Source organism: Streptomyces sp. NBC_00414 (genome assembly GCF_036038375.1).
In the GTDB taxonomy this organism is placed as follows: domain Bacteria; phylum Actinomycetota; class Actinomycetes; order Streptomycetales; family Streptomycetaceae; genus Streptomyces.
In genome coordinates, this window is the sequence record NZ_CP107935.1 from 9,861,723 (window position 1) to 9,919,393 (window position 57,671).

General features: G+C 70.8%; 46 protein-coding genes (2 of these 46 cut by a window edge). 25 read left to right on the plus strand and 21 right to left on the minus strand.

Annotated features, from left to right (window positions below; all coding sequences use genetic code 11):
• Window positions 1-1,593 carry the 5' portion of an RICIN domain-containing protein gene (locus tag OHS59_RS42210; RefSeq protein ID WP_328498626.1) on the minus strand. Its footprint begins 816 nt before the window's first position, so only the first 1,593 of its 2,409 coding nucleotides appear in the window; its start codon is at window positions 1,591-1,593; its stop codon lies beyond the left edge, outside the window.
• Between the two features lie 298 nt (window positions 1,594-1,891).
• Here OHS59_RS42210 and OHS59_RS42215 point away from each other — a divergent pair, with 298 nt between their 5' ends.
• Together OHS59_RS42215 and OHS59_RS42220 are read left to right on the plus strand one after the other, a co-directional pair.
• Complete coding sequence (locus OHS59_RS42215; protein ID WP_328498627.1) at window positions 1,892-2,338, plus strand: SRPBCC family protein; 447 nt, start codon at window positions 1,892-1,894, stop codon at window positions 2,336-2,338.
• A gap of 116 nt (window positions 2,339-2,454) precedes the next feature.
• The gene (locus tag OHS59_RS42220; protein WP_328498628.1) at window positions 2,455-2,814 is read left to right on the plus strand and encodes a DUF6204 family protein; all 360 of its coding nucleotides are present in this window, start codon (window positions 2,455-2,457) and stop codon (window positions 2,812-2,814) included.
• Window positions 2,815-2,874: 60 nt separating this feature from the next.
• Here OHS59_RS42220 and OHS59_RS42225 read toward each other — a convergent pair whose 3' ends face one another.
• A complete protein-coding gene (locus OHS59_RS42225; protein WP_328498629.1) occupies window positions 2,875-3,429 on the minus strand; it encodes a hypothetical protein in 555 nt (184 codons plus the stop codon).
• A gap of 455 nt (window positions 3,430-3,884) precedes the next feature.
• Between OHS59_RS42225 and OHS59_RS42230 the strand changes: the two genes are divergently transcribed.
• Window positions 3,885-4,112, plus strand: a complete 228-nt coding sequence (locus tag OHS59_RS42230; RefSeq protein WP_328498630.1) for a DUF397 domain-containing protein — start codon at window positions 3,885-3,887, stop codon at window positions 4,110-4,112.
• 101 nt (window positions 4,113-4,213) lie between these two features.
• Complete coding sequence (locus OHS59_RS42235; RefSeq protein ID WP_328498631.1) at window positions 4,214-5,134, plus strand: helix-turn-helix domain-containing protein; 921 nt, start codon at window positions 4,214-4,216, stop codon at window positions 5,132-5,134.
• Between the two features lie 64 nt (window positions 5,135-5,198).
• On the opposite strand, the gene OHS59_RS42240 is transcribed toward OHS59_RS42235, so the two are convergent.
• Window positions 5,199-6,017 carry an SAM-dependent methyltransferase gene (locus tag OHS59_RS42240; protein ID WP_328498632.1) on the minus strand — a complete coding sequence of 273 codons (819 nt, stop codon included), beginning with the start codon at window positions 6,015-6,017 and terminating at the stop codon, window positions 5,199-5,201.
• Between the two features lie 361 nt (window positions 6,018-6,378).
• Between OHS59_RS42240 and OHS59_RS42245 the strand changes: the two genes are divergently transcribed.
• The gene (locus tag OHS59_RS42245) at window positions 6,379-7,359 is read left to right on the plus strand and encodes a helix-turn-helix domain-containing protein (protein ID WP_328498633.1); all 981 of its coding nucleotides are present in this window, start codon (window positions 6,379-6,381) and stop codon (window positions 7,357-7,359) included.
• A 4-nt stretch (window positions 7,360-7,363) separates the two neighbouring features.
• On the opposite strand, the gene OHS59_RS42250 is transcribed toward OHS59_RS42245, so the two are convergent.
• Window positions 7,364-8,284, minus strand: a complete 921-nt coding sequence (locus OHS59_RS42250) for a helix-turn-helix domain-containing protein (protein ID WP_328498634.1) — start codon at window positions 8,282-8,284, stop codon at window positions 7,364-7,366.
• A gap of 65 nt (window positions 8,285-8,349) precedes the next feature.
• Here OHS59_RS42250 and OHS59_RS42255 point away from each other — a divergent pair, with 65 nt between their 5' ends.
• The gene (locus OHS59_RS42255; RefSeq protein ID WP_328498635.1) at window positions 8,350-9,855 is read left to right on the plus strand and encodes an alpha/beta hydrolase; all 1,506 of its coding nucleotides are present in this window, start codon (window positions 8,350-8,352) and stop codon (window positions 9,853-9,855) included.
• A 13-nt stretch (window positions 9,856-9,868) separates the two neighbouring features.
• On the opposite strand, the gene OHS59_RS42260 is transcribed toward OHS59_RS42255, so the two are convergent.
• On the minus strand, window positions 9,869-10,639 hold the full coding sequence (locus OHS59_RS42260; protein ID WP_328498636.1) for a response regulator: 771 nt from the start codon (window positions 10,637-10,639) through the stop codon (window positions 9,869-9,871).
• 108 nt (window positions 10,640-10,747) lie between these two features.
• Between OHS59_RS42260 and OHS59_RS42265 the strand changes: the two genes are divergently transcribed.
• The 3 genes from OHS59_RS42265 to OHS59_RS42275 all read left to right on the plus strand — a co-directional run bounded on the left by OHS59_RS42265 (window position 10,748) and on the right by OHS59_RS42275 (window position 14,400).
• Window positions 10,748-12,355 (plus strand): sensor histidine kinase, encoded by a 1,608-nt coding sequence (locus OHS59_RS42265; RefSeq protein WP_328498637.1) that lies wholly within the window; start codon window positions 10,748-10,750, stop codon window positions 12,353-12,355.
• Complete coding sequence (locus OHS59_RS42270) at window positions 12,352-13,557, plus strand: PP2C family protein-serine/threonine phosphatase (protein WP_328498638.1); 1,206 nt, start codon at window positions 12,352-12,354, stop codon at window positions 13,555-13,557. Before OHS59_RS42265 ends, OHS59_RS42270 begins: the two co-directional genes overlap by 4 nt.
• A 141-nt stretch (window positions 13,558-13,698) precedes the next feature.
• On the plus strand, window positions 13,699-14,400 hold the full coding sequence (locus OHS59_RS42275) for a beta-glucanase (RefSeq protein ID WP_328498639.1): 702 nt from the start codon (window positions 13,699-13,701) through the stop codon (window positions 14,398-14,400).
• A gap of 46 nt (window positions 14,401-14,446) precedes the next feature.
• Here the strand turns inward: OHS59_RS42275 and OHS59_RS42280 are convergent, their stop codons facing one another.
• The 6 genes from OHS59_RS42280 to OHS59_RS42305 all read right to left on the minus strand — a co-directional run bounded on the left by OHS59_RS42280 (window position 14,447) and on the right by OHS59_RS42305 (window position 25,514).
• On the minus strand, window positions 14,447-16,822 hold the full coding sequence (locus OHS59_RS42280; protein ID WP_328498640.1) for an AbfB domain-containing protein: 2,376 nt from the start codon (window positions 16,820-16,822) through the stop codon (window positions 14,447-14,449).
• A gap of 232 nt (window positions 16,823-17,054) precedes the next feature.
• The gene (locus OHS59_RS42285; protein ID WP_328498641.1) at window positions 17,055-17,996 is read right to left on the minus strand and encodes a TauD/TfdA dioxygenase family protein; all 942 of its coding nucleotides are present in this window, start codon (window positions 17,994-17,996) and stop codon (window positions 17,055-17,057) included.
• Between the two features lie 422 nt (window positions 17,997-18,418).
• On the minus strand, window positions 18,419-21,565 hold the full coding sequence (locus OHS59_RS42290) for an AfsR/SARP family transcriptional regulator (protein ID WP_328498642.1): 3,147 nt from the start codon (window positions 21,563-21,565) through the stop codon (window positions 18,419-18,421).
• A 374-nt stretch (window positions 21,566-21,939) separates the two neighbouring features.
• On the minus strand, window positions 21,940-23,457 hold the full coding sequence (glpK, locus tag OHS59_RS42295) for a glycerol kinase GlpK (protein WP_328498643.1): 1,518 nt from the start codon (window positions 23,455-23,457) through the stop codon (window positions 21,940-21,942).
• Window positions 23,458-23,484: 27 nt separating this feature from the next.
• Window positions 23,485-24,330, minus strand: coding sequence for an MIP/aquaporin family protein (locus OHS59_RS42300; protein ID WP_328498644.1), 846 nt, complete (start codon window positions 24,328-24,330; stop codon window positions 23,485-23,487).
• Window positions 24,331-24,506: 176 nt separating this feature from the next.
• Window positions 24,507-25,514: an alpha/beta hydrolase gene (locus OHS59_RS42305; RefSeq protein WP_443061593.1), complete on the minus strand. Its 1,008-nt coding sequence runs from the start codon at window positions 25,512-25,514 to the stop codon at window positions 24,507-24,509.
• Between the two features lie 145 nt (window positions 25,515-25,659).
• Between OHS59_RS42305 and OHS59_RS42310 the strand changes: the two genes are divergently transcribed.
• A complete protein-coding gene (locus OHS59_RS42310) occupies window positions 25,660-26,640 on the plus strand; it encodes a TIGR01777 family oxidoreductase (protein WP_328498645.1) in 981 nt (326 codons plus the stop codon).
• Window positions 26,637-26,948: a hypothetical protein gene (locus OHS59_RS42315; RefSeq protein ID WP_328498646.1), complete on the plus strand. Its 312-nt coding sequence runs from the start codon at window positions 26,637-26,639 to the stop codon at window positions 26,946-26,948. Before OHS59_RS42310 ends, OHS59_RS42315 begins: the two co-directional genes overlap by 4 nt.
• Before the next feature lie 92 nt (window positions 26,949-27,040).
• Here the strand turns inward: OHS59_RS42315 and OHS59_RS42320 are convergent, their stop codons facing one another.
• Complete coding sequence (locus OHS59_RS42320) at window positions 27,041-28,057, minus strand: LacI family DNA-binding transcriptional regulator (RefSeq protein ID WP_328498647.1); 1,017 nt, start codon at window positions 28,055-28,057, stop codon at window positions 27,041-27,043.
• Between the two features lie 283 nt (window positions 28,058-28,340).
• Here OHS59_RS42320 and OHS59_RS42325 point away from each other — a divergent pair, with 283 nt between their 5' ends.
• The 5 genes from OHS59_RS42325 (at window position 28,341) to OHS59_RS42345 (ending at window position 33,723) form a co-directional block, all read left to right on the plus strand.
• Window positions 28,341-29,654, plus strand: a complete 1,314-nt coding sequence (locus tag OHS59_RS42325; protein ID WP_328498648.1) for an ABC transporter substrate-binding protein — start codon at window positions 28,341-28,343, stop codon at window positions 29,652-29,654.
• Window positions 29,655-29,782: 128 nt separating this feature from the next.
• Window positions 29,783-30,778, plus strand: a complete 996-nt coding sequence (locus OHS59_RS42330; RefSeq protein ID WP_328498649.1) for a carbohydrate ABC transporter permease — start codon at window positions 29,783-29,785, stop codon at window positions 30,776-30,778.
• A gap of 13 nt (window positions 30,779-30,791) precedes the next feature.
• A complete protein-coding gene (locus OHS59_RS42335; protein WP_328498650.1) occupies window positions 30,792-31,733 on the plus strand; it encodes a carbohydrate ABC transporter permease in 942 nt (313 codons plus the stop codon).
• A 90-nt stretch (window positions 31,734-31,823) separates the two neighbouring features.
• Window positions 31,824-33,278: a GH1 family beta-glucosidase gene (locus OHS59_RS42340; protein ID WP_328498651.1), complete on the plus strand. Its 1,455-nt coding sequence runs from the start codon at window positions 31,824-31,826 to the stop codon at window positions 33,276-33,278.
• 199 nt (window positions 33,279-33,477) lie between these two features.
• Window positions 33,478-33,723, plus strand: a complete 246-nt coding sequence (locus tag OHS59_RS42345; protein WP_328499571.1) for a DUF5133 domain-containing protein — start codon at window positions 33,478-33,480, stop codon at window positions 33,721-33,723.
• Window positions 33,724-33,768: 45 nt separating this feature from the next.
• On the opposite strand, the gene OHS59_RS42350 is transcribed toward OHS59_RS42345, so the two are convergent.
• Window positions 33,769-34,125: a helix-turn-helix domain-containing protein gene (locus tag OHS59_RS42350; protein WP_328498652.1), complete on the minus strand. Its 357-nt coding sequence runs from the start codon at window positions 34,123-34,125 to the stop codon at window positions 33,769-33,771.
• A 196-nt stretch (window positions 34,126-34,321) separates the two neighbouring features.
• The gene (locus OHS59_RS42355) at window positions 34,322-35,239 is read right to left on the minus strand and encodes a LysR family transcriptional regulator (RefSeq protein ID WP_328498653.1); all 918 of its coding nucleotides are present in this window, start codon (window positions 35,237-35,239) and stop codon (window positions 34,322-34,324) included.
• Between the two features lie 89 nt (window positions 35,240-35,328).
• Here OHS59_RS42355 and hisD point away from each other — a divergent pair, with 89 nt between their 5' ends.
• The 9 genes from hisD (at window position 35,329) to OHS59_RS42400 (ending at window position 45,900) form a co-directional block, all read left to right on the plus strand.
• Window positions 35,329-36,648, plus strand: a complete 1,320-nt coding sequence (gene hisD, locus OHS59_RS42360) for a histidinol dehydrogenase (protein ID WP_328498654.1) — start codon at window positions 35,329-35,331, stop codon at window positions 36,646-36,648.
• Between the two features lie 79 nt (window positions 36,649-36,727).
• Window positions 36,728-38,113 carry an ABC transporter substrate-binding protein gene (locus tag OHS59_RS42365; RefSeq protein ID WP_328498655.1) on the plus strand — a complete coding sequence of 462 codons (1,386 nt, stop codon included), beginning with the start codon at window positions 36,728-36,730 and terminating at the stop codon, window positions 38,111-38,113.
• The gene (locus OHS59_RS42370) at window positions 38,110-39,156 is read left to right on the plus strand and encodes a carbohydrate ABC transporter permease (RefSeq protein ID WP_328498656.1); all 1,047 of its coding nucleotides are present in this window, start codon (window positions 38,110-38,112) and stop codon (window positions 39,154-39,156) included. The genes OHS59_RS42365 and OHS59_RS42370 overlap by 4 nt, the downstream gene beginning before the upstream one ends.
• Window positions 39,153-39,953, plus strand: a complete 801-nt coding sequence (locus tag OHS59_RS42375) for a carbohydrate ABC transporter permease (protein ID WP_328498657.1) — start codon at window positions 39,153-39,155, stop codon at window positions 39,951-39,953. The genes OHS59_RS42370 and OHS59_RS42375 overlap by 4 nt, the downstream gene beginning before the upstream one ends.
• Complete coding sequence (locus tag OHS59_RS42380) at window positions 39,950-40,897, plus strand: nitrilase-related carbon-nitrogen hydrolase (protein WP_328498658.1); 948 nt, start codon at window positions 39,950-39,952, stop codon at window positions 40,895-40,897. Before OHS59_RS42375 ends, OHS59_RS42380 begins: the two co-directional genes overlap by 4 nt.
• On the plus strand, window positions 40,894-42,642 hold the full coding sequence (locus OHS59_RS42385) for a glycoside hydrolase family 13 protein (protein ID WP_328498659.1): 1,749 nt from the start codon (window positions 40,894-40,896) through the stop codon (window positions 42,640-42,642). The genes OHS59_RS42380 and OHS59_RS42385 overlap by 4 nt, the downstream gene beginning before the upstream one ends.
• Before the next feature lie 22 nt (window positions 42,643-42,664).
• Window positions 42,665-43,609: an RNA polymerase sigma factor SigJ gene (gene sigJ, locus OHS59_RS42390; RefSeq protein WP_328498660.1), complete on the plus strand. Its 945-nt coding sequence runs from the start codon at window positions 42,665-42,667 to the stop codon at window positions 43,607-43,609.
• 113 nt (window positions 43,610-43,722) lie between these two features.
• The gene (locus OHS59_RS42395; RefSeq protein WP_328498661.1) at window positions 43,723-44,958 is read left to right on the plus strand and encodes an NAD(P)/FAD-dependent oxidoreductase; all 1,236 of its coding nucleotides are present in this window, start codon (window positions 43,723-43,725) and stop codon (window positions 44,956-44,958) included.
• A 168-nt stretch (window positions 44,959-45,126) separates the two neighbouring features.
• Window positions 45,127-45,900 (plus strand): DUF4097 family beta strand repeat-containing protein, encoded by a 774-nt coding sequence (locus OHS59_RS42400; protein WP_328498662.1) that lies wholly within the window; start codon window positions 45,127-45,129, stop codon window positions 45,898-45,900.
• Between the two features lie 74 nt (window positions 45,901-45,974).
• Here the strand turns inward: OHS59_RS42400 and OHS59_RS42405 are convergent, their stop codons facing one another.
• The 7 genes from OHS59_RS42405 to OHS59_RS42435 form a co-directional block, all read right to left on the minus strand.
• On the minus strand, window positions 45,975-48,248 hold the full coding sequence (locus OHS59_RS42405; RefSeq protein ID WP_328498663.1) for a glycoside hydrolase family 3 N-terminal domain-containing protein: 2,274 nt from the start codon (window positions 48,246-48,248) through the stop codon (window positions 45,975-45,977).
• Window positions 48,245-50,179: a cellulase family glycosylhydrolase gene (locus OHS59_RS42410; protein ID WP_328498664.1), complete on the minus strand. Its 1,935-nt coding sequence runs from the start codon at window positions 50,177-50,179 to the stop codon at window positions 48,245-48,247. The genes OHS59_RS42405 and OHS59_RS42410 overlap by 4 nt, the downstream gene beginning before the upstream one ends.
• Before the next feature lie 88 nt (window positions 50,180-50,267).
• The gene (locus OHS59_RS42415) at window positions 50,268-51,341 is read right to left on the minus strand and encodes a LacI family DNA-binding transcriptional regulator (protein ID WP_328498665.1); all 1,074 of its coding nucleotides are present in this window, start codon (window positions 51,339-51,341) and stop codon (window positions 50,268-50,270) included.
• Entirely contained in the window at window positions 51,338-52,165 is an 828-nt protein-coding gene (locus OHS59_RS42420; RefSeq protein WP_328498666.1) for a carbohydrate ABC transporter permease, read from the minus strand. Before OHS59_RS42420 ends, OHS59_RS42415 begins: the two co-directional genes overlap by 4 nt.
• 15 nt (window positions 52,166-52,180) lie before the next feature.
• Entirely contained in the window at window positions 52,181-53,119 is a 939-nt protein-coding gene (locus OHS59_RS42425) for a carbohydrate ABC transporter permease (protein WP_328498667.1), read from the minus strand.
• Window positions 53,120-53,240: 121 nt separating this feature from the next.
• The gene (locus OHS59_RS42430; RefSeq protein WP_328498668.1) at window positions 53,241-54,533 is read right to left on the minus strand and encodes an ABC transporter substrate-binding protein; all 1,293 of its coding nucleotides are present in this window, start codon (window positions 54,531-54,533) and stop codon (window positions 53,241-53,243) included.
• Window positions 54,534-54,852: 319 nt separating this feature from the next.
• Window positions 54,853-57,671: the 3' portion of a S8 family serine peptidase gene (locus tag OHS59_RS42435; RefSeq protein ID WP_328498669.1), read on the minus strand. It continues 964 nt past the right edge of the window; 2,819 of the gene's 3,783 nt are visible here — the last part of the coding sequence; its start codon lies beyond the right edge, outside the window; the stop codon is at window positions 54,853-54,855.

Consider the following 57,671-nt stretch of genomic DNA (forward strand, 5'->3'; position numbering starts at 1 on the left):
GACCGAGTTCCGGTTTCCGGACCAGGTGTGCACGGTCGTGCTCTGCGGCAGGCGCAGCGAGACCCGGTCGCCGTCGGCCCACGTGCGTTCCACACGTACGAAGGCCGGTCCGCTCCGCGCCTGCACGCTCTTCCCGTTGACCTGGAGCCGCGGCGCCGCGCACCAGCCCGGTATCCGCAACAGCAGCGGGAAGCGGACGGAACGCGGTGTGGAGACGGTGAAGTCGACCGTCTCGCCGAACGGGTAGTCGGTCTCCTCGGTGACGGTGACGGTCGTGCCGCCGGCCACCTGTGTCCTGACCCGGCAGGCCGCGTACATCGCCGCGGCGAGCCCGCCGTCCGGGGTACCGAGCCACAGTTCCTCGGCGAAGTAGGGCCATCCCATGCCGTAGTTGTGCGGGCAGCAGCGGTACTGGTCGATGCCGGGCTGGAAGGACTGCATGGCGAAGCCGTTCTGGAACTGCCCCTGCGTCTTGCGGGAGTTGTCCAGGTCGACGCTGTTGGCGCTCGTCACGTAGTGCACCCCCTTGCCGTCGGGATCGAGGGAGGCGGGCAGCATGTTGAAGGCCAGCTCTTCGCACCGGTCGGCCCAGAGCGGATCTCCGGTGACGCGCGTGAGCAGCTCGTGGCTCGCCATGAACTCGACGACACCGCAGGTCTCGAAGCCCTGCCGCGGGTCGCCGAAACCGGGCCTGATGTTCTCGTCACCCGCGAAGCCCCCACCGGGGAACCGGCCGTGCGCCGCGAGGAGTTCGGTGTACGTGCGATAGCTGGCGCGGGTGTGCTCCGCGGACCCGGAGCGCTGGGCGTACTGGGCCGGCTCACGGAAACCCTGCGCGATGTTGACGTTGTGGGCGTTGGGCAGCGCACCGGTCCAGTCGGCGCCCCACGCGTGCATCTTGTCGACCAGGTCGAGGAGGAAGGGCTCCGGCGCCCGGCGATACAGCCACAGGGCGATGTCCATGCAGTCGCCCCACCGCTGCGACACCCAGCTGGTGTCGAAGGCACCCTTGCCCTGGGTGTTCATGTACCGCAGGAACCGGGTGAGGAAAGGGACGACGCGGGTGTCGCCGGTGAACTCCTCGAAACTGCGCAGCGCCTGCAGGAGAGGGAGGAACGGCCAGAAGTCGGGGCCGCCGTTGAGTGCGGTCCGCAGTGCGCGCGGCCCGAAGAAGCCGTCGCTCTGCTGGGTGGCGAGGATCGCGTCGATCCAGCGTCGCGCCCGGTCGAGCGCGGCGGTGTCCCGGGTGACGGCGGCCAGCGGCACGTAACCGCGCAGCCAGTACGGCAGCTCCTCCCAGGCGTTGTTCTCGGGGTGGACCCACCCGCTCGTGGCGAAGTCCAGGAAGTGGGACTTCTCCGTGAGACGGCCGCAGAGTCCGTCCAGCTGCAGCCGCAGCTGACCCGCGAGCCAGCCGCGCGGGACGATGCTGCCGGGCTTCAGCCGGAGGAAGGCGTCGGCGGCCACATCGGCAGCCGCGTCGGCGGCCACCGGGGGTGTGGCGGCGGCGACGGGTCCGGTGTTCATCAGGGGTACGCCCGCACCGAGGGCGAGGCAACCGGTGCGCAGCAGATGGCGTCTGTCGATCGGCATGTCACTGCTTCCTGTTGGGGGAGAGGAAGTGGCCACCGACGGCTGCCGTGGAAGGGCGGGCGGACGTCGGCCGTGAGCGGCGGAACAGAGGCTGTACAACGTTGGAAAGTTCGGCTTGCGGCATCACAGCACGCCGTGCGGCGGCTGTCCAGAGAGATGACAAGGACATGTCCGTTGGGACTGCTGCGGGGCCGGGCGCGGCGTCGTATGGTTGACCCGCCTGTTCTGACGTGCGGACCGGTGGCCTCGGCGACGCCGAGCCTCCTGTCGCCGGCCGCCGCCATCCCCGGGAGAGTCCATGGGCACCCAGTTCGAGGCCACTGTCGACATCGACCGTCCCATCGACGAGGTCTTCGCCTTCCTCGCGGACGGCACCAACGATCCGAAGTTCAGCCCCCGAGTGCAGAAGATCGACAAGAAGCCTGCCGGGCCGACGGCCGTCGGCACGGTCTTCCACAGCACCGTGAAGGACGCCGGCATGAAGACGGGACGGGAGTTCGAGATCACCGAACTCGTCTCCCCGAGCCGGATCCGCTGGAGCGAGCGGTCACGGAATCTGATCACCGCGGCCGACGGCGGCTACGACCTTGAGCCGACGCCGAGCGGCGGAACCCGCGTCCGCATCTTCAACGTGCTGGAGGGCCACGGCATCGGAAAGCTGCTGCTGCCTCTCGCGGGGGGCGCGGCACGCAAGGACGCCCCTGCCTTCGGGCAGCGCATCAAGGCGGCCGTGGAGTCCTCTTGAGCCCGAGAACCGGCCCACCTGCCGGGAGCTGACCCACGGGCACCCGCGGGCGCCCGCGGGCACGGCACGGGAAAACCCTGTGGAACACCGCCCACCTGGCTCGTTAAGGTCGCCCGATGAGTACTCGCACCTTCCGCATCACCGTGCGCGGCGTCTTCGACGGGCTCGGGGCCGACCAGCGGTCCGCCCTGCTGGCCGATGCCGCGGCGCACGACGTACTGCGCGCGGCCTTCACCCCTGAAGGGCACCTGAGCTACGACATCGCCGCACGGTCCGCCTTCACCTTCCGCTTCCTGGACGCGGGGGAAGAGGAGGAGGACATCCTCGACGCGACCGGACGTGCCGAGGAAGCGGCCAGGACCTGGCTCACCGCACGCGGGTACGGCTACAAGAACCTGCGATCCACCGCCGAGGACCTCTCGCAGGCCCCGTTGGGCAAGCGCCGGCGGCGCGAGGCGGCTCAGAAGCACATCTGACCGGCCACCGCCGGGGCACCCGCTCCGGCTGCGTACGGGCCCCCTCCCCGGGCCGCCGGTTCAGCAGGTCTGTCTGCCCAGCGTGCGTGCGAGTTCGGTGGTGGCGTGCACGATCTCGGTGTCGTCGTCCGACACGAGCACGTCGAGCGCGTCCTGATGGGCGTGGACGGCTTCCCTCGCCGCGCGCTCCCACACGGCAGGGTTCTCCCGGTGGTTGAGCAGCTTCGGATAGGCGTCCGCGATGCTCTCCCACTGCCGGGTGTCGGCGATGTTCTTGAGCAGGTGCAGGATCCGTGCCCGGCAGGTCACCTGGGGCAGCTGCGCCAGCTCCCAGAGGAAAGGGACCGTGGCGGCGGTCGCCTGCTCCACGACGAAGCCGTACTGGCAGATGCGTTCACGCAGTTCCTTGAGCGCCGTCGCCGCGGTCTGCGCGTCGCCCGAGGCGACACCGTCGAGGAGCAGGGGGATGGCGGTGGCGCAGCCGGTGGAATCCCGCATCGCGCTCCAGGAGACGTCCCCCACGGCTGTCAGTGGCGATATCGGCGTCTTCCCTGTCCGGGCCGCCTCTTGCCCTCGCTGCCCGGTCCTCGGCTGTTGCGGCGGAACGCTGTGCATGGCGTCAGGCCTTTCCGACGTGTCGTATCGGTTGGATGGCGAGGGCGTCGTGTCCGTCGTGAGCGGAGGCCGAGGAGCCGTACCGCCCGGGATGCCGGTGGTCGCCTCCGTCCCCCGAAACGGCTGCCCCGCAAGGCATCAGAGGCAGCCGCGCCGGAAGCCCGGTGAACCTGCCTCGGCCACCTGCCGACGAAACGGTCGTCAGCGGTGACGGGAGCTCTGGTCGCGCAGGTGACAACACGTCATCTCCCTGATCTGACGTCAGGACGCAATGTCCTGGCTGGGGTTGTCGGCGCTGCAGTTATTATCCACACTGAACGCGGTCGTGTGCAATTGCACGCGAAATTGCGTGAAGTTTGGCCGAAGACGTCGGTCGAGGGCGGACCGAGGCGTCGTGAGCCTGGGCCGCCGAGCTTTCGGGCTCGGCGCAGGGGCGGGAACAGCTAGGAGATGCGGTGCCAGAGGTGGAGAACGGAATACAGGCCAGCTCGCTGGATGTCAGCTGGATCAAGAGCCGACACAGCAACGCCGAGGGAAACTGTGTAGAGGTCGCCCGGGTCGACGGGGGCGTCGCCGTGCGCAACTCCCGTGATCCCGAGGGGCCCGCGCTCGTCTACACGTCCACGGAACTGGCGGCGTTCCTGGCGGGAGCCAAGGACGGGGAGTTCGACCATCTGCTGTGAGCGGTGAGCCCAACTGCCCACCCGCTGACGGGGGATGCGGAGCCGGCAGGGCCGGTGCGATACTGTTGCCGTCCTTGTGCCAAATTGCGGGGGAGCCGAAAATGGTCGCCGAGTCGCCTCGCGTCGCACGGCTCGAATCCTATCTGGAGCGTTCCGAGCCGGCTCCCACTCTGCTGAAGATGCTGGTCGGCGTCCAGCTCTCGGGCTTCCGCGAGGACGCCGGCCTGGCCCAGGACCAGGCCGCGCGCGCACTGGGGTTCAGCGGCGCCAAGCTCTCACGCATCGAGTCGGGCAAGGGGCGCAAACCTCCGAGCGAGACCGATGTGCGCGCCCTGCTCCACCTGTACGGCACCGACGCCTACGAGGGCTCGGTGCTCCTCAAACTGCTGCATCGGGCCAACGAACCCGGCTGGTGGCAGCGTTACGACAAGCGCCTGATGCCCGAGTGGTTCGAGCGGCTGGTGGGCCTCCAGGAAGCGGCCGCCGCCATCCGGACCTTCGAGATCCAGTACGTTCCCGGCCTGCTGCAGACGCCTGCGTACACCCGGGCCGTGGTGGAGCGGGGCCTGCCGAACGCACCGGCCGCCGAGGTGCACCGCCGGGTCGAACTGCGGATGCGCCGCGCCCAGTTGCTGCACCGCGCGGACGCCCCGCAACTGTGGGCCGTCATCGACGAGTCCGTCCTGCTGCGGGTGCTGGGCAGCCGGGAAGCCATGCGCGAGCAGCTCGCGCACCTCATCGACATGGCCCAACGGCCCCACGTGGTGCTGCAGATCGTGCCTTTGGACGTCACGAACGCCTCGGCGCCCGCCATCCCGATCACCTATCTGCGTTTCGGCGGCCTCGACCTGCCGGACGTCGTCTATCTGGAACACATCAGGAGCGCCCACTTCCTCGAAGACCGCGACGAGACCGAGGAGTACCGGCTCACCCTCGACCGGCTGGCCGACGAGGCGCTGAAGCCGCGTGACTCGCTGCGGATGCTGCGCAGCACGATGGAGCAGCGCTACGGGTCGGAGTGACCCGCGCGCAGCTCGTCCTCCGGGCGACGACGGGCGGGCAGCGGCGCGATCTGCCTGACAGGCCCTAGGGAAGGCGTCCCAGTCCGCCGAACTCGATCCACTCCTGGGAGAGTTGACGGGTCTGCACTTCGCTGTCGGGCCGCCAGGTGGAGACCTCCACCAGCCCCGGCTCAAGGATCTCCAGTCCGTCGAACAGGGCCGCTACGTCCTTCTCCTGCCGTACGCGTCCCCAGTGGCCCTGCGTCGCCTTGTCCATGAAGTCGGTGACGAAGGCCCGGACCTCGGCGTCCTCGCTGACCAGCTGGCAGATCACCATGAAGCTGCCGGGCGCGAGCCGCTCGGCCACGCGCCGCACCACGGCCTGCGGGCCGTCGGTCTCGCTGTCGGGGATGCAGTGGAAGACCGAGTTGAAGAGAACGGCGACCGGCTGTGAGAAGTCGATCAGACGCCGGGTGTCGGGGTGCGAGAAGATCTCGTCGGTGTTCCGCAGATCCGCGTGGATGACCGCGGTGCGCTCGTTCTGCTCCAGCAGCGCCCGGCCGTGGACGAGCACCATGGGGTCGTTGTCGGCGTAGACCACGCGCGCGTCGGGGTCGATGCCCTGGGCGACCTGGTGCACGTTGTCCTGCGTGGGGAGACCGGATCCGTGGTCCAGGAACTGCCGGATTCCGTAGTCCGTCGCCAGGGTCCTGACGACCCGCTGCAGGAAGCGCCTGTTGTTGAGGGCCAGTCGCCGGGTGCTGGGTACGACCTTGTCGAGCTCTTCGCAGGCCGCGCGGTCCGCCGCGTAGTTGTCCTTGCCGCCCAGGTAGTGGTCGTACATGCGGGCGGCCGTCGGCACGGTGGCGTCGATCTTCTTGGAGAGCGGCCTGTCGGTGTTCATGGTTCCCCCGGCTCGATCGGCACCAGCTGCGTCCCTAACAGGAAGTACATCTTAGGTAGTTGGGGTTTGCGCCTGCCAGCCCGTCACGAAACCAGCCTTTCGGATGAACGAAATGGTCGCGTGTCCGAATCGTCCTGCCGCATGACAGATGTCATCGGTCGACAGGACATCCGCACGCTCGCCGATGCGGTTCCGGCACTGCTCGCGCCCACCCGGATTCCTCAGGGTGGAGCCCGTGGACGCGGCCGGACGGCCGGCGCTACTCCGGCGGAAGCACGCGTACTTGCGCCGAGCGGCGGACGACGGCGCGCGGGCGTTCGCCGAGGATGACAGGACGGAGATCGACACTGTGGTGGGGGTCATGGACGTGATCAGTACGGCAGACGTTCCGGCGCGCGAGCGGTTCGCCTTCTGGCGCGAGGTCAGCTCGAAGATCTGGGTGCCCTACGACCTGCGCTGCGAACCGCACCTGGAGTCCGGATTCCAGGCGCGGATCGATGTCGGCGGGCCAGGCCCCGTACAGGCGACACTGATGACCACCACTCCGTACACGATCCACCGTACGGCCAGGCTCATTCGCCGGGCCGATCCCGAACTGTGCAAACTGGCTGTCGCCGTTCATGGCACGGGAGTCGTCGCGCAAGGCGATCGGCACGCGGAGTTCAGGGTGGGCGACCTGGTCCTCTACGACACCTCGCGACCGTATTCGGCGACCTTGGCGACGGACATCCCGGCGAGTCAGCTGCTCGTCCTGCAGTTCGCGCGCTCGGCGTTACCGTTGCCGCCGAGGGATCTGCGGCGGCTGACCGCGGTACGCATTCCGGGAGACCAGGGGGTCGGCGCGCTGTCGTCGCAGTTCCTGCTGCAACTGGCCCGGCATCTGCACGAACTCGGCCCGGCCGACACCGCCCGGCTGGCCGGCCTCACGCTCGACGTACTGACCGCGGCACTCGCCAACGCCCTGGACGTGCGGAGCGCGGTGCCGCCCCACACCAGACAGCGTGCGCTGTCGGCAAGGATCCACGCCTTCATCCGGGAGAACCTGGGCGATCCGCGCCTGACCCCGGAGACGATCGCCGCGGCGCACCACATCTCCCTGCGCTACCTGCACAAGCTGTTCCACGCCGAAGGCCGCACCGTCGCCGCCTGGATCCGCGAGCGCCGCATGGAACAGTGCCGACGCGACCTGGCCGACCCCCGGCTGGCCGACCGCCCGATCAACGCGATCGCCGCCCGGTGGGGGTTCACCAGCCCCGCGCATTTCAGCCAGGCCTTCCGCAGCGCCCACGGCCTCTCGCCGCGCCAGTTCCGCCGCCAGAGCCGCGCGAACACGATGGCCTGAAGTCCTACGGGCCCGCCGCCACGCTCGTGGTCAGCGCCTCGCGGAGCCAGGAGTCCGCTCCGCCAAGGGTCACGTCGGGCGTCAGCTCCTTTGCCAGCTGCCAGTAGCGGGCCATCACCGGGTGATCCGCCGCTGCGAGGCGCCCGGTGAGGGCGCGGCGGAAAGCGGGGCTGTCGCGGGTACCGGAGTCGCGGGCGTGGGCGGCGACGAAGCAGTCCAGTGCCTCGCCGGAGCCGGGAGCGCGGTCGGCCCGCAGGGCGGCCACCACCAGGACGTACGCCTCGTGCAGACCCTCGTAGAGCAGATCGGGATGCGCGGCGGTGACGGGGCGGTGGGACACGAGGCAGTGGTCCGTGGCAGCCGTCGCCAGGGCGTGGATGCGGGCGAAGGCGAGGACCTGCTCCGGAGTCGGGTCGGCCGAGGGCTGCGGGACGGCCGCCTCGGTGACGGCGCCGCGCAGGCGGGCGGAGAGGCGCACCGGCAACAGGCGGCGCCAGTAGTGCGCGAGGGCGGACGTGCTGGGCGGCACGCTGACCGCCCCGATCAGCTCCAGACGTTCCGCGAGCTGACCGGGGGCGCCGTCCTGGACCGCCCGTAGCGCGGCCTCGCGCCAGCGCAGCGCGGCGAGTTCGCTGCCGAGGCCGTCCAGCCGGCGTGCCACGACGGCCTCCAGGGTGTCCCCGCGGTCGAGGACCCGCCCGATCTCCGGAACGGGCACACCGAGGGAACGCAGCGCGCGGATCATACGCAGCCGCTCCGGTGCCTCCGGACCGTAACGACGGTGGCCGCCGCCACTGCGCGAGGCCTCGGGCAGCAGGCCCCGGTCGGAGTAGAAGCGGACGGTCTTGACCGTGGTCCGCGCCCGCGCGGCGAGCTCGCCGATACCCAGGGTGCCGTCCACGCTGTTCGTGCCGTCGGGTGGCAAGGGTTGAACCTCCCTCAGGGGGAGTTCCTAGGTTAGCCGCGACGAACCCACCCTTGGAGGTACCGATGTCCGTATTCGTGCTGGTCTCCGGCCCGTTCACCGACGGGTCGATCTGGAGCGCGGTGGCCGGGCGGCTGCGGGAGTCGGGTGCCGAGGCACACCCGGTGACGCTGAGCAGGCGGCCCGAGGCCGATCTGGAGACACATGTCGAGGAGTTGGTCCGGCTGATCGACTCCCTCGCGCCGCCGGGGGAGTCGGTGCTGGTCGGCCACGACTACGCCATCCACCCCGTACTGGGCGCGGCCGACCGCCGCCCGGAGCGCGTCGCGCGGGTCGTTCACCTGGACGCCGGGATGCCGCAGGACGGCGACACGGCACTGGCCCTGGTGCCCGATCCCTCGGTGCACGACCTGCTGCGCGCCGAAGGCCGCCCCGGGCCCGTACCTCCTCCGGAGCCGACGCAATGGCAGCGCTGGGGCAGCACGGAAGGTCTGTCGACGCGGCAGCTCGAACTGCTGAGCAGGCAAGCTGCCCCGCAGCCACCGCACACGCTGACCCAGCCGCTGCGACTGACCGGCGCCGCCGCGGCCGTGCCCACCACCGGAATCCTGTGCACGGCCGGCGGGACGACCGTGGAACTGGTCGAGGCGCTGGTACGCACCGGTCCGCCGCAGTTCCGGAGACTGGCCGACCCGAAGGTGGGCTTCTTCGAACTGGCCACCGGCCACTGGCCGATGCTCTCCCGCCCGGACGAACTGGCCGAAGTACTGCTTCGCGCGGCCGCGGACGAGGGCCGGCGGCTGACCGTGTCCGAGGGCGAGTCGCGGTCCCTGCGGCCCTTCCTGCTCGACGCCCCGGAGCGGCAGCGGGTGCGGAACGGGCGGGTGGACCTGCACCTGCCGGAGGCGGACGGGAAAACGGGAGAAGCGCGAGGCCCTTGGCCCGCGGTGCTGTTCGTGCACGGCGGGCCGGTGCCCCCGGACCTCGTCCCGGCGCCGCGCGACTCGCCGTTCTACCTCGGCTACGCCCGCTGCACCGCCGGCCTCGGCGCGGTGGGCGCCGTCGTGGAGCACCGCCTGCACGGCATCACCGACTACGCGCGGGCCGCCGACGACGTGGCCGAGGCGGTCGAACTGCTACGCGCCGACCCCCGGGTGGACGGGCAGCGCATCGCCCTGTGGATCTTCTCCGGCGCCGGACTGCTCGCCGCGGACTGGATCACCGCCCCACCGCCGTGGCTGCGCTGCCTGGCCCTCACCTACCCGATCCTGGCCCCGCTGCCGGGCTGGGGCGCGGTCGGCCCCCGCTTCGGCCCGGTCGGCGCGCTCCACGCCACCGACGGGACACCGCCGCCCCTCGTGCTCACCCGCGCGGGTCTGGAGACGCCACAGATCGCCGCCACGGTGCGGGAGTTCGTGACCGCGGCGCGGGAGACGAAGGCCCCGGTCGAGATCATCGACGTCCCGCACGGCCGCCACGGCTTCGAGACCGACGAACCGACGGACGAGGCCCGCGACGCCGTGTCCCGGGCCGTCCGCACGGTGCTCGCGCACCTGGAGCGGCCGGTGTGACCGGCCGCGCGGTTCAGGGGCGGGGCCGGGTGGCGGTGTCGAGGTAGAAGGCGTCGATGCTCTGGACGGCCTGCTCGAACTCGTCGAGGTTGACGGGCTTGGTCACGTAGGCGTTGGCGTGACTGCTGTACGCGCCCGTCACGTCGTCCGGAGCGGTGGACGTCGTCAGGACGACCACGGGAATCGTCGCCAGATCGTCATCGCTCTTCAGGACCTTGAGCAGGTCGCGGCCGTTCATCCGCGGCATGTTCAGGTCGAGGACGATGAGGTCCGGCCGCGGCGTACCCGGTGTCCGCAGGTGCTCCAGCGCGGCGACTCCGTCGGTGACCTGGACCAGGTTGCGGGCCCCGCGCTCGGAGAGGGCTTCCTCGATGAGCATGGCGTCGGCCATGTCGTCCTCGACGAGCAGGACGTCGAAGGGGCGGGCGGGGGTGGTCATTTTCGGATGCTCCGTGGGTTTCTCGTTGGAGTGGTGGAAGAGCCCCGGCCAGCGGCGCCGGGCGCCCTGCCGGGTCATGCCGCAGGCGGCGCCGATCTGCGGGTACCCGGCACCCGCGCGTGCGGCTGCCACGGCCGCTTCCTGCTGGAGTCGTTCAGTGGCCTGCTTGAGATGATCCAGCACGTGGAGCAGGGCCAGGGCCTGTGCCGGGTCGTCCGATGCCGGATGCGACGGGGCCTCCAGCAGTCGCCGGGCAAGGCGCTGCGCAAGATCGCCGACCGTCGCGTCCGCGATGGTGGCTGTCTCCTGCGGTGTGATCCGCAACACGAAGTCCTTGCCGGGCATACCCGGCACTCTAGGTCCCTGGGCAGCCGCGCGACAACAAGGGTTGTCGCCCTCTAAAGTGTGCTGGCCAAACTTTCAAGGCGAGTGTCACAGCGAGGAGTCCACAGAATGACCGGCGATGAGGGGCGATCGCGTACGCGAGGGCTTTCCGCGTGGACGACCAGGCGGTGGCTTCGTGTAGGGGTGGCCGCGTCCCTGGTGGTTCTGGCAGTGCTCGGATCGGCGGGCGCCTACGTCCTGGGGCGGACCGAGACGCTCAGCAGTGACCTAGTGGACGTGCGCTCGCCCGCCCTGACCGTCGCGATCCGCCTGGAAGCGGCCGTGCTCAACCAGGAGACCGGGATCCGCGGGTACGGGCTCACCGGCAAGCAGGAGTTCATAACCCCTTACGAGCAGGGGATCACCGAGCAGAAGGCGAACAGTGATCAGCTCACCGGGCTGCTTCGGGACGACCCCGACCGTCTGAAGGACCTGAAGGCCGTGCAGGACGCCGTGGAGACGTGGCAGGAGAGGATCGCCCGGCCCATCGCCGCCGCGGCGCCCGGCTCGCCCTCACCGCTGGCCACCGAACGGGCCGCGGAGGGCAAAGCCGCGTTCGACGACGTACGCGCCGCCCTGGACAGCCAGCAGGAACGGCTGCGCGCGGACCGGGTCAAGGCCAGGGACGACCTGATGTCCACGATGACCCTGAGGAACTGGGTGTTCAGCGCCATCGCGGTGGTCATCGTCGTCCTGACGGCTCTGATCTTCGAAGGACTGCGGCGCGGCATCAACGGTCCCCTGGAGCAGCTCGGCGCGGACGCCCGTGCCATCTCCGGCGGTGACTTCGAACACCCCATCGCGCCGACCGGCCCCGCGGACCTGCGGCGCCTCAGCAGCGAGATCGACTTCATGCGCAGGCGACTCGTACGGGAGCTGGCCGTCAGCGAGGAGACACGGCTGCGGCTGGACGCGCAGACCGCGGACCTCCAGCGTTCCAACGCCGAGCTGGAACAGTTCGCGTACGTGGCGTCGCACGACCTGCAGGAGCCGCTGCGCAAGGTCTCCAGCTTCACCCAGCTCCTGCAGCGGCGCTACGGGGGGCAGCTCGACAGCAGGGCCGACCAGTACATCGATTTCGCGGTCGACGGCGCGAACCGCATGCAGATCCTCATCAACGACCTGCTCGACTTCTCCCGGGTCGGGCGGCTGCACAACACCCACCAGAGTGTCGACCTGGACAAGGTGCTGGAGCGGACCCTGTCCACGATGAGCGTCGGTATCGAGGAGGCCGGAGCGACGATCACCCACGATCCGCTGCCGACCCTGGTCGCTGACCCCACCCAGCTGGGCATGCTCTGGCAGAACCTGATCGGCAACGCCGTCAAGTTCCGGCGGCCGGGTGAGGCGCCGAAGATCCACGTCACGGCGGACCGGGAGGGCGAGTTGTGGCGGTTCACCGTCACCGACAACGGCATCGGCATCGCGCCGGAGTACGCCGACAAGATCTTCGTGATCTTCCAGCGGCTGCACACCAAGGACGCCTACTCCGGCAGCGGGATCGGCCTCGCGATGTGCAAGAAGATCGTCGAGTTCCACGGCGGCACCATCGCCGTCGACCCGGCCTACCACGACGGCGCGCGCTTCACCTTCACCCTCGCACCCCGGCCGCCGGAGGGCCCCGGCACGTCCGCCACGCCGGAGGCGACCCGATCCGAGGCGGAGCCGGCCCGATGACCGCAGCCACGACGGCCGCCCCGGGCGCGGCCTCCGACGAGCCGATGTACCGCATCCTCCTGATCGAGGACGATCCGGGCGACGCCCTGCTCGTGGAGGAACTCCTGCACGACACCGGGCTGCGGTTCACGCTGACCACCCGGACCACACTGGCCGAGGCCCGCACCGAACTGGCCGGCGCCCCGATCGACTGCATCTTCCTCGATCTGCACCTGCCCGACGTGTCGGGCATCGACGCGGTCACCGCCGTCCGTGGGCTGGCCCCGCACACCGCGGTGATCGTCCTGACCGGGCTGTCCGAGGACCGCGCGGGCACCGACGCGATGGCGGCCGGAGCCCAGGACTACCTCGTCAAGGGCAAGGTCGAGGCGGACCTCCTGCAGCGGACGCTGCGCTACGCCGTCTACCGGAGCCAGACCGAACGCGCGAGCGCCGAGGCCCAGGCGGTCCAACTGCGGGCGGAGGAGAACGCCCGCCTGGAACGCGGCCTGCTGCCCCAGCCGATCCTCGACACCTCCACGGTCAGAGTGACCTCCCGCTATCTGCCCGGCGCCGCGATGGCCCTGCTCGGCGGGGACTTCCTCGACGTGGTGGAAGGGGACGACGGACTGCTGCACGCCGTCGTCGGAGACGTCAGCGGCCACGGCCCCGACGCCGCCGCGCTCGGTGTCTGCCTGCGCATAGCCTGGCGCTCCCTCGTCCTGGGCGGGCATCGCGGAGACGACCTGCTGCACCTGATGGAACGCATCCTGATCGCCGAACGCGGCAGCCAGCAACTGTTCGCCACCTGCACCCTCCTCACGCTCGACCAGGACGCCGCCACCGCCACCCTGCACCTCGCCGGGCACCACGAACCCCTCCTCACCGCGCCCGAGGGGACCTGGGAGCTGACCGCCGCCCACGGCATCGCGCTGGGAATCGTCCCCGGGGCCCACAGCTGGCCCTCCACAGTCATCCCGCTCCCCGCCACCGGAGCCCTGACCCTCTACACGGACGGGCTCACCGAAGGACACAACGGGACGAAGAGCGAGCGGCTCGGCGTCGAGGGGCTGCTGGCACTGATCGGGAAACTGCCGGCGGCGGACCCGGCCGCCCACGTCGACCTCCTCATCAAGGAGACCCATGCGCTGAACGCCGGACGCCACTCCGACGACCTGGCGGTGCTCCGCCTCGACTGGGGAAACCGCCCGCCCCGTGCCTGAAGACCTGTGCCCGACGGCGAGTTCACTCGGGCGGGTTGTTTGCTCGGCGGTGGACCCGACGGGCGCATGAGCGGTGAGCGGCTGGGGAGAAACAGGCTGCGCGCATTTGTCCCTGTTCCTCCGTCGCCAAGGAGCCGGCCTGTGTCCGACGTCGTCCTCACAGCCGATTTCAGTTCGCGAAGACAGTGGGTGGCCGGCCGCTCCTGGGCCTATCCCGAGGGCGGCCCGGTCAACCCGACCGACAACAAGCTCGACCATCTGGTGTCCGACCCGGCCTACTCCCGCACCGGTACGTTCCGGGCCTCCCGTCGCCCCGACGGCCTGTGGAACGCGGGCCTGCTGACGACCGAGGGAAGCGAGGAGGAGTTCGTCGTCCGCACCGGCGACGTTCTGGAGACACGGGTGCGCCTGCCCGTCGAGCAGGGGGCCTGGCCGGCCATCTGGACCTGGCGGGACGGGGGCCAGGAGATCGACGTGTTCGAGTACCACCCCGACAACCCGGACCTGCTGGAGTTCTCCAACCATGTCCGCGGCGGACATCTCTACCACCGTGACGAAGCCGTGCGTCCCGGCGGCCATGTCGAACTGCGTGTGGAGTTCGGTGCCCGCTCGGTCGTCTGGTGGCTCAACGGAGTACAGGTCTTCGCCGACAGACGTGGTGTGGGTAAGCACTGGCACGCCTACCTCATCGTCAACCTGTCGGTGTGCGCCGGCCGCTATCACCCGCGTCCCGACGCCGGTACGAAGGAGATGTCGTATGCCGTGGAGCGCCTGATCGTGCGCCGTCCGGTCGTGGTGCCGCCCCGGCGGCCGGCCGAGACGGAGGAGTGGGCGGACATGTGAGAGGGCGAGGGGCGGCGGCCCGGCGGCCGCCGTCCCTCGCGCGCGGTCAGGGGGCCCAGGGCGCCTCGACGGCCCAGGTGGTGTCCTCGGTGAAGGAGGCGGGGTTGTCCCAGGCGTGGGAGCCGCCCGGGGTGGCCAGCCACAACTCGGCGTTGTAGTGCCGCAGATACTGCTCGGGGAAGTTCGACGCGGACAACCGGACGCCGCCGCCCGCGCCGCGCACGGCACAGAAAGTGGCGTCGGCCTGGAACACGGCCCCGCTGCCCGACTCCTTGTAGACACGGAAGTCGCGGTGACGCAGGTACTGGCCGGGGTAGTTGCGTGACTCGAAGGAGTAGCAGGCGCTGTTCGAGAGGCCCGGCACGATCTTCCAGGTGGCGTCGTTCTTGAGCAGAGCGGCGCTGTTCGCGTCGACCACGTCGGTGTAGGCGGCCCCGTCCCGGTGCCGCAGATAGCGGTTCGTGTAGCCGGGGGTGGTCACCCGCAGGGACCTGTACTGGTTCGAGGGCAGCACGACGGGAGTGCTGGGAGCCCGCGAGGCGTCGATGAGGGCGCGGTTGGCGGCCTGGACGCGGGCCGCGTCCACCTTGACGACCTGCCGGTCGTAGGTGAGGAGGCCGTTCGCCTCGTTCTCCACGTCGGTGATCTCCGTGTAGACGGACGCCGAGAGCCCGGCGGGCATCCGCACCTCGCGCAGGGCGTCGAGGAGTCCCACGAAGCGGTTGTTGAGATGGGCCTGGTCCGCCTGGTCCTCGTAACTGAAGCCGCCGCCCGGATACCACTCGTGACCGGCGACCCTGAATCCCAGGCCGCCGTACTCACCGAGGACCGCGGCCCGGGTGGCACTGGGCACGGTCGTGCCGGGGCCGACGTAGACATGATGGTCGAGGACGTCACCGTTGCCGCCGTCGACCGCGCCGCAGCAGTTGATGCCGCTCATGTTGTTCACCAGCCGCGAGGGGTCGTACGCCTTCACATGGTCGGCGATGCGGGCCTGGTCGTACTGCCCCCATCCCTCGTTCTGGTCGACCCACATCACCAGGGACGGCGAGCTGCGGTGCTGGTCGATGATGCGGTCGTACTCCGCCTCCCACTGTGTGCGGGCGGCGCTGTCGGGGGTGCGGGTGTCCATGGAGGGCATGTCCTGCCAGACCAGCAGCCCCAGCCTGTCCGCCCAGTAGAACCAGCGCTGCGGCTCGACCTTGATGTGCTTGCGCACCATGTTGAAGCCGAGGTCCTTGTGCTTCTGCAGGTCGTACTTGAGGGCGTCGTCGGTCGGCGCGGTGTAGATGCCGTCGGGCCAGTAGCCCTGGTCGAGGGTGCCGGTCTGGAAGACGAACTTCCCGTTGAGGACGGGACGCAGGACGCCGTCGACCCGGGCGATGCCCACGGAACGCATTCCGGCGTAACTGCCCACGGAGTCGACGGTGGTGGAGCCGGAGACCAGGTCCGCCTTCACGTCGTACAGGAACGGGTCCTCGGGCGTCCACAGGTGAGGGTTCGGGACCGGCACGGTGATCGTGCTGCCGACCGCGCCGGTCGCGCTGCCCACCGTGGTCGAGCCGGAGGTCACGGTCACCCTGGCGCTCTGCCCGGAGACGCCGTCGCCGCGGACGGTGACCTTCAGGGTGTTGTTCGTGAGGTCGGGCACCATGTCGAGGCGGGTGATGCGCGCCGGGGCCGTCGGCTCCAGCCACACCGTCTGCCAGATACCGGAGGCGGCGGTGTAGAAGATGCCGCCGCCCGGATGCGGGGCCACGTCATTGATGCGCTGCTTGCCGACCGCCCCGATACCCGTCTGGCTGGGGTCCCAGACGGACACGACGATGGTGTTGGTGCCACCGTTGAGCAGGCCGGTGATGTCGTACGAGAAGGAGTCGTAGCCGCCGCTGTGCGTGCCGCCGGCCTGGCTGCCGTTGACCCAGACCGTCGTACGCCAGTCGCTGGCACCGAAGTTGAGCTGGACGCGGCGGCCGTTCCAGCCCGCCGGGACGGTGAAGGTGCGCTTGTACCAGAGCTTGTCGTTCTGGGTGATCTTGCGCTGGATCCCGGAGAGCGCCGACTCGGCGACGAACGGCACCCGGATCTGCTCGGAGAACGAGGCGGGCTGGCCCGCGTCCGCCGTGGTGACCGCGAAGTCCCAGATGCCGTTCAGATTGGCCCAGTCGGGACGGGTGAGCTGGGGGCGCGGATACTCCGGCAGCGGATTGTCGACCGATACCTGGTTCGTCCAGGGAGTGGTCATGGGGGAGGGCTTGGGCGTCCAGGCGGCCGCTGCCGACGGTGCGGCCTGCACGCTGCCCGTCGCGGTCAGCGCGGCCGTGCAGACCAGCGCGAGGGTGGCGAGCACGGTGGTGATCCGCCTCGCCCGCTGTCTCAGCCAGGCTGCCCCGGGGCGCGGGGCCGGAGTGGTGCTGCGCATCGTGACTCCTTGGGTGTCGTGGGGCAAGGACGTGCACGTACGGAGAGAAAGAGAGGCGGCTCGTCGTATTGGCCTGGACGACGTTCGCCTGTACAACGTTGGAAAGAGCGGTAGTTGGCATGACAGCACGACACCGAAGGTCTGTACAGGTGCATGACAAGAACAGTTGGAAGGGTGGCCGCGGTGCCGGCCCCTGGATCGTCCTCACCCAGGGGCCGCACGCCCGCCGCGGTCAGTACGGGCGGTCCCCGGCGATGGCGACGCGCTCAGCCACGCGGCGGTGCGAGCCGTAGTCGTTCACCGCGTAGTGCTGCGTGGCGCGGTTGTCCCAGAAGGCGATGTCTCCCGCCTGCCAGCGGAAGCGCACCTGGTACTCCGGGACATGCGCCTGCTGTATGAGGTGCCGCAGCAGCTGGTCGCTCTCCTCGCGTGCCAGGCCGGTGATGCGGGTCGTGAAGGAGGTGTTGACGAACAGCAGCGGCCTGCCCGTCTCCGGATGTGTGCGTACGACCGGGTGTTCCACGGGCGGGAAGGCGTCCTGGAACGGGGCGAGCCGCTCGGGGCCGTAGAAGCGGGCGAAGCCGGGGATGAAGTCGTGCACGGCGGTGGCGCCCGCGATGCGGTCCTTCACCTCCCGCGAGAGGTTGTCGTACGCGGCGGCCATGTCCGCCCACATCGTGTCCCCGCCGAAGGGCGGGACCTCGCGCAGCTGGAGCACGGCGCCGAGCGCGGGCCGTTCACGGAAGGTGACGTCCGCGTGCCACACGTTCTCGAAGGTCGGCGTGGCTCCGGCGCTCTTGTCGAAGCGCACCACGTCGGCGCTGGCGCCGCGGGCGAGCAGGGGATTGGTCTCCAGCTCTCCCCAGTTGCGGGCGAAGCCGCTCTGCTGCTCGGACGTGAGGTGCTGGGCACGGAAGAAGAGCACCTTCCACTCCAGCAGCGCCCGGTTCAGCTCCTCGCGCAGAGCGGGATCCAGAGGGCGTGACAGGTCGAGGCCTCTGATCTCGGCCCCGATCGTGCGTCCCTGCGGGACGAGCTCGAAGCGGTCGTAGGGGCGCGTCGGCCATCCCTCGGGCAGCCGCCGCAGCTCACGGACCCCCTCGTAGATCCCGCCCGCGGGCACACGGGCTTCACGCAGCGTCGGCACGCCGGTCTCCGGAACGGTCACCGTCATGACATTCCTCCTCGTTCGCATGGCTCGATGGCCTGCCGGCAGTCGGCAACAGGCCCGAGATGTGTGTTTCAGGGCGCCGCGAACGCGTGAGTGCGGTGGAGGGAAGGGGCGAATCAGTCGCGACCCGGCCAGAGGACGGGGGAGACGAGAAGAATGTCCGGATTCCCTCGGTCATCGAGGAGATGACCAGCACGAACGGACTGCGGCGCGGCGAGCGTCGAGGCTCGGCGGCAACCGGCTAGCGGCCTGAGCGCTCGCACCCGGTCCGATTCGGGACGCGCGGAAGCCCCGTCATCGTGTCGCAACAGTGCCAGGTCATGCTGATCATTGTGGGAGGCACCCCCTTCGGTGTCAACGTGCCGCCTGCGTGGGCCGCGGCTGAGGACGGCCCACCGGTCCCCGACCGCCGGTCCCCGCCCGGCTCAGGCGCAGTCAGGGCTTTGCGTGTCCTCCCGCAGCTGTGCCTCCAGTGCGGACAGCGCCTCGCTCGCACCGGCGGCGCGCGGTGAGCCGATGGCGTCGTACAGGGCGAGCGCGTCCTGCCAGTGGTCACGGGCCGTCGTCAGGTCCGCCTGGTCCTGGTGGATGCGGGCCAAGCCGATGTGGGCGCGGGCCTGCTCCTCCTTCTCCTCGATCTCCATGGCCAGGGCGAGGGCGGCGCGATGCGCTTCCGCGGCTTCGTCCGGCCGGCCCGAGCCGTGCAGGGCCTCGCCGAGACCGTTGAGGCTGCCGGTCTCGCCGTAGCGCTCCCCGGTCCGTCGGAACAGGTCGAGCGCCGCCCGTTGATGGGTGGCCGCCTGCCGGTGGTGGCCCAGCCGGTTGTGCGCGTCGCCGAGGTTGCTGAGGGCGTGCGCCTCGCCCCCGCGGTGGCCGAGCCGCCGGAACAGGGCGAGGGCCTGCTCGAAGTGCTCGGCCGCCGTGGCGTGCTGGTCGAGCCGGGACAGCACGATGCCGAGATTGCCCAGGGCGCTCGCCTCGCCGAAGGCGTGCCCGAGGGAACGGAAGAGGGCGAGTGCCTGCCGGTGCTGTTCCGCGGAGGTCTCGTAGTCGTCGAGCAACTCGTGCACGATGCCCAGGTTGTTGAGCGTGTCGGCCTCGCCGCCTACGTCCCCGGCCTTCCGGAAGAGGACGGCGGCTTCGTCGTGCCGCTCGGCGGCCTCGCGGTACTGGCCCCGCAGTTCGTGCAGGACACCGAGGTTGGTGAGATTGCGGGCCTCGGCCACCGGCATCCCGATCCGCCGGCAGAGGGCCAGTGACTCCGTGTGGTGCCGGACCGCTTCGTCGTACTGCGCCAGCCGACGGTGGGTCGTGCCGAGGCAGGTGCGTACCTCGGCCTCGCCCCGCAGGTCGCCGGCCGCCCGTGCGGCACGCAGGGCGTTGCCGTGGATGACCAGCGCGTCGGTGAAGAGCCCGCGGCTGTCGAAATGCCGGTGCAGGGTGGTGGACAGGCGGACGGCGTGTTCGGCCCTGCCGCGCCCGGCCTCGCTCGCGGTGACGGCCGTGAGCACGGCGTGCTCGGCCGCCAGCCACTCCTTGGCGTGAGCGGCGTCGGGGAACGGCGGAAGCTCGGTCTCGGGGGCCGGGATCCGCGGCCGCAGGTGGCTCTCGGCCGGGAACAGCACGTCCATGCCGGCGCAGGACGCCGCGAGATAGTGGATCAGGAGACGGTCGAGCGCGGCCTCGCGGTCGGCCGGCCCGTCGTGCCGCTCGGCCTGCCAGGCCGCGTACACCCGCAGCAGGTCGTGCATGCCGTAGCGGCCGGGCCGGGTCTGCTCGATCAGGTGACTGCCGGCGAGCAGGTCGAGTGTCTGCCGGGTGTCGGCCACGGAGCGCCCGCACAGGGCGGCTGCCGCGTACGCGTCCACATCGGGCCCCGGGTGCAGCCCGAGGAGCCGGAAGGTGGCGGCGGCCTCGGCGGGCAGGCGGTCGTAGGACCAGGAGAAGACGGCGCGCACGGCGGCTCGGGGATCGTCGTCCGCGTCCAGCATCTCCAACCGCCCCCGCCGGTCGTCCAGTTCGGCGGTGAGGGCGCTCAAGGGGGACGCGGGCCGGGAGAGCGCCAGTTCCGCGGCGATGCGCAGGGCGAGGGGCAGTCGTCCGCACTGTTCGGCGAGGGTGGCCGCGGCCTGTGGCTCGGATGCGGCCCGGGGGCCGATGAGCCTGCTCAGCAGTCGTACTGCGTCCTTGAGCGGGAGGACGTCGAGCACGAGTCGGTGCGCGCCGTGCAGGGACACCAGGGAGCTGAGTACGTCCCTGCTCGTCACCACGGTTCTGCACAGGGTCGCGCCGGGCAGCAGCGGGCGTATCTGCTCGCTGGACGAGGCGTTGTCGAGCACGACGAGCATGCGGCGCTCGCTCAGCTCGGTGCGGTAGCGGGCGGACCGGTCGTCCACCCGCAGGGGGATCTCGGGGCCGGGGACGCCGAGGGCCACGAGGAAGCCGGTGAGGACGTCGGCCGCGGGCACCGGTTCGTCCGTGTCGTAGCCGCGAAGGTCCGCGTAGAGCTGGCCGTCCGGGAACCGCTCGCGCATGCGGTGGGACCAGTGGACGGCCAGAGCCGTCTTGCCGACTCCGGCGGTGCCGGAGACGGCGGACACCACGACCGTGCTGGTGGCGTCGGGCTCGTCCCCGGCGGCGAGCAAGTGACTCGTGAGTTCTTCCAGTTGTTCCTCACGGCCGGTGAACGCCCGTACGTCGGTGGGCAGTTGTGCGGGCCGGGAGGGCGCGTTGCGTGGGCCGCCCGAAGCGGGGCCGGACTCCGTGCCGGTGGCGGACAGCGGGCGGTCGCGCAGGGCCTCCTCGTAGGCGGTACGCAGCTCCACCCCGGGCTCGGAGCCCAGTTCGTCGATCAGCTGACGGCGGACCTCGGCGTAGTGGTCGAGGGCCTCCGCGGTCCGGCCGGCCTGGGTCAGGGATCTGACGAGCAGGGCGGCGAGGGGTTCCGCCAGGGGGTACTCCTCCGACAGGACACGCAGCCGGCCGATCGCCTGGGCGGTGTGTCCCGCCGCGGACTCGGCCCTGGCCCACTGGAGGGCGGCTTCGAGCCGTTCGTTCAGCCAGGCGGCACGTGTCCGCTCGGCCCAGGCACCCGGCAGGTCGGCCAGGGGAGAGCCCCGCCACAGGTCCAGGGCGTCCCGCAGGAGCCGGGCGCACTCGGCGTCACCCGGACGCAGACCACGTGCCCGGGCCACCAGCGCACGGAAACGCAGCAGGTCGATGCTGTCGTCCGCCGCCCTCAACAGGTAGCCGCCCGACACCCGGACCAGTTGCAGCGGCGGGTGTCCCAGCGTCTCGTCCTCGCCTCGCGCCGCCTCGTCCAACACCCGTCGGATCCGGCTCACATGGGAGTACAGCGTCGAACGGGCGGCGTCGGGAGGGTCCTCGTCCCAGACCCGGTCCACCAGAGCGTCCACGGTCATCAGCCGGCCCGCGTTGGCCGCCAACGCCGCCAGCACCATGCGCTGCCTGGGCTGTCCCAGCTCGATGTGACGTCCATCGGCCCACAGTTCCAACGAGCCCAGTAATCGAAGATCCACGTCCCCACCCACGATCGGCCGTTCTGCTTTCACGAACCCCCCCCGATCATGTCCAGGATTCCACACATGAGAGGTCCGCGGTGCCGTGACGGTGATGGTTCCGCAACGCCCGGTGATCCTGACCCGGTCCGGGGACGACGAGCAGGTCCGACCGGCGACCGGGCCGGGGTGGCGGGGCCCGACAAGGTTTTCGCAAGGTTCCTCTTGCAGTCTTTGGCCAGCCAGTCGGCCGGCTCGGCGGGTTGACCCCCCTTCGCGCCGGACCGGTCGACTGGATCGGCTGCGGGTTCCGGCACGGAACCCGCTGATGGGCTTCGCCCGTCGCCGCTGTCAACGGGGGTCAGCGGCGGCGGAGCGGAGCGCGACCGGACCGTACGGTCGCCGCCGTTCCCGGGTCGCTCACGGGGTCACGGGACGCGTACCCAGTCGAGGGTGCGTTCCACGGCCTTCTTCCACCCGGCGTAGCCTTCCGCCCGCTGGTCGTCGGACCACTGCGGCTCCCAGCGCCTCGACTCCTGCCAGTGGGTGCGCAGTTCGTCGGTGTCCCGCCAGAATCCGGTGGCCAGCCCGGCCGCGTAGGCGGCGCCGAGCGCGGTCGTCTCGGCGACGACGGGACGGCTCACGGGTACGCCGAGGATGTCGGCCTGGATCTGCATGCAGAGGTCGTTGGCGGTGACCCCGCCGTCGACCTTGAGCACGTCCAGGTGGACCCCGGAGTCCCGTTCCATGGCCTCCACGACGTCACGGCTCTGGTAGCAGATGGCTTCCAACGTCGCCCGCGCCAGGTGCGCGTTGTCGTTGTAGCGGGCGAGACCGACGATCGCTCCGCGGGCGTCGGAGCGCCAGTAGGGCGCGAACAGACCGGAGAAGGCGGGGACGAAGTACATGCCGCCGTTGTCCTCGACGGTACGGGCGAGATCCTCGCTCTCGGCGGCAGTCTTGATGATCTTCATCTGGTCGCGCAGCCACTGCACCGCGGAGCCGGTCACCGCGATGGAGCCTTCGAGCGCGTAGACCACCGGGTCGTCGCCGAACTTGTACGCCACGGTGGTGAGCAGTCCGTGCTCGGAGCGGACGAGTTCCGTACCGGTGTTGAGCACCAGGAAGTTGCCTGTGCCGTAGGTGTTCTTGGCCTCGCCGGGCGCGTAGCAGACCTGTCCGACGGTCGCCGCCTGCTGGTCGCCGAGCACGCCCCCGATGGGAATGGCGGCGCGCAGTGGCCGGGAGGCACGGGTGACGCCGTACGCCTCCGGGTGGGACGAGGGTTTGATGGCCGGCAGCATGGCCCGCGGGATGCCGAAGAAGCCCAGCAGTTCGTCGTCCCAGTCGAGGGTCTCCAGATCCATCAGCATCGTGCGGCTGGCGTTGGTCACGTCGGTGGCGTGGATGCCGCCGTCGGGGCCGCCGGTGAGGTTCCACAGGACCCACGCGTCCGTGTTGCCGAACAGGGCGTGGCCCTGCTCCGCCGCCTCGCGCACACCGTCGACGTTCTCCAGGATCCACTGGATCTTGCCGCCGGAGAAGTAGGTGGCCGGCGGCAGTCCGGCCTTGCGGCGGATGACGTCTCCCTGCCCCGAGCGTTCCAGGGCGGCGGCGATCGCGTCGGTACGGGTGTCCTGCCACACGATGGCGTTGTAGTAGGGGCGGCCGTTGCGCGGATCCCAGACCACCGTGGTCTCGCGCTGGTTGGTGATGCCGATCGCGGCCAGGTCGGTCGCCGTGAGGCCGCCGTACCGGAGGGCGTTCTGGATCACCGAGTTGGTGCGTTCCCAGATCTCCACCGGGTCGTGCTCCACCCAGCCCGACCGCGGCAGGATCTGAGCGTGCTCCAGCTGGTGCTTCGCCACCTCGTTGCCGCCGTGGTCGAAGATCATGAATCGGGTGCTGGTGGTTCCCTGATCCACCGCGCCGATGAAGTCCGCCATGGGTTTTCGCCTCTCCGGCCGTAGTGGTCAGTCCTTGGAAGCCGGGACACGTCCCGGCGGTTCGGGTTCCGCGGACGGCAGGAAGCGGCCGATGAGCATCTTGTACAGCCCCGCGCCGAGCAGGCCGCCGATCAGCGGGCCGATGATCGGCACCCAGAAGTACAGGTTTCCGTACTGATCTCGCCACGCTCCGCCGTAGCCGGTGAAGAAGCTGGCCAGCCGCGGTCCGAAGTCACGGGCGGGGTTGATGGCGTACCCCGCGTTCGTTCCCCATGCCATGCCGATCGCGACCACGACCAGGCCGATGATGAACGGTCCCAGGTTCGCGCCCGGAGGTGTGTTCAGCATGTCCGTGATGGCCATGATCAGCAGGAGCAGGATGGCGGTGCCGATGACCTGGTCGCGGAACGCGCCCCACTCGTGGACCGGCAGGGCGGGGTTGCCGTTGGCCGGGAGGGTGGAGAACACGCCCTGCGTCTTGATGGTGTGTCCGGGGTCGGCCTTCGCCAGTGCCTCGCTGTAGTTCCAGCGGACGAGAAGCGCGGCCACGAAGGCGCCGGCCGTCTGGGCCAGCGCGTAGGGGGCCACCTTGCGCCACGGGAACCCCTTGAACGCGGCGAGTGCCACGGTCACCGCGGGGTTGAGGTGGGCGCCGCTCAGCCTCGCCGCCACGTAGACGCCCAGGGTGACACCGAGACCCCACGCCCAGGCGATGCTGTCGTGGTCACCCAGACCGCCCGCCGGATCCGTGAGAGCGCCACCCGCGGACACCTGGGCCACCACACCGCAGCCGAAGAGAATCAGGATCAGAGTGCCCGCGAACTCGGCGGACAACTCACCGACCAGACCGGACCGTATGCGCAGCTCAGCCATCGAAGCTCACCCTCCGCCGGCTGTACCGGCCGTCGACCGCCCCGAGCGATATCAGTCAGGCTAAGACGGTTTGCGGAAGAGTGCATATCAGGACATACGTGTGCTGGGGGCCGGGTCGTCGGGCAGGGGCGGGGTGTCGGTCTGCCGGGCTGGATCCGCGCGTGGGAAATCGATCACTACGTCATGCTCGGGCTGCCCGCCCGAGGACGCGGCTGAGCCACCGGGTCCGGGCGTGGCGGGCCTCGCGGGTGAGGGCGGCGGCCGGGGCGACCGAGTCGAAGCCGTGGTAGGCCGGGCCAGACGTGCAGCTCGGCGTCACCGCCGGCGCGCCAGATCCGGTGGGCGTAGTCGACGTTCTCGTCGCGGAAGGTCTCCGCCGAGCCGACGTCGATGTAGGTCGGCGGAAGTCCGCTCAGGTCGGTGGCGCGGCCCGGGGCGGCACAGGGCGGCAGGTCGGGTTCGCCGTACCGGTCGCCCAGGTAGGCCTGCCAGGCGACGGCGGCCGAGGATCTGTCCCACAGGCCTGCGTCGGCCATCTGGTGGGCGGAGGGGGTGTCGAGACGGTCGTCGAGCATCGGGCACTGCAGGAGCTGCCCGGCAGGTGCCGGGCCGTCACCGCGGTCCCGGTTGAGCAGGGTCAGGGCCGCGGCGAGCCCGCCGCCGGCGCTCTTGCCCCCGATGATCAGGCGCTCGCCGTCGATGCCGAGTCCGTCCGCATGGCCGACGGTCCACAGAAGTCCCGCGTGACAGTCCTCCAGCGGTCCCGGGTAGGGCGTCTCCGGTGCCAGCCGGTACTCCACCGACACGACGGCCAGGCCGAGTGGGGCGGACCAGTCGCGGAGGATCTTCGGCAGTACGGACCAGGCGTTGCCCATGATCATCCCGCCGCCGTGCATGTAGTACAGCACCGGCAGCGGCCCGGTGGCGTCGGCGGGCCGCGCGTGCACCAGCGTGACGTCCGGGCGCCCCTCCGCGCCGGGCACCCGCAGTTCCTCGACGGCGAAGCGGCCGTCGGCCCGCAGCTCGACAGCGGTGGGCCGGGGCCTGCTCGCGGCGTCTCGTTCCCGCTGGGCGGCGAGCTTCCCCGGAGTGAGCCGCTGCCTGGACAGGTCCCCCAGAGCGGCCAGGGCGGCGGCCAGCTCGGCATCGAGGGGAACGCCGGGCATCGATGTCGCAGAGATCATGGGTCCAGCAAACCAGGAACCGAGCCGCTCGTGGCCGCATCACCCCACCGGACCCGACGACCGTCGATCCGCTCTCGACCCTCCTGGTTGAACATGTTCAAAAATCAGGGTTACGCTGATGCCGAACGAAGCCGAGGGGGATTCGATGAAGGTAGTGCTGCCCGGGGGAACCGGACAGGTGGGCGGGATTCTCGACCGTGCGCTGACGGTGGCCGGCCACGAGGTCACGGTGGTGACCCGGCATCCCTTGCGGGCACACGACGTCGGCTGGGACGGGGCCACCCTCGGGAACTGGGCCGAGGCGATCGACGGCTGCGACGTCGTGATCAACCTGGCCGGACGCAGCGTCTCCTGCCGGTACACCGAGGAGAATCTGCGGGCCATGATGGACTCCCGGGTGGACTCGGCGCGGGTGGTCGGTCGAGCGATCGCCGCCGCCGCGCGGCCACCGCGCGTCTGGTTGCAGATGAGTACGGCGACGGTCTACGCCCACCGCTTCGATGCGGCGCACGACGAGGCGACCGGGCTGCTCGGCGGCTCGGAGGCCGGGGTGCCGGACTACTGGGCGTACAGCGTGAGGATCGCGGAGAACTGGGAGCGGGCGCAGGCCGAGGCGCCGACTCCCGCGACCCGCAAGGTGGCGCTGCGCTCGGCGATGGTCATGAGCCCGGACCGGGGCGGTGTGTTCGACGTACTGTCGCGCCTCGTGCGGCTCGGGCTGGGCGGTCCCGTGGCGGGCGGCGGGCAGTACGTCTCCTGGATCCATGACGAGGATTTCGTGCGAGCGGTGGAGTTCCTGATCGCCCGGGACGACATCGAGGGGCCGGTGAACCTCTCCTCTCCCGAACCCCTGCCGCACCGTGACTTCATGCGGGCGCTGCGCACCGCGTGGGGCGTCCCCGTGGGGCTGCCGGCGACCCGCTGGATGGCCGAACTGGGGGCGTTCGCACTGCGCTCGGACACCGAGCTGCTGCTCAAGAGCCGCCGGGTGGTACCGGGCCGGCTGAGCGCCGCCGGGTTCGCCTTCGCACACCCCGAGTGGGCGAGCGCCGCCAGGTCCCTCGTCGGGCGGGCCGACCGTCGCGGACGTACGCGCCTAGACGCCCGCCAGTTGTCGGGGAGGTGACCCATGCGAAAAGCCTCCGCGGCGGTCTGCCCGGCGCACGCAACGCGGTGATGGTCCTGCCCGCCCTGGTCAGCGGCAATGTCCAGCCGTCCGTGGCACGTTGGGCCGCCGAGGATGCCCAGATGCCCGGCACGTCCCTGATCGCGCGACCGGTCGCGGTGCAGACGTCGGCTCCGGGGACCACCCGGGTCGCCCTGTACTCGGGCGGAGTCGTGTGGGGCGGAATGTTCCCGCGTCACGACCTGGAGAGGCGGTGCTGCACCACCCCTGACATACGGACCGCGGACTCACGACATTCGCGTACGTGACGTACGGACCGCGGCCTCGTGGCGATTCGTACGGCTGACGTACGGACCGCGGTCTCGCGACCATTCGTACGGCTGACGTTCGGACGGCGGCCTCACGACGATTCGCGTACGACGAGTTCGGTGGGAAGCACGACGTGCTGACGCGGCTCCTCGGGGTCGCCGATCTCCTCCAGGAGGAGGCGGGCGATCGTCTCGCCGATCTCCTCGACGGGCTGACGCACGCTGGTGAGGGGCGGGTTGGTGTGCCGGGCGATGATGGAGTCGTCGAACCCGACCACCGCCACGTCGTCGGGGACACCGCGCCGCTGCCTGCGCAACTCCACGAGCGCTCCCGCTGCCATGACGTCCGAGGCCACGAACACGGCGTCGAGCGAGGGGACTCGTTCAAGGAGTGAACGCATCGCGGCCTCACCGCCCTCCTCGGTGAAGTCGCCGGAGGCCACCAGCCGGTCCGTGGCTTCGTGGCCCGCCTTCTCCAGGGCCTCGCGCCATCCCTGGAGCCGGCTGCGTGCCACGTCCATGTCGAGGGGCCCGCTGATCGTGGCGATGGTCCGCCGCCCCCGTGCGAGCAGGTGCTCGACGGCCGCCGCGGCTCCGCCCGCGTTGTCCGAGTGCACATGGGTGAGGGACTCGGCGGGGGAGCGGCGCCCGGCGAGGACGGTGGGCAGCCCCATGTCCTCCAGCCGGCCCGGCAGCGGGTCGTGTTCGTGCACCGAGACCAGCAGGACCCCGTCGACACGGCGTTCCGCCACCGACTCGGTGAGCTGGTCCCGCTCGGCCTGGTCGCGTACGAGAACCAGTTGGAGCTGTGTGCGGGTCGTCGCGAGGGCGGTGCTCACCCCGCGGATGACCGCCGAGAAGTACGGCTCGGAGCCCAGTCTGCTCTCGGACTCGGGAATCACCAGGGCCACGGAGTTCGTCCGGCTCGTCACCAGGCCCCTGGCGACCGAGTTCGGTACGTAGTTCAGCTCGGCGATGGCGGCGAGAACGGCCGCCCGGGCCTTCTCGCTGACGAGTTCCGAGCCGTTGATGACTCGTGAAACCGTCGTGCGTCCGACACCGGCGCGCGCGGCCACCGTCTTGATGGTCGGGCGCTGTCTGCCCCGCATGTCGCCTCCTCGCCCGGGCGGTGTCCCCACGGCTGTCACCTGCGCATTGTGCCAGACCCGAGGAGAGCGTCCGAAGGGTCCGGGCACAGGGGCGCGACATCTTCCGGCAACGAAGTGGTTTCAACTTCTTGACAGGAGCCTGTGGCGGCGGCCACGCTCTGGGCCACCGAGTGGGCACGTTCCCATTGTCGATTGGGAACGTGCCCATCGGACAAATCGGGCCTGCGGAGCGGACCGCGGGGCCCGAACTCCGGTGCGTCAGCGCCGCCGCTAGGAGGACGAAATGGGCAAGGTCCGAAGGAAGTTGCGTACACGAGCCGTGGCCGCCGTATCGGTTGTGTCGGCACTCGGCCTGGTCGTGGGCTGCGGAGGCAGTGATGGCGGGGGAACCGGTGGGGGCAAGAAGGACGGCAAGACCACGATCACCATGGGGCTGTTCGGCGTCATGGGCTTCAAGGAGACCGGTCTGCTCGACAAGTACATGAAGGAGCACCCGGACGTCGTCATCAAGGCGGACGTCGCGGGTGACGAGCAGACGTACTACACCGCTCTGCAGACCCACCTGGCCGCGGGCAGCGGGCTGAAGGACATCCAGGGCATAGAGATCGGCCGGGCCAAGGAACTGTCCGACACGCAGAAGGACAAGTTCGTCGACCTGGCAGGTGCGGCCGGGACGGACCACTTCCTCCCGTGGAAGCAGAGCCAGGTCACCACCGAGGACAAGAAGGTCATCGGCCTCGGCACCGACATCGGCCCGATGGCGGTCTGTTACCGCAAGGACCTGTTCGCGCAGGCCGGCCTGCCCACCGACCGCGACGAGGTCGCCAAGCTGTGGGAGGGCGACTGGTCGAAGTACGTCGAGGCGGGCAAGACGTTCAAGAAGAAGTCGAAGGACGACAAGGTCGCCTTCATGGACAGCTCCAGCGGCCTGTTCAACGCCATGATCTACGGCAACTCCCAGCAGTTCTACGACAAGAAGGGTGAGCTCATCTACGAGACCAACCCTGTCGTCAAGGACGCGTGGAAGCTGGCCTCCGAGGCGGCCACGTCCGATCTGACCGCCAAGCTCCGCCAGTTCCAGCCCGGCTGGGACCCGGGCCTGGCCAACAGCACCTTCGCCTCCACCGTCTGCCCGGCGTGGATGCTCGCGCACATCAGCGAGAAGGCCGGACCGAAGAACAAGGGCAAGTGGGACGTGGCCAAGGCACCCCAGGGCGCCAACTGGGGCGGGTCCTTCCTCGGAGTGATGGAGAAGAGCCCGGTCAAGAAGGAGGCGCAGGACCTCGTCGCCTGGCTGACCGCTCCCGAGCAGCAGGCCTACCTCTTCAAGGAGATCGGCAACTTCCCCTCGTCGCAGACCGCGTTGGAGATGCCCGAAGTCGTCGACGCCAAGTCCGACTACTTCGCAGGCGCGCCCATCGGGCAGATTTTCGGGACCGCGGCCAAGGAGATCCCCGACGAGCAGGTGCTCGGCCGTAAGGACGGCACCATCAAGGACATCTTCTCGCAGGGTCTGACCTTGATCGAGGCGCAGGGCAAGAGCCCGAACGAGGCGTGGAAGACCACGGACAAGCGCATCCAGAAGGCCGCCGGCTGACCTCGGGGCCGCCGCTGACCGCTCCACTGCCCGCTTCCGCAGCCGCCCGGCGTCCCACGGCACAGCCCATGTGGGCCGCCGGGCCCCTGCCCGCCCCCCAGCTCACCCTCCAGGAAGGACGCCTTCCGGTGGCCATCTCCACCTCGACATCCCCAGACGGTGCGCCCGGCACCGCTCCGCCGGACGGGACCGGTACCGGCGCGGAGCGTCAGCGCCGCCGTACGCTGCTGCACCGCCTCGACGTGCACGGCGCCCCGTACGCCTTCGTCGCCCCCTTCTTCGTCGTCTTCGCCGCGTTCAGCTTCTACCCGCTCATCTACACCTCGTGGATCTCACTGCACCGTGTCGAACTGTCGACCCTGAATGTCATGGAGTGGGTCGGCTTCGACAACTACACGGCCCTGTGGGAGGACGACCGCTTCTGGAACGCGCTGCTCAACACGTTCACCATCGGTGTCCTGTCGACCGTGCCGCAGCTGATGATGGCGCTCGGTCTCGCCCATCTGCTCAACTACCAGCTGCGTGGCTCGACGTTCTTCCGGGTCGCCGCCCTGACTCCCTACGCCACCTCGGTGGGCGCCGCGGCCCTGGTGTTCACGATGCTCTTCGAACGCGACTTCGGCATGATCAACTGGATGCTGAGCCTGGTCGGCATCGACAACATCGACTTCGAGAACAACAAGTGGGCCGCGCAGACGGCCATTTCCACGATCGTCATCTGGCGGTGGACCGGCTACAACGCCCTGCTCTACCTCGCGGCGATGCAGGCGATCCCGCGCGACCGCTACGAGGCCGCGGCCATCGACGGCGCCTCGCGCTGGCAGCAGTTCCTCAAGGTCACCGTCCCCGGTATCCGCTCCACCATCGTGTTCACCATCGTCCTGTCCACGATCGGCGCCACCCAGCTCTTCGGTGAGCCCCTGATCTTCGGCCAGGGCCCGAACGGCATCACCGGGGGAGCGGACAACCAGTACCAGACGCTGGGACTGCTGCTGTACGAGGAGGGCTGGAAGAACTACCAGATGGGCCGGGCCGCCACGGTCGCCTGGGCGATGTTCCTGCTGCTCATTGTCCTGTTCGTCGTCCAACGAGTCGTCAAGCGCGTCCTGGCGCGCAAGGCCTGACCGGGAGATACCCATGACCACAGACAGCATCCCGGTCCGGACGGCGGACGCACCCCCCAAGTCCGCGCGGAAGACAGGGAAGAGCGCCCCGCCCGGCGGCCGGAGCCGACAGCTGTTCCGGCACCCGGGCGCCGGACGGCAGCACCACGCGGGCCCCCTCGCCTACATCCTGCTGGGGATCGCGGCGCTGTTCTCGCTCTTCCCGCTGTACTGGACGATGGTGGCGGCGTCGAGCGACAACACGCGCGTCACCCAGACACCTCCGCCGTTCCTGCCGGGACCCCACCTCCTGGACAACCTCGGCAAGGCCTGGCAGGACGCCGCACTGGGCAAGGCCATGCTCAACAGCCTGATCGTGGCCGGCGTGATCGCCCTGTCCACGGTGCTGTTCGCCACCCTCGCCGGCTTCGCCTTCGCGAAACTCCGTTTCAAGGGCCGCAACATCCTGCTCATGCTGGTGATCGGCACGATGCTGGTACCGCCGCAACTCGGCGTCGTGCCCCTGTTCATGATGATGACCGAGCTGGGCTGGGGCCAGCAGCTGCCCGCCGTCATCTTCCCCACGCTCGTCAGCGCCGTCGGCGTCTTCTTCATGCGGCAGTACCTGAGCGAGGCACTGCCCGACGAACTCGTCGAGGCCGGACGCGTGGACGGTGCGCACTCCCTGCGCATCTTCTGGAGCATCGTGCTGCCGATCGCCCGGCCGCCCATGGCCGTGCTGTTCATGATCACGTTCGTGCACGCCTGGAACGACTTCTTCTGGCCGTTCATCGTGCTCGACATGTCCAATCCGACGGTGCCCGTCGCCCTCACCCAGCTGAGCGCGGGATACGTACGCGACCAGTCGCTGATCATGGCGGGCGCCCTGCTCGGCACACTGCCCCTGCTCGCCATGTTCATCGTCTTCGGCCGGCAGATCGTCGGCGGCATCATGCAGGGAGCCGTCAAGGGATGAGCGCCCCGCCGCCCCGCCGGTGCCGTGGCCCGCCGCCGCTCGGGCCCCCCTTCGCCACTCACGCCCCGCAGAACATCTGGAAGGACTCCCGTGACCACCGTTACCCGACGTGTCGCGCCCACCCCGGAAAACTCCACCGCCGTTCGCTTCCCGCAGGGTTTCACCTGGGGCACGGCGACCGCCGCCTACCAGATCGAGGGCGCGGCCACCGCGGACGGACGCACCCCCTCGATCTGGGACACCTACTCGCACACGCCCGGCAGGGTGCGCAACGGCGACACCGGTGACGTGGCCACCGACCACTACCACCGCTGGCGCGAGGACGTCGAGATCATGGCCGATCTCGGTGTGAGCGCCTACCGGTTCTCCCTGTCGTGGCCGCGGGTGCAGCCGACCGGCCGCGGCCCCGCCGTCCAGAAGGGGCTCGACTTCTACCGCGCCCTGACCGACGCACTGCTGGAGAAGGGCATCGAACCGGTCGTCACGCTCTACCACTGGGACCTGCCGCAGCACCTGGAGGACGCGGGCGGCTGGCCGGAGCGCGTCACGACCGACCGGTTCGCCGAATACGCGACCCTGGCGGCCCGTGCGCTGGGGGACCGGGTGAAGACCTGGACCACCCTCAACGAGCCCTGGTGCAGCGCTTTTCTCGGATACGGTTCCGGTGTCCACGCCCCCGGACGCACCGACCCGGTCGCGGCCCTGCGTGCGGCACACCACCTCAACCTCGGCCACGGCAAGGCCGTTCAGGCGTTGCGGGCCGAACTGCCGTCCTACGCGCGGGCGTCCATCACGCTCAACATCCACCACGTCAGGGCGCTGACCGACACCCCCGAGGACCTGGACGCGGCCCGCCGGATCGACGCGCTGGCCAACCGCGTGTTCACCGGCCCCCTGCTGGAAGGCGAGTACCCGCAGGACCTCCTCCAGGACACGGCCGGCCTGACCGACTGGTCCTTCGTGCAGGACGGCGACCTCGCCACGATCAACCAGCCGCTGGACTTCCTGGGCGTCAACTACTACACCCCCACCGTGGTGTCCGCCGCCACCGGCGAGGCCAGCCACGGCTCCGACGGGCACGGCTCGAGCGAGCACAGCCCGTGGCCGGGGGCCGAGGTCGCCTTCCACCGGCCCGAGGGCAGCACCACCGCGATGGGCTGGGCGGTCGACCCCAGCGGTCTCTACGACCTGCTGCTCCGACTCAAGGCGGACTTCCCCGCGATGCCTCTGATGATCACCGAGAACGGGGCCGCGTTCGACGACTACGTCAACCCGGAGGGTGAGGTGGTCGACCCGGAACGCATCGCCTACCTCCACGGCCACCTGTCGGCCGTGCGGCGGGCGATCGCGGACGGGGTCGACGTACGCGGCTACTTCCTGTGGTCCCTGCTGGACAACTTCGAATGGGGCTACGGCTACAGCAAGCGCTTCGGAGCCGTCTACGTCGACTATCCGACCGGCAGGCGCATCCCGAAGGCCAGCGCGCGCTGGTACGCCGACGTGGCGCGCACGGGCACCCTGCCGGCCCACGGGGGTGAGAGCTGAACGAGCCGTCCGCGCACTCCCGTCGGAGCTGTGAGACAGATGTGGGGCATGTGCATGCATAGACCCACCGCGACGGGGCACCCGGGGCTTACCCGACACCGCTCGGTGTCGCCCAGTGACAATGACGCCACTGATGAAGTCCGGATTCTCGCTGTGGCGTCTGCCCACGTGCGAGCTGTGCTGTGTGGGAGGAATCACCATGATGGTGCCGGCGGAGAAGGAACTGCGTACGGTCCTGGCCCGGTTCGCCGAGGTGCGGATCGAGCACGACGTGCGTCCCACCGGCCGCACCAGCGAGGCACTGGAGAGCGTCACCTACACGCTGTGCGTCATGACCGCCTCCCGCACCGTCGAGCAGGCTCTCCGCACGGCGGACCTCTTGATCGAGCAGTACCGCGCCGACCGGGAGGGCGCCGCGCAGGAGGACGAGATCCTGGCCGCGTAACGACCGAAACCGTCGGCCGCCCACCTGCCGGAGGGCGGCCGGACCTCAGCGAGTACGCGCGGGCATGACGATGTCGTACTGGGTGATCTTGCGGTAGACGGTCGCGCGGCTGAGGCCGAGTACGTCCGCGGCCCGCGCCACCGTCGTGCCGGGTTCGGTGAGGCACCTGACGATCTCGTCCCGTTCCAGGGCCTGCATACGACTGAGCAGACGGGGGCCGCCGACGAAGATCTCGGCGGGGAGATGCCTGAGGTCGACGACGTCGGTACGGGAAGCGGCGTTGCCCACCACGGCGGGGAGCCGGCCCTCGGCCATGGCCGTGCGGGCCTGCCCGACCGCGTCCGTCCAGCGTGCGGAGAGGTCCAGAGACTCGCTCTCGGCTTCGGTCCGGCCCGTGAACACCTGGTACACCTCGCCACGAGGGGCCGGACGCGGCCTCCTGCCGGTCGTGCGGGCCGGCATCAGGGCGGCCGTGTTCCCGGCCGCCGCCTGCGCGAGCGCCAGCAGCGGCTTCGACGAGAAGTCCGACCCTGACGGTTCCGCAGGAGGGCTGGTCGCTGCTCGGGGAGATGGCCGTTCCGGACGACCGGGACTGAGATCAGTGTTCGAGCAGCATGCGCCGGGCCAGGCGGGCGAGCTCCCGGGTGGCGGGTGACAGCACCGCTCCCTGGCGCCGGACCACGGCGATGGTGTCGTACAGCGGATCGGAGAAACCGACGGTGTGCAGGTTCTCCGGGAACGTGCGGCTGCCCGCGACCGCGCGGGAGACGATCGTGTCTCCCGCGCCCCGCGCGACGAGATGCAGCGCGGAGTCGACCTGCTCGACCTCGACCACCGGGGACAGGGTGATGCCCTCCACCTGGGCGCGTTCGGCCAGCTGGCGCCGGGTGGGGTCCCGCCAGCCGTAGTGGGCGTCGTAGAGGATCAGCGGTGCCTCGGCGAGGTCGGTCATGGTCACCGGCCGGGCGGTGCGCTCCGGATCCGCCGAGGCGTAGACGACCTCGTCCCGCATGAGCGGCGTGACGTCCAGACCTTCGGCATCGATGGGCAGGACGACCAGACCCGCCTCCAGATCACCCGCGGCGACGGCTTCGGCGACCTCCACCGAGTTCAGGCCCACGATCCGCAGCCGTACGCGGGGATGCCGGGCGTGGAACGTTTCGAGCAGGTCGGACAGCAGGTAGTAGTCGGCGTTGCGCAGCAGGCCGAAAGTGGCCACTCCGCCGTCCAGCGAGGTCAGGGAACGCAGTGCCCGGTCGGCGCCCTCGGCCGCCTCCGCCGCCTGCTCGGCGTAGGGCAGGAGCTCCTCGCCCGCCGCGGTCAGGACGAGCCGGCGCGCCCCCCGGGTGAACAGCGGCACCCGGTAGTGGTCCTCCATGCGTTTGATCAGTTCCGAGACCGAGGGCTGCGTCGTGCGCAGTTCCGCCGCGGCGGCGGAGAACGTGCCCAGCCGGGTGGCGGCGAGGAAGGCGCGCAGCTGGTTGAGGGTTATCGCCGGAGCGGACGAAGGTGGCATGCCGTCCACTGTGCCATAGGGGCACCCTATGGGGTGGCGAGGACAAATCGGGGTTGTCCCGGGGCAAACCGTCCTTCAGGCTCAGCTGTATGAAATTGAGCCCCCGCTTCACCGCTGCCTACGCCGACCGGTTCACCGTGCTCAAGGCTCCCGCGGTCGATGCTCCGCCGGCCCAGCGCGACCCCGAGGTGATCGAGACGGTCAGCCGCATGCTGTCCGACATCGAGCGCGACGGCCTCGACGCCGTCCGCCGTTACGCGCGCACCCTCGACGGCCAGGCCGACGGCGCGATCGAGCTCGACGCGAGGGACATAGCCCGCAGCGGCGAACGCCTGCCGAAGGACCTGCGTGCGGCGATCGAACTCGGCGCCGAGCGCACCCGGCGCTTCGCCGCCCTGCAGCGCGAGCACCTGGCGGACTTCGAGGAGGAGATCGCGCCCGGCCTGGTCGTCGGCCAGCGCTACGTACCGGTCACCGCCGTCGGCGCCTACCTTCCCGCGGGCCGCTTCCCGCTCACGGCCAGCGCCTTCATGACGGTGGGCGTGGCCAAGGTCGCGGGCGTACCCACGGTGATCGGATGCACCCCGCCCCAGCCGGACGGACGCGCCAACGACGCAGTGACCTACGCCGCTCACCTCTCCGGCATCGACCACCTCTTCGTCGTCGGCGGAGTGCAGGCCCTGGCCGGCATGGCCTTCGGCCTGCTGGGAGAGGCACCCGTCGACATGCTCGTCGGCGCCGGGAACGCCTATGTGGCCGAAGCCAAGCGCCAGTTGTTCGGCACGGTCGCCATCGACCTCCTCGCGGGGCCCTCCGAGGTCGCCGTCATCGCCGACGGCACGGCCGACGCCGAAGCCGTCGCGGCGGACCTGCTCGGCCAGGCCGAGCACGGCCCCAACTCGCCGGCCGCCCTCGTCACCACCTCCGAGAAGCTCGGCCGTGACGTCATCGCCGCCGTCGAGCGCCGGCTGCCGACCCTGTCCACGCGGGACATCTGCGGACCCGCCTGGCACGACTTCGGCTCCGTGATCCTCGTGGACAACCGGGAGGACGCGGTCGCGGTCATGGACGAACTCGCCCCGGAGCACCTGGAGGTGCAGACCGCCGAGGACGACTGGTACCACGACACACTGCGCAACTACGGCTCCCTGTTCCTCGGCCACTGGAGCACGGTCGCGTACTCGGACAAGGGCATGGCCGGCACGAACCACACCCTCCCGACCGCCGGCGGCGCCAAGCACAGCGCCGGTCTCTCCGTCTCCCGCTATCTGAAGCCGCTCACCTACCAGCGCATCACCCGTGAGGCCACGCCGCTGCTCGCCGAAGCGGTGGAGGTCATCTCCGCCAGCGAGGGCATGACCGCCCACCAGGCCACGGCCACCCTCCGCCTGCGTTCCTACGCCGGCTGAACCCCTCCCACACAGGCCCGAACAGGCCTACGCAGTCCCAGACAGGCCCACGCAGGCCCACACAGGAACGGTGCACCGGATGAAATCCGTACGTCGTGAGGTACGCCGCCTCGTATTCCGCGAGAGAGCGGGCGCGCCCCGCCGTGCCCGGGGCGCCGCCGCGGCCGTCGCCCTGGCCGCGGTCCTCGTCAGCGCCGGGTGCGGTGCGCCCGGCGCGGGGAAGTCCGCCACCGCCGGGACGCAGTCCTTCGTCACCGAGCCCGTGACCACCGCGCAGGTCGCCGCCCTCGGCGACGTCACCCTGCGGATGTGGGCGGACCAGGCCGAGAAGCCGCTGATGAGATCGGTCGTCCCGGCCTTCGAGAAGAAGTACCCGAACGTCACCGTCGACATCACCTACAAGAGCTTCGACGACCTCATCGCGACCGTCGTCAACGCCGCCTCCGGCAGCACCCCGCCCGACCTGTTCCAGGGCAACATCGGCTACGCGGTCGACGGGGCCCTGGTCAAGGCCAAGCTGGTCCGCCCGCTCGACGACGTGGCCGCGACCTACGGCTGGCTCACGGGCACCGGCGCGAGCACCCTGGCACCGGCCCGCTGGAACAGCGCCGGGACCGCCTTCGGCGACGGCAACCTCTACGGGATGTCCCCGATCAGCGAGGTGCAGGGCATCTACTACAACAAGGCCCTGCTGAAATCCCTCGACCTGGAACCGCCGCAGTCCCTGAGCGACCTCGAAAAGGCGCTGCCGGTCGTCGAGAAGGCCGGCGAGCAGCCCGTCATGCTGGGCAACAGTGACCAGTACGCCGCCACCCACATCTTCTCCGACCTCGCCGTCACCGAGCAGAGCCCCGCCTCCATCAGCGACTGGATCGGCGGCAAGGCCGGCACGACCTTCGCCACCGACGGGAACGAGAAGGCTGCCGCCACCATGGCCGACTGGGCGAAGAAGGGCTACTTCGGCTCCGGTTACGACGGCCTCAGCAACGAGGACGCGATCGCCCGGTTCGCCAAGGGTTCGGGCGCCTTCTTCGTCGGGGGCTCCTGGAACGGCGCCAAGCTCGACCCCGAGAAGTTCGGCTTCGGCGCGCTCACCACCGGCGGCGCCGGAGCCACCGCCTCGCCGTGGCACATCGCCGCCTCCTCCAAGGCCACCCCCGCCGCCGTCGCCTTCCTCGCCGCTCTGCACACACCCGCGACCGGCCAGAAGATCCTCGACACCGGCCGGCTGCCCGTCGTCACCGACGGTGTGAAGGGCGCGAACAGCCTGCAGAGCCAGACCCTCGACGTGCTGAAGCGCACGATCGCCGCGGGCACGCAGGTCGGCTACTACGACTGGAGCGCCACCGACATGCTCGGTGTGATGGGAGGCGGACTCCAGGAGGTCATGGCCGGCCGTACGAGCGGAGCCGCCTTCACGAAGGCGGTCCAGGACTCCTGGCTCAAGGCGAGGGAGTCGAAGTGAGCACCGTCGCCCCCGCTCGAGAACGCGGCACGGCGCCCGCGGCGACCGGCACCGGCCGGACCCGCGGACCGCGCCGCCACCGCGGCTCCCTGTCCTCGTACTCCTGGTCCTCGCTGCTGTACGTGGCTCCGGCGCTGGCGTTCTTCGCCGTCTTCGTCCTGTACCCCATCGGTATCTCGGTCTGGTACTCGTTCTACGCGTACGACGGCCTCACCGAGGGCACACCGGTCGGCTTCGGCAACTACACGGCCGTCTTCACCGACCCCGACCTGCGCGCCGCGCTGCTGCACTCGCTGGTCCTGCTGTTCTTCTACGCCGCCCTGCCGGTGGCCGTCGGCCTCCTGCTCGCCGGAGCCATGTCCCGCATCCGCGTGTACGGGCTGACACTGTTCCGGGCGGTGCTCTTCGTGCCGCAGATCCTCTCCAGCGTGGTCGTGGCCGTCGCCTGGCGGAACCTCCTCGCCGAGGACGGACCGGTCAACGCGATGCTGCGGACCGTGGGCCTGGGCCGCTTCACGACGAGCTGGCTGGGGAACTTCGACACCGCGCTGCCCTCGATCGGAGTGGTCGGCACCTGGGTGGAGTACGGCCTGTGCATGGTGCTCTTCCTCAGCGGCATCGTGGCCATCGACCGCTCGACCTACGAGGCGGCCCGGCTGGACGGCGCCGGAGCGGTACGGGAGTTCTTCTCCATCACCCTGCCCGCCCTGCGCCCGCAGATCTCCATCGCGCTGATCCTCACGGTCACCTTCGCCCTGCGCAACTTCGACCTCATCTGGAACACCACCCGCGGCGGCCCCGGCACCTCCACCACCGTGCCCAGCCTGTACGTCTACCAGGACGCGTTCCAGAACCGCATGCTCGGCCGGGCCTCCGCCCTGGCCATCGTGCTCACCGTGGTCATCCTCGTCGTCGTGGTCGCCGTACAGCTCCTGCTGCGGGAACGCGACGGCACGGGCCGCGGTCCCATGCGCCGCCGGCCCGTACGCGGCGGATCCGTACGCCGTGGTCCCGCCCGGCCGGCCAGGAAGGTGCAGCCATGAGGACCGCCCGTACCGAGAGCGTCACCACGCACGCGCTGCTCGTCCTCGCGTCCGTCGTCGCCGTCTTCCCGCTGGTGTCGATCGTCGTCTCCTCGTTCGACGGCTCCTCCGGCGGACTGTCCCTGTCCAGCTACTCGACGGCCTGGACCCAGGGCCGCTTCGGCTCCGCGCTGCTGTCGAGCGCGCTGGTGTCCGTCACCGTCGTCGTGGTCACCGTGATCCTCGCGAGCCTCGCCGGCTACGCCCTGGCCACCATGCGCGTCCCCGGCGGCAAGGTCATCCTGGGACTGCTCCTGCTCGGCCTCGTCCTCCCGTACGAGGTCACCGTGCTGCCCCTCTACGAACTGCTCGCGGGCTGGAACCTCGTCGACACCTACTGGGCGCTGATCCTTCCGCAGATCGCCCTGTCGGTCCCGCTCGGGGTGCTCTGGATGCGCACGTTCTTCGCCTCGGTCCCGCAGGAACTGCTCGAAGCTGCGCGCATCGACGGCACGAACAGGTTCCAGACGCTGCGGCTGGTCGTGCTGCCCATCGCCGGGCCCGCCCTGACGACCCTGGGCACGGTGCTCTTCCTGTTCACCTGGAACGAGTTCCTGCTGGCCCTCATCCTCGTCCCCGACAACGCGGCCGTGCAGACCGTCCCGCTGGCGCTGTCCTTCTTCTCCGGGGCCGCCCGCTCCAGCGACCCCGCCGTCACCGCGGCGGCCGCCGTCCTCGTCGCCCTTCCGGTCCTGCTGGCGTACACCGTCCTGCAACGGCGCCTGATCACCGGCCTCACCGAAGGAGCGGTGAAATGACCGTCGCCCGTCGGCCTTCCGCCAAGACCGAGGTGACCCGCGTCGTGTGCGAGCAGTTGGCGCCACGGGTCGGCGACCTGACGTACAACAAGGGGCTGGCCCTGGACGCGGTCCGGCGCGCCCTGGCCGACGGGGCCGACATCGTCGTCCTCCCCGAACTGGTCACCTCCGGCTACGTGTTCGAGACCGCCGAGGAGGCCCGGACCACCGCGATCACCGTCGAGGACCCCTTCTTCACCGAGCTGAGCGCGCTGCTCGCCGGTACACGGGGTGTCGTCGTCCTGGGCTTCTGCCAGGACGCGGGCGACACGCTGTACAACAGCGCCGCCGTGGTCGACGCGAGCGGAGTGCGGGCCGTCTACCGCAAGACCCACCTGTGGGACCGGGAGACGCTCTTCTTCACCCCCGGCGACCGGACCCCGCCGGTGGTCGACACGGCACACGGCCGCATCGGTGTACTGATCTGCTACGACCTTGAGTTCGCGGAGATGCCCCGCCGACTCGCACTCGCCGGCGCCGACCTGATAGCCGTGCCGACCAACTGGCCGCTGGTCGAGCATCCGGCCGGTCAGTACCCGGCGGAGATCATCCAGGCCCAGTCCGCCGCACGCGCCAACGGCGTCTTCATCGCCTGCGCGGACCGCAGCGGCGTCGAGCGCGGACAGCAGTGGACGCAGGGCACAGCGGTCATCGACCAGTACGGATGGCTCACGTCCACCGCGAGCGCCCCGAGCGCCGCTTCCACCGCGGCGACCGCGCCGAGTGCCGCTTCCGAGGCCGCGAGCGCTCCGAGTGCCGCTTCCGACGCCGCGAGCGCTTCGGAGCAGCGGGCCGTGGCCGACCTCTTCCTCCACCTGTCCCGCGACAAGGCCCTCTCCCCGCACAACGACCTGCTCGGCGACCGCCGGCCCGACATCTACACACAGGAGACCCCGCTGCTATGACCACGGCAGACTCCACTCCCGCAGCCGCCCAGGCCGGTCCGCCGTCCGGGCCGGCCGACGACGACTGGTGGCGGACCGCCGTCATCTACCAGATCTACCCGCGCTCGTTCGCCGACGGCGACGGTGACGGCACCGGTGACCTGCCCGGCATCGCCGGGCGGCTCGACCACCTGGCGGATCTCGGGGTCGACGCCCTGTGGCTCTCCCCGTTCTACCCCTCACCGCAGCGCGACGGCGGCTACGACGTGGCCGACTACCGCGCGGTGGACCCGCGTTACGGCACGCTCGCCGACTTTGACGCACTCCTGGCGCGCGCCCACGGGCTGGGCATCCGTGTGATCGTCGACCTCGTGCCGAACCACTGCTCCTCGGAGCACGCCGCGTTCCGTGCCGCGCTGGCCGCCGGGCCCGGCAGCGACGAGCGGGCCCTGTTCCACTTCCGCGACGGCCTCGGACCGGACGGCTTCCTGCCGCCGGGCGACTGGACGTCGATGTTCGAAGGGCCCGCCTGGACCAGGATCACCGAGGCCGACGGCCGCCCCGGCCAGTGGTATCTGCACCTGTTCGACTCCTCCCAGCCCGACTGGAACTGGGACAACCCCGCGGTGCGGGAGGACTTCGAGCGGACGCTGCGGTTCTGGCTCGACCGCGGTGTCGACGGCTTCCGCGTCGACGTGTGCGACGCCCTGGTCAAGGCCCCCGGTCTGCCCGACTGGCCCCGGCCGACCCACGGGGTGATCGAACCCGTCGACGGCGTGATGCCTCCCATGTGGGACCAGGAGGGCATCCACGAGATCTTCCGGAGCTGGCGCCGGCTGCTGGACACCTACGACGGACGGCGCATCCTGTGCGCCGAAGCGTGGCTGCCGCCGGAGCGGGCCGCCCGGATCATCCGCGCCGACGAGATGCACCAGGCGTTCAACTTCCGCTTCCTGGAGACGCCTTGGGAGGCGGCTCCCCTGCGGGGCGTCATCGACGACTCGCTGGCGGCCAACGACGCGGTCGGCGCCCCGACCACCTGGGTGCTGTCCAACCACGACGTGATGCGCCACGCGAGCCGCTTCGGGTACGACGGACAGGTCGAGCTGGAACACGGCGTGGGCGCGGACGACCCGCAGCCCGACCGTCCGCTGGGTCTGCGCCGGGCGCGAGCGGCCACCGCGCTCATGCTGGCGCTGCCCGGGTCCGCCTATCTGTACCAGGGGGAGGAACTGGGCCTGCCCGAGGTGACCGCTCTGCCGGACGAGGCACGCCAGGACCCGGTGTGGGAACGCTCCGGGCACCGCATCCGCGGACGCGACGGCTGCCGGGTTCCTCTGCCATGGACCGAGGAGGGTCCCGCCTTCGGCTTCGGCACCGGCCCCGACACCTGGCTGCCCCAGCCCGCCGACTACGGCTCGTACGCCGTGGCCGCACAGCGCGGACGTCCGGAGTCGACGCTGGAGCTGTACCGCACCCTGCTGGACCTGCGCCGCCGCCACCGGCTGGGGGAGGGGACCCTCAAGTGGGTGACTCCTCCCGACGACGCCCCGCACCCCGGGATCGACGACCTCCCCCACCTCGGAGACGACGACGTCCTGCACCTCGAAAACGGCTCCGTCCAGGTCGTCGCCAACCTCGGCGAGCACCCTGTCCCGCTGCCTCCCGCCGTACACGTCCTGGCCGCGTCCGAGCCGGTGACCAGACACGTACCCCCGGACGCCACGGTCTGGTTCACCACGGGGGAGGCCAACACCGTGCGGTAGCGGGGCGGTTAGGATCCGAGTCATGCCGCTGACCGTGCAGGACGTGGACAGGTTCGAGACGTTGAGGCCTCGGCTGGAGGCCATCGCCTACCGCCTCCTCGGCTCCGCGAGCGAGGCCGAGGACGTCGTGCAGGAGACGTACCTGCGGTGGCAGGCCGCCGACGTCGAGCGCATCGAGGTCCTGGAGGCCTGGCTGACGAAGGTGCTCACCAACCTGTGCCTCAACCAGCTCACCTCGGCCCGCGCACGGCGTGAGAGGTACGTGGGGCAGTGGCTTCCCGAGCCGCTGCTCGACGGGGACCCGATGCTCGGCCCCGCGGGAACCGCCGAGCAGCGCGAGTCGCTCTCGTACGCGGTCCTGACCCTCATGGAGCGACTGTCTCCCAACGAGCGGGCCGTGTACGTGCTGCGGGAGGCCTTCGACTACCCGCACCGGGAGATCGCCGAGATCCTCGGCATCACCGAGGCGGGCAGTCAGCAGATCTTCCACCGCGCCAAGCGGCACATCGCGGCCGGCAGGGCCCGCGCCGAGATCGACGGGGCCGCCGCCCGGCGGATCGTCGAGGAGTTCCTGTCGGCAGCCACCACGGGAAAGACCGAGCCCCTTGTGCGGCTGCTCACCGCCGACGCCGTCTCGGTCGGGGACGGCGGCGGGAAGGTCCCGGCCCGGGCCACGCCGTTCGAGGGCGCTCTCGCGGTCGCGAGGTTCATGCGGGGCCTGTTCAAGCCGACACCGGCCAAGCGCGCGCTGCTCGGCGGCTCGGCCGAGATCTACGCGACGACCGCCAACGGTGGCCCCGCCTTCGTGGCCGTCGTCGAGGGCAGGGTCATCGGCATCACGTGTCTGGAGGTCACCCCCGAGGGCATCGCCGCGTTCCGTAGCCAGGTCAACCCCGACAAGCTGGAACGCGCGACGGGGCTGTGGGCTGCGGCCGACCACGGAGAGCCCCTGTTCCGCGCCTTCTGACGCCGGTGTGAGCTGCTTCACATGCGGTTCCTGTCAGGAATCGGCGTGCTGCCCGGTTCAAGGGGCGAAACCGGGCTCGACACGGGTCGGACCTGCGCAGACAGGAGTCAACCATGCAGCACCGCATCATCGTTCTCGGCGCCGGATACACCGGAGCCATCGCGGCCGGCCGCCTCGCCAAGCGCCTGCACCACGACGACGTGGCCATCACCCTCGTCAACGCCGAACCCGACTTCGTCGAACGCGTCCGCATGCACCAGCTCGCGGTCGGCCAGGACCTGAGGCCCCGGCCCTTGAGCGAGATGTTCGAGGGGACCGGCGTCGAGCTGCGGATCGCGAAGGTCACCGGCGTCGACGCCGACCGCAAGACGGTCACCGTCGTCGAGCAGGGGAGCGGCGCCGAGCGGGCGGGCGGCGCCGAGGAGCACGGCGACGCCGAACAACTGCCGTACGACACCCTGGTGTACGCCCTCGGCAGCCGCTGGAACGACCAGGGCGTCGCCGGCACCGCCGAGCACGCCCACCAGATCGCGAGCCGGCCCGGAGCACTCCGGTTGCGCGAGCGGCTGGCAGGCCTGGACGCCGGACAGCCCGTGGTCGTCGTCGGCGCCGGTCTCACGGGTGTGGAGGCCGCGACGGAGCTGGCCGAGGCCCGCCCCGACCTCGCTGTCTCCCTCGTCGCCCGCGGCGGCCTCGGCGACTGGCTCTCCGTCAAGGGCCGTAGCCATCTGCACAAGGTCGTCGGCAAGCTCGGCATCACCGTGCACGAGCATGCCGCCGTCACCGGCGTCGAGGCCGACCGCGTCACCACCGCCGACGGCCCGGCCATCCCCGCCGCGGTCACCGTGTGGACTACCGGCTTCGCGGTCCACCCGATCGCGCAGGCCACCACCCTGGAGATCACCGGTACCGGCCAGATCGTGGTCGACAGGACCATGCGCTCGCTCTCGCACCCGGACGTGTACGTCGTCGGCGACGCGGCCATGGCGATGGGTCCCGGCGACAAGCCGCTGCGGATGTCGTGCGCCTCGGGCACACCCGCCGCGTGGCAGGCCGCCGACGCCATCGCGGCACGCCTGACCGGCGGGAAACTGCCGAACATGACGGTCAGGTACTACAACCAGTGCATCTCGCTGGGCCGCAGGGAGGGCCTGATCCAGTACGTCACCGCCGACGACCGAGCTGTGGACGCGGCCCTGACCGGCCGACTGGCCGCCGTCTACAAGGAGTTGATCTGCAAGGGCGCGGCCTGGGGTGTCGCCAACCCGACCCTCGGTCTGCCCGCCCGGCGCCGCCACGTCGTGGGGGAGGCGGCCCGGGCGGGCGCGGCCGAGAAGGCGGCGGCCTGACGCGTACGGGGCAGCGGGCGCCCAGGCGACACCGGGCGCCCGCCGTGCGCCGACCGGCGGCCCCGTGTCATGCCGGACCCGCGCCCGGAGGTGTTCTCGCGAGGCACCAGGTGCCATGCGGAAGCACCAGGAGTCATGGATGCGCGGGCAGGGGGAAACCGACCGGGCATGGACGCAACGACAACGACCCGCGCACGGTGCCTGGTTGCCCTGACGGCGATCGTCCCTCTCGTCGCGGCGTGCGGCGGTGGCCACCACGGAAGCGACGACGAAGGCGCATGGGGAGCCGCGGCACAGCAGGCCGTGGCCCGGGACGCCGACCTGGTGATCACCACCGACAACGGGGTACGGCTGCGGCCCGCCGACGGTGACCGGGTCGGCGTGGGCGGGCGGATCCGGCACGAGTGGTCGCACCGGGACGACACCTGGGTGCTCGACCTGTCCTGCCCGAAGCGGGGGAAGCAGGGCGCCCACGGTGAGGAGTGTGCCCGGATGCCCGAGGTCGACGTCCCGAAGGGCACGTCCGTCACCGTCTCGGCCCGTAACGCGGGTATCGACGTGGCAGGTGTCCCGGCCGCACTGGACCTCACGACCGTCAACGGCGATGTGACCGTGACCAGGTCGGGCCGATCCGACGCCGCCGTCAGGCTGGAGACCCGCAACGGATCCGTGCGCGCGGGCACCCTGCGGGCCGACGAGGTGCACGCCGAAACGGTGAACGGCGACGTGACGCTCGACTGCGCCACGGCGCCGGACGGCGTCGGCGCCCTGTCCACCAACGGCTCGGTCCGGGTCATGCTGCCGCACGGCGCACCCGCCTACCGGGTCGCGGCGACCACCGAAAACGGCCGCCCCTCGGTCACCGTCCCCACCGGCGAGGACGACGACCACAGCATGACGCTCACGACCGTCAACGGTGATGTCACAGCAGGCGTGGAGTAGACGCGTACCGTCGAATGCCAGGGGCTCAGGGATCAGGGCCCAGCGACCAGCGGCCAGGGATCAGGGATCAGGGATCAGGGTTCGACGGTGAGGGGCACCCCGCCGGCGCTACCGGACGAAGGGCCGGTCTCCAGCAGCAGTTCACCCGCCTCCACGCCCACCGTGAGGTCACGCCTCACCGAACCGAGCGTGTCCGCGTCGATGCCGAACACGGCCTCACCGGTCTCACCGGGCCCGAGCCGGACACGGGCGAACCCGCGCAGCTCCCTCGTCCTGGGCCACGACGAGCCGCCCGACACCCGCCGCACGTACAGCTGCACCGTCTCGCACACCGGCCGGTCGCCCGTGTTGGTGACGGCGACCGTGCAGGTCAGCGCGGGCGCGTCCACCGGTACGGCCGCACGCGACAGCTTCGGCGCGCCGTAGGACACCGTCGTGTACGACAGCCCGTGGCCGAACGGGTGGCGTGCGGTGGCCGGTTGATCGACGTAACCCCGATAGCCGTGGTCCTTGCCGTTGTAGTGGACGGGCAGGTGCGCCGCCGAGCGCGGTACCGACACGGGGAGCCTGCCCTCCGGCTCCGCCCGGCCGAAGAGGACGTCGGCGACGGCACGGCCGCCCCACGGTCCCGGGTACCACGCGCTCAGTACGGCGCCCGCGGTCCCGGAGAGATCCGGCAGCGCGTGCGGGCGTCCCTGGATCAGGACCACGACGACAGGAGTGCCCGTGGCGGCCACGGCCTCGATCAGCCGCAACTGTGCTGCGGGCAAAGCGAGTTCGGCGAGGTCGACGCCCTCGCCGCAGGTCATGCCGGTCGGCGCGGCCGAACCGACCTGCGCCGCGCCGTTGTCGTCGAACGACGTGGCGCCGTCGCGGGCGCTGGACCCGCCCAGCACGAGCAGGGCCACGTCCGCCGCGGCGGCCAGGCCGACCGCCACGGGGATCGCGGAGAGGTCGCCGCCGGTCAGCGCGCACCCGGCGGCATGAGTGACCTTGACACCCTCGGGAGCAGACGCGCGGATGCCCTGCAGCACGGTGATACCGGTGCCGGGCCGCTGCGGTGCGGTGTAGTCGCCGATCTGCTGCGGTACTGAGTCGGCGTTGGGGCCCAGCACGGTGATCCGCCGGGTGGAGGGCGTCAACGGCAGGGTGTGTCCGTCGTGTTCGAGCAGGAGGACGGAGGCTCGGGCGATCCGCTCGCTCAACTCCCGTACCGGGAAGGCGGTTTCGTGGACGGGGCGCCCGGACGCGTACGGTTGCTCGAAGAGGCCCAGCCGGAACTTGAGCGTGAGGACCCGGGCGACGGCGGTGTCGAGTGTGGCCTCGGGGACGAGTCCACGGGTGACGGCCTCGGCCAGTCGCGGGAAGGCGGCGTCCCACAGGCTCAGGTCGCAGCCCGCCGCCAGAGCCATGGCGCCCGCGGCCACCGGGTCGCCGGTGAGCCGGACCAGCCGGTCGATGGCGCCGCCGTCCGCCATGACGATCCCGTCGTAGCCCCACCGGTCGCGCAGGAGCCCGGTCAGCAGGGGGTGGCTGGCGACGCAGGGCAGTCCGTCCAGTTCGTTGTACGCCGCCATCACGCCCGCCGCGCCGGCCCGGACGCCCGCGCGCGCCGCCGCGAGGTGGATCTCGTGGAGTTCCCGAGGGCCGAGCTCGGTGGCCGCGCTGTTGCGTCCGCCGACCGTGGCACCCTGCCCGGCGAAATGCTTGAGGACCACCGCCGTCCGTGCCCGGCGCATGCCGCGTACCAGCGCCTCCGTGAACCGGGCCGCCAGATACGGGTCCTCGCCGAAGCACTCCTCGGCGCGGCCCCAGCGCGGGTCGCGCACCAGGTCGAGCGCCGACACGAGCGCCACATGGCCGCCGCGGGCCCGCAGTTCGGCGCCCACGGCCTCGGCCGCCGCCTCGTACAGGCCGGGGTCCCAGGTGGCGCCCACCGCGAGGTTCACCGGCAGGACGGTGCCGTCGAGGGACTGGTGGCCGTGCGGCACCTCCTCCACGAACAGCGCCGGCACCCCCAGCCGGGTGTTCTCCACGACGTGCCGCTGTACGTCGTCGGAGACCCGGGCGCCGTCGGCCGCCGTGATGCCGTCCGCGAATCCCACCCCGGACCAGGGGTCGGCGCGCTGCAGCCCGTACAGGGCGCCCATGCCGTCGTACGCGGCCACTTCCGCGTGGAAGGCCTCGGTGAGCCGGTGTTCACCCGAGGAGGTCCGCTCGTAGGCGTCCCAGCCGTACAGACGCTGGTTGACCTGGCCGACCTTCTCCTGGAGGGTCATACGGCCCAGCAGGTCCCGCACCCGGGCCTCCACCGGCGCGTCCGGGTCCCGGTAGAGGGGCCGGGTCATGTCAGCTCCAGGACGACGACCCCGTACGGGGCGATCCGCACGTCCGTGACCTGGTCGCCGGAGCCGAGGTCACGCAGGGTGCCGGCCGCCTCCGGGCGCACCGTCAGCTCGTCGGCCGACTGGCTGACCAGCCACACGAAGCGCCGTCCGTCCTCGTGGACGAGCAGGTCGGCGCCCACGTACGGGCTGTCGACGGTGACCGGTCGGGCGGCTCCCGCGACGTCGGCGAGCGCCGCGTACAGGCGGTGGGTCTGCTCGGGGTTGACGTGGGCGGTGCGGGCGGCCATGTGCTCCAGCGGGTAGGTCGCCAGGACCGTCCGACCCCGTCCGGTCTCGCGTACGAGCAGGGCGGGGCGGCCGTGCGCGTCCACGGCGACCACCCGGGCGTCGCGGGGGACCACCGGCAGATAGGCGCGGCTGTCCTCGTTGCCCGCCACCGGGAACGTGAGGGTCTCGCCCGCGGAGAGGGGGCCGAAGTCCTCGGTGAAGGTCATCTCCAGCACGTCGTCGGTGATGGGCTCGGCGACCCCGTACGACAGTTGCAGTTCGACGCCGAACAGGCCGTCGAGGTCGTCGAACCACGGCCCGCGCGTGCCGGGATGCTCACCGGAGCAGAACGACAGGTAGACCGTCGCCCCCTCCTCCGCCCGGCGCGCCAGTTCACGGCGGGTGCGGGCCGTCAACTGCCGGGTCGCGGGCAGCAGATAGAGCTTGGCTCGGCCGGGGAGGTGGTCGGCCTCGCGGACGAGTCCGGCGGGCAGGTCGGCGGCGCGCGCTGCGACGTACGCTTGGTGCAGCGAAGTGAAGATCAGCGGGCGGTCGGCGGGCCTGCTGTAGGGGTAACCGCGCTCCAGGAACGCGGGCACGACCAGGGCGGCGTCGGAGTCCGCCCGTCGGCAGCGGGCGAAGTCGACGGCCTTCAACACAACGGCGAACTCGGCCAGTTCGAGCAGCGGAGCCTTCGGCGCGCCCTCGCTGTCCGTGATGCCGAAGTGCATCTCGAAGGGGTGGTGATCGTACGGCGAACGGTCCCGCAGGTCGTCGTAGTCGGTGTTGTTCCAGGCGATCCAGCCCGTGGCACCGCCCAGCAGGCTGTTGTGCAGGGTCTGCCGGTAGTAGACCCCGGCGTTCTCCGCGGACACGGTGTCGGTGGACAGGCCGAACTCCTCCAGCACGACCGGCTGTTCCGCCACCGACGCGAGCTCGCACTCGAAGGCCGCCCGGTGGTGCTGGCGCGGCCGGTCCGTGTCCGAGCGGTAGACGTGCGGGCCGACGAAGTCGACGTACTCGGCGGTGTCGCGGAGCGAGAAGCCGTTGTCGCGGCCGGTCACCTCGATGCCCCAGGCGCCGTCCCCGAGCGAGACGGGCTGGGTCCCGCCGGCGGCCCGCACGGCGTTGCACATGGCCTGCGCCCAGGCGGTCACGACGTCGGAGGAGGGCGGGTTCTCCTGGTAGACGCGGCCGTAGCCGGGCATCTCGTTGGTGATGAGCCAGCCGGTGACCGCGGGATGGTCCTTGAACCGCCGGGTCATCTGCGACGCGAACCACGCCTGGCGGCCCACCATCCACACGTCCTCGTACAGGTCACGCCCTCCGCGCCAGACGGGGTCCCAGTTCTCGCCGGACATGTGGCCGACGATGAAGGTGGGCACGGTGCCCATGCCCGCCTCGGTGTGCGCGTCGAGGAAGTCCGCGAACCGCTCGCACAGGGTCTCGTCGACGCGGTGCGGCTCGGGATGGAAGTCGGGCCAGTAGAAGAACGAGCGCGTCATGGTCAGACCGTGCTCGCGCAGCACCGCAAGCTCTTCGCGGACCGTCTTGGGGTCGTAGTCGCGCCACATCAGAGGACCGCCGGTGCGGGACCAGAAGTTGGCGCCGAGCCAGGGCAAGACGGCGGAGTCGTGGGTCAGGTGGGCGCTGTGGCGTCGCATGGTCCTTCTCGGATCGATCGAACGGGTGGTGCGGTACGGGCACGGGGCGGCCGGGCGGTACAGGTCCGGCCCGGTGGCCGGGGCGGGGTCAAGGGGCAGGTCTTCGGGGAACCGGGCCGGTGGACTCACGGACGACCAGCCGGGGCCGGTCGTCGAGCCGCTCGGCCTCGACGTCCTCGCCGCAGCGGGCGAGCAGGACCCGGGCGGCTGCCGCGCCGACCCGCTGCACCTGCTGGTCGACGGTGGTCAGCCGCGGATGGAGCCAACGGCCCAGGGGCAGGTTGTCGTAGCCGACGACCGACAGATCCTTCGGGACGCGCAGGCCCGCGCGCTGGGCGGCGCCCATGCCACACACGGCCATGGAGTCGTTGGCGTAGACGATGGCCGTGGGGCGGTCGGGGGTGTCCAGCAGCGCGACGGTCGCGGCGACGGCCGACACCTCCGAGAAGTCGGTGTGCAGCACGGCGACCGGCCGGACCCCCGCCTCGCGCAGGGCCGCGTCGAAGGCGCCATGGCGCAGTCTGGTGTGCTGCAACTCCTCGGGGCCCGCCACATAGGCGATGCGCCGGTGACCGAGTTGCAGCAGGTGGGCGACGACTTCTTCCACGCCGGCCCCCTGCTGTCCGAGGCCGACGCTCGGCACGGCCGCGGCGCGGTCGGGAGCGCCCAGCAGCACCGCGGGCAGGCCGAGGCGGGCCAGCAGCGCGGGACGCGGGTCGACGGCACGTGCGTCGGTGAGGACCGCGCCGTCCACCCGCCCCTCGGCGGCCAGGCGCTCGTAGAGGACGTTCTCCTCCTGCGCCCCGGCGACCAGATGCAGCAGCAACCCGTAACCGCGCGGGGCCAGTTCACCCTCTATGCCGGTGATCAGTTCGCTGAAGTGCGGGTCCGCGCCCAGGACGTCGGTGGGGCGCCGGACGACCAGGGCGAGCGTACGAGTGCGGGCGCTGCGCAGCGCCGCGGCGGGCGCGCTCGGCGACCAGCCCAGCTCAAGGGCGGTGTCCAGGATGCGGCGGCGGGTCGCCGGGGACAGCCGCCCCTTGTCGTTGAAGGCCTGCGACACGGCCGCGGTGGACACACCGGCTGCCGCGGCGACGGCCTTGATGGTGGGCCGCCTGCTGCCGGGTTTCCCGGGCGCGTCGGTCTCGGAGTTCGGGTTCACATCTTCACCGCCCCGCTGACGAGCGCCTGCTGCATGCGCTTCTGCAGCACCGTGTAGACGACCCACACCGGTACGAGGGTGAGGACGGTGCCCGCGGTGAGGACGCCGTAGTCGGTCCCGGTGATCGACTTCAGGGTGGGCAGCGCGACCTGGACGGTGCGTTGTGCGGGGTCGGGGCCGATGATCACGAGCGAGTACAGGTACTCGTTCCAGAAGGTGAGGAAGTTCAGCAGCAGGACGGTCGCGATGCCGGGCATGCACATCGGGACGTAGACGTGCCGCAGGACCGCGAACGTGGACGCGCCGTCCATGCGGGCGGCCTCCTCCATCTCCTTCGGGATGGTCCGCATGAACTGCACCAGGATCACCACGGACAGCGGCATCGCGGTCGCGGGCAGGAACAGCACCATGAACGTACGGGTGTGGAACAGCCCGGTCGCCGCGGCCAGCAGGAAGGTCGGGAAGAGCGCCGCGAAGGTGGGGATGAGGAAGCCGAGCGAGAAGACCTTCTCCATGACCGAGGCGAGCCGGCCGGTGGACCGGGCGAGCGCGAACGCCGCGGGCAGCGCGAGGCCCAGGGTCAGCACGAGGGCGGAGACCGTCACCAGCGTCGAGTTGACGACGGCGAGTCCCAGGTCGGCGCTGTCGAAGGCGGTGCGGAAGTTGCCGGACCCGAACGAGGTGGGCAGGGCGAAGGGGTGCGCGAAGATCTCGTCGTTGGTCTTGAAGGCCGAGGCGAGGAAGTAGTACAGCGGCACGATCAGCAGGACCGCGTAGGACCACACCAGGATGTGCGCGGGGAGCCAGCGCTTGCCGAGCTTCATGGTGAGCGGCTCCGATCAGTAGTTCTGGCGGAATGCGCGACGGATGGTGAGCAGTCCGACGAGCCCGGCGAGGAAGAGGATGACGCCGACGGTCTGGCTGTAGCCCAGGTCGGCCGCGATGAACGCCTTCTGGTAGACGAGGAACGACAGGGTGGTGGACGAGCTGCCCGGCCCGCCCTGGGTGAGCAGCAGGACGTGCTGGGCGGAACCGAAGAGCGTCCACAGGAACTGCAGCATCGTCACGACACCGACGTAGTCGCGGATGACGGGGAAGTGGATGAGCCACATCGTGCGCCAGTGCCCGGCGCCGTCGAGCTGGGCGGCCTCGCCGAGTTCGTCGGGCACACTGCCCAGACGGGCCGCGAACAGTACGGCGGTGAAGCCGATCCCGGCCCACACGTCCAGCGCGATCAGACACGCCAGCGCGGTGGACGGCGAGGCGAGCCAGGCGTCGGTGAGTGAGCCGAGTCCGACGGACTCCAGGGCGCCGTTGGCCAGCCCGTCCGGGGACAGGGCGGCGTAGAAGACCATGGCCTTCGCCGGCGTCGAGATGAGGCCCGGGATGAAGAGCAGATAGCGGATGACACGGTGTCCCGGCGGTTTCTGCGCGACGTAGTAGCCCAGCATGTAGGCGCACACGATCATGATCGGCAGGGCGACGGCGAGCTGGACCGCGGTGTTGCGCACCGCGTCCCAGAAGACCGGGTCGTCGAGGACGGTACGGACGTTGCCGAGGCCGGCGAACGACACCGGTTGCAGCATGCCGGGCCAGTGCAGGGCGGCGACCACGAAGATCGCGACCATCGGCCCGACCATGAAGACCAGGTACCAGATCAGGGCCGGGACGGCGAGGCCGGTGCCGCCCTGCCGGGGCGGGCGCCGCCCCGGGGTGGCGGACGGCGGGCCGGGGCGGCGGACCGTGGTGCCGCCCGGTGTGGGCGTCAACGTCGTCATGCGGTGACTCCGATGGACTCGGGCGCGGGACTGGACTGGGGCGAAGGACTGGGCACGGGCGCGGGAAGGGACTCGGGCGCCGGACGCGAGGGAGACGGCAGCGGGGGAGGAGGCCGGCGGCTCACGCGGATCGGTACGCGGCTTCGAGCGCGGCGCGGACCTTCGCGGCGCCGGTCCCGCGGGTGAAGGACGTACTGGTCGCGGTGATCAGCGGCTGGGTCGCGGTCGGCGGCACGTACACGTCGGGCAGCAGGACCTGGCTGACGTCGTCCCCCAGCCGCTGGGCGGCCGCGACCAGCGGGAAGTCCGTACTGACCGTGGTGGAGCGCAGCGCCATGTCGCGACCGCTCTCCTTGATGAACCGCGACACGGTGTCGGGGCGGTACATGAAGCGCAGGAACTTCTCGACCGCGTCGATCTTCTTCGTGCCGTTCGGGCTGATCCAGAAACCGATCAGCGTGTACGTCCGCAGGATCGTCGGCCGGTCGTGGGCGGCCCCCTCGGCGAGCGGCCAGCCCGCCACGTCCGTGTGCCGTGCGACGGGCTCGGGCACCTTCGCGAGCGCCGACGACATGGCCGACTGGATCGCCGCGGCCTGCGTGTTGTACTGCGTGGTCATCAGGTCCGAGGTCAGCCCCTGGGCCTTGTCGACGAACACCCCGGCGTCGCGCAGCGACACGAAGTACTCGATGCCCTCCTTCGCGCCCCTGCTCCCGCTGAAGTCGCCGGTGGAGTAGACGTGCCGGGCCTCGTCCTCGGTGAGGAAGGTCTGGATGATCTGGGCGAGGAGCTTCTGCCCGGTCCAGTCGTTGCCGCCGGTCGTGACGGGGCCGATGCCCTTGGCCCGCAGCTTGCGGGCCGCGGCGATCAGCTGGTCGCCGGTGACCGGGATCTCGTCCACGCCCGCCTTGTCGAGGAGCGACCTGTTGTAGGCGACCGGCCAGTTCGTGGCGAAGTAGGGGAAGGCCCGCAGCCTGCCCTTGCCGTCGGTCCAGGCGTCCAGGGCCACGGGCAGCACCCGCTCGCGCAGCCCCCAGTCGTCGAGATAGTCCTTGACGTCGACCGTGGCGCCGACATCCGTCCAGGCCAGGGTCTTGTCGTAGAGGTTGACCATGACGACGTCCGGCTCCTTGCGGGCCAGCCGTGAGGTCTCGTAGACCTGGGCGAGGTCGTCGCCGTTGACGAGGTTCTTGACCTTGAGCCCCGGGTTCTCCTTGCGGAAGCGGTCCAGGGACGCCAGATAGGTGGGCGATCCCGGCGCGGTGGTGCCCAGCTGGCTGTGCACGACGAGGGTGTCGGGATCGGAGTCCGCCGCGGCCAGCGCGGAACAGCCGGACAGAGCGGGCAGGGCGGTCGCGGCGGTGAGGCCGGAACCGGCGGCGAGGAAGCCGCGCCGAGTCAGCGGTGAACGCACAGCGGGGTGTCTCCAACCATGGAGGTTAACGAGTGGTTAATCGATGTACCTGCGGAAGTGCGAGGACTTTAGGAGGGCTTCCGCGTGCGGTCAAGACCCGGAGGGGATCCAGCGGAAACCCGGCGGGGAAACAGCCCCGGGCCCCGGCGGGGAAACATCGCCGGGGCCCGGAGGGAGAAGCACCCCGAAGGGGCGCGGGGAACCGCGCGCTCAGCCGCATCCGGCCGGCAGCCGCCACACGCCGGAACCCCGCTCCCCAGGGGGCGACCTGCACCAAAGGATCACGCGCCGCAGAAGCTGCGTACGCGACCCGCTCCGGTCAGCCGAGCCCCACCGCCCGCATGATCGTCTGCGTCACGGTGCTGCCCCGCGCATCGGACGCATGGACCCGCACCGCCAGGAACTCGGCGCGGGAAGGAGCGGCAAGCCTGGTGAGCGCGCCCTTGGACGACGTGGACAGCGAGGCACGGCGCCAGCTGCGCCCGTCGTCGTACGACACCTCGACCCTGTCGACCCGGGTCGCGGCGACGGAGACCCCCGGCACGTGCGAGGCAGTGATCAGCACAGGCGCGGTCCGCTCGGCCGTGCCGTCGGCCGCGGTCGGGATCCGGTAGTCGAGCTGCACCAGCGGCAGAAGACCGCTGTCACCCTTCTTGGGGGTCGCCGACACGAAGCCCCACTCGGTACGGGTGGAGGTCGAGTACGGGAACCCTTCCGTGCGCTCCGTCGTGGTCACCAGGCGGTAGTCGCCCCTGGCCGACGGCACCTCGCTCTCCACGGAGGAGCCGTCGGAGCCCGCCACCAGGGTGCCGCCCCGGTAGAGCTCCGTCCGCTGAGAGGTCGTACCGGTTCCGTAGGTACTCACATGGCCGTCGGAACCGTCACCCCAGCCCGGTACGGACGCCTCGACGGTGTCCCCGGTGCGCCGTGGCAGCGATTCGCTGACGTTGACCCGAGGCCGCTGCACGGGCCCGAACCACTGCACGTACGTGTTGCGCCCCGCCGGATAGGTGACCATGCCGGACTTCTGCGTCGCGAAGCCCGTCGTCGCCTCCTCCATCCACGGCACCCCGCGGTCCGAGGTCACCCAGTCGGTGCGCCGGGCCCCGGAACGGGACAGCCGCTGCATGCCGATCTTCACCCCCAGATAGGGCTGGATGTCGTAACGGAACTCGTCGACCTCCTGAGCCGGATCATTGCGGAAGTCGACGTCCACGCGGGCGAGTTGCCGCTCGGTCGGCGCGTACGTCAGCTTCTTGGGGACATCGCCGTGCCAGGAGCGCACGAGGTCGTACAGGTAACCCGTCCTCGCGTGGGTGACCGTGCGCATCGCGACGGAGCCGTCCGGGCTCGCCTTGATGCGGTCGATCAGTGTGGTGCCCTCGGTCCGGGACAGGCCCACGACGGTGAGCGGAGTCCTACGGATGGGCTCGCGGAGCCTGCCGTCGACGTCGTTGACGATCACCAGCAGTGCGACCCCCGCCTTCTCGGCGGACTGCACCTGGTCGGCCGCGGCGGCGTTTGCCTCGGATGCGTCGACCTTCACGTTGGCGGCCGCGAGGTCCTCGTCGTCCTCCGGCAGATAGTCGACCACGGCGATCTTGCCCCGGGCGTCCAGGCCCTCGTAGTCGTCCGTCAGACCGGCTCCGGCGTAGACGGTACGCAGCGTGCGGTCGCCCTCGGCCGGATCGGCGGACCCGGGCTGGACCCACAGGTCGTCGAAGTTCTGCTTCCCCGAGGTGAGGCTGACGAGCGGCTGCTGCATGCGCCAGCGGGCCGTGTAGGTCAGGTCGCCCGAGGAGGGCTTCGCCGTCGGCAGGGCCCACAGGCTGTCGTAGCCGCTCCCGACCGTCCAGGAGTCGACGACCGGAGGCGAGTCGTCCCCGAACGTCCGGCTGAAGTCGACCCGGACATCGCTGTCCGTGCTCGCCCTCGGTGTCACCACACGGGTCTGCACCAGACGTGTGCCGTCGAGCGTGACGTCCGTGTCTCCGCGCACCTCGACGGTGGGCGCGCTCAGCAGCGCCAGGCCCCGCGAGGACTCGCCGTGCGTTCCCTCGACCGGCGCCCAGACCCAGACCGTGTAGGTACCGGGCCGTACGAGAGCGTCGAGGGCGCCGCCGGCCGCGTTGGCCGACTGGGCGTACTCGTCGCCCTGCCGCTGCCAGTTGACGAAGACGAGGGACGGGTGCGGGGCGCCGGCGCGGTCGGTCACATGGACGCGCAGGTGGAAGGGCTCCTCGTAGGTGCTGACCCCGAGGAGTGACCTGGTCACCGTCCTGCCCGAGGCTTCGGCGGTGAGCTGTGCCGTGTAGCGCCGCTCGGTCGAGGCCCGGTCCAGGTGGGTGGTCACCGTCGTGGACGCCGAGCCGCCCGCGGGTACGACGAGCTGCTTGTCGGCGACGGTGAACAGGCCCTCGGGTGCCTCGGCGTCGGTCACGGACAGGTCGAGCGTGACCGGCTCGGCTCCGTCGTTGCGCCACCGGACCGACTTCTCCACCGTCTCGCCCGGCACGCTGGTGGTGTGGATGCCTGCGTCGACCGTCCCCGTGGCGAACAGCGTGCCGTCGGTCGCGGCGACCGCGTCCACCCGGCCGTTGCCGCCCGCGTCGGCCGGGTTGTCCGGAGTGGCCTTGGAGGTGCTGACCAGCGCGTCCTTGATCTCGGCGCCGGTCCAGTCCGGGTGCGCGGCGGCGACCAGTGCGGCCACACCTGCGACATGCGGGGTCGCCATGGACGTACCGCTCTTGGCCGTATACGAGCCGCTGCCCGACGTGTACTGGGAACGGGCCGCCAGGATGCCCACACCGGGTGCGGTGATCTCGGGCTTCAGGGCGTCGTCCCGCAGCCGGGGACCGCGGCTGGAGAACTCCGCCACGGCGTCGTCCGCGTCGACCGCGCCCACGGTCAGCGCGGAGTCCGCGGCACCGGGGGCGGCCACGGTGTGGTCGTACGGTCCGGCGTTGCCCGCCGCGACGGCGAACAGGGTGCCGGTCTCGGCGCTGAGACGGTTCACGGCCTGGCTCATCGGGTCGCTGCCGTCGGAGGGCCGGTCGGAGCCCAGGCTCATGCTGACGACCTTGGCCTTGGCCTCGCGGGCCGCCCACTCCATACCGCTGATGATCCAGGAGTCGTAGC

Excerpts from the sequence above, each read along its gene's own strand:
- OHS59_RS42215 (WP_328498627.1), top strand. The coding sequence starts at position 1,892 with ATGGGCACCCAGTTCGAGGCCACTGTCGACATCGACCGTCCCATCGAC.
- OHS59_RS42220 (WP_328498628.1), top strand. The coding sequence starts at position 2,455 with ATGAGTACTCGCACCTTCCGCATCACCGTGCGCGGCGTCTTCGACGGG.
- OHS59_RS42225 (WP_328498629.1), bottom strand. The coding sequence starts at position 3,429 with ATGCACAGCGTTCCGCCGCAACAGCCGAGGACCGGGCAGCGAGGGCAA.
- OHS59_RS42235 (WP_328498631.1), top strand. The coding sequence starts at position 4,214 with ATGGTCGCCGAGTCGCCTCGCGTCGCACGGCTCGAATCCTATCTGGAG.
- OHS59_RS42240 (WP_328498632.1), bottom strand. The coding sequence starts at position 6,017 with ATGAACACCGACAGGCCGCTCTCCAAGAAGATCGACGCCACCGTGCCG.
- OHS59_RS42245 (WP_328498633.1), top strand. The coding sequence starts at position 6,379 with ATGGACGTGATCAGTACGGCAGACGTTCCGGCGCGCGAGCGGTTCGCC.
- OHS59_RS42255 (WP_328498635.1), top strand. The coding sequence starts at position 8,350 with ATGTCCGTATTCGTGCTGGTCTCCGGCCCGTTCACCGACGGGTCGATC.
- OHS59_RS42260 (WP_328498636.1), bottom strand. The coding sequence starts at position 10,639 with ATGCCCGGCAAGGACTTCGTGTTGCGGATCACACCGCAGGAGACAGCC.
- OHS59_RS42265 (WP_328498637.1), top strand. The coding sequence starts at position 10,748 with ATGACCGGCGATGAGGGGCGATCGCGTACGCGAGGGCTTTCCGCGTGG.
- OHS59_RS42270 (WP_328498638.1), top strand. The coding sequence starts at position 12,352 with ATGACCGCAGCCACGACGGCCGCCCCGGGCGCGGCCTCCGACGAGCCG.
- OHS59_RS42280 (WP_328498640.1), bottom strand. The coding sequence starts at position 16,822 with ATGCGCAGCACCACTCCGGCCCCGCGCCCCGGGGCAGCCTGGCTGAGA.
- OHS59_RS42285 (WP_328498641.1), bottom strand. The coding sequence starts at position 17,996 with ATGACGGTGACCGTTCCGGAGACCGGCGTGCCGACGCTGCGTGAAGCC.
- glpK (WP_328498643.1), bottom strand. The coding sequence starts at position 23,457 with ATGGCGGACTTCATCGGCGCGGTGGATCAGGGAACCACCAGCACCCGA.
- OHS59_RS42300 (WP_328498644.1), bottom strand. The coding sequence starts at position 24,330 with ATGGCTGAGCTGCGCATACGGTCCGGTCTGGTCGGTGAGTTGTCCGCC.
- OHS59_RS42305 (WP_443061593.1), bottom strand. The coding sequence starts at position 25,514 with ATGATCTCTGCGACATCGATGCCCGGCGTTCCCCTCGATGCCGAGCTG.
- OHS59_RS42310 (WP_328498645.1), top strand. The coding sequence starts at position 25,660 with ATGAAGGTAGTGCTGCCCGGGGGAACCGGACAGGTGGGCGGGATTCTC.
- OHS59_RS42320 (WP_328498647.1), bottom strand. The coding sequence starts at position 28,057 with ATGCGGGGCAGACAGCGCCCGACCATCAAGACGGTGGCCGCGCGCGCC.
- OHS59_RS42325 (WP_328498648.1), top strand. The coding sequence starts at position 28,341 with ATGGGCAAGGTCCGAAGGAAGTTGCGTACACGAGCCGTGGCCGCCGTA.
- OHS59_RS42335 (WP_328498650.1), top strand. The coding sequence starts at position 30,792 with ATGACCACAGACAGCATCCCGGTCCGGACGGCGGACGCACCCCCCAAG.
- OHS59_RS42345 (WP_328499571.1), top strand. The coding sequence starts at position 33,478 with ATGATGGTGCCGGCGGAGAAGGAACTGCGTACGGTCCTGGCCCGGTTC.
- OHS59_RS42355 (WP_328498653.1), bottom strand. The coding sequence starts at position 35,239 with ATGCCACCTTCGTCCGCTCCGGCGATAACCCTCAACCAGCTGCGCGCC.
- hisD (WP_328498654.1), top strand. The coding sequence starts at position 35,329 with ATGAAATTGAGCCCCCGCTTCACCGCTGCCTACGCCGACCGGTTCACC.
- OHS59_RS42365 (WP_328498655.1), top strand. The coding sequence starts at position 36,728 with ATGAAATCCGTACGTCGTGAGGTACGCCGCCTCGTATTCCGCGAGAGA.
- OHS59_RS42375 (WP_328498657.1), top strand. The coding sequence starts at position 39,153 with ATGAGGACCGCCCGTACCGAGAGCGTCACCACGCACGCGCTGCTCGTC.
- OHS59_RS42380 (WP_328498658.1), top strand. The coding sequence starts at position 39,950 with ATGACCGTCGCCCGTCGGCCTTCCGCCAAGACCGAGGTGACCCGCGTC.
- OHS59_RS42385 (WP_328498659.1), top strand. The coding sequence starts at position 40,894 with ATGACCACGGCAGACTCCACTCCCGCAGCCGCCCAGGCCGGTCCGCCG.
- sigJ (WP_328498660.1), top strand. The coding sequence starts at position 42,665 with ATGCCGCTGACCGTGCAGGACGTGGACAGGTTCGAGACGTTGAGGCCT.
- OHS59_RS42395 (WP_328498661.1), top strand. The coding sequence starts at position 43,723 with ATGCAGCACCGCATCATCGTTCTCGGCGCCGGATACACCGGAGCCATC.
- OHS59_RS42400 (WP_328498662.1), top strand. The coding sequence starts at position 45,127 with ATGGACGCAACGACAACGACCCGCGCACGGTGCCTGGTTGCCCTGACG.
- OHS59_RS42405 (WP_328498663.1), bottom strand. The coding sequence starts at position 48,248 with ATGACCCGGCCCCTCTACCGGGACCCGGACGCGCCGGTGGAGGCCCGG.
- OHS59_RS42410 (WP_328498664.1), bottom strand. The coding sequence starts at position 50,179 with ATGCGACGCCACAGCGCCCACCTGACCCACGACTCCGCCGTCTTGCCC.
- OHS59_RS42420 (WP_328498666.1), bottom strand. The coding sequence starts at position 52,165 with ATGAAGCTCGGCAAGCGCTGGCTCCCCGCGCACATCCTGGTGTGGTCC.
- OHS59_RS42425 (WP_328498667.1), bottom strand. The coding sequence starts at position 53,119 with ATGACGACGTTGACGCCCACACCGGGCGGCACCACGGTCCGCCGCCCC.